A 56,262-nucleotide genomic window follows, 5' to 3' on the forward strand; every position below is an offset into this window, starting at 1 on the left:
CTGCGCCGCGAAGCCGAAGCGCATCTTCTTCGGCCGTGTCACCTGCCGGTAGAGTCCATCGGGCGACTGCGCCAGATACCCACGATGCACAAACGTCTTCAGCACGCGGTACACCGTCGTCTTCGAGATGCGCGTCTGGCGATGAATGGACTCCAGCGTCATCGGCTGGTTTTCGGCCTGCAAAAGCTCAAGAATATCCAGCGCCTTCGAGAGCACCGGAATCAGATACAACCTCTTTGTCGTTTTACGTGTCGCCATACTCTCCTGCGAGGACTAAGCACTCAGCCGCTCCATTATGCGACAAATGCCGCAGGTTTCGTTAATGAAATCTCGGAGGTGACAGAAAAGATAGGCACGAAGGCCAGTTCAGCACAGAAAATGCCGCAACCCGGAACACGGCACAATCCTGCCCACTCGAGAGAGAAACACGGTCATGCTGAGCGTAGCGAAGAGTCGCCGCATTTTGCTCGCGCGGCGTGGAACTCAGCGGTAACGGTAACAGCTACAACCCAGCGCGACTATGCGTAGCTCGAAACGCTCTGCGCGTTCCTGCTACCGCGTTCCCGCGTAATTCTCTCGACGTAGCCGCTCTCAGCCAGCGTCTTGAGCGGATCGGCAGGCAGCCCGCGCGCCTCACGCCACGCCCGCACTACGGGGCGCACGTCCTGCCAGAACGCGCCGCGGAAGCACTCCTCTGCCTCGACCAACCGGCACTCGGCCTGCAACTCCGCCAGCCGCACACGGTCCACCAGCGCAGCCCGTGCGTAGAGTTCCTGCGCTGTCACCACCGACTGCACCATCGCCTCCACCTTGCCCTTCAGGTTGTGGCTCTGGTCGATCATGAACGCGACGCCCGCCTGGTCGCTCGCCGACGAGCTCAGAATCTCGTGAAATATCCTGAACAACTGGTAAGGATCAATCGAACCCAGCGTCAGATCGTCATCGGCATATTTTCTGTCGTTGAAGTGGAAGCCGCCCAGCGCGCCGGCATGAAGCAACCACGCAACAATCTGCTCGATGTTCTGTCCCTGATAGTGGTGCCCGGTATCGACCAGCACCTTCGCCTTCGGCCCTGCCTTGCGCGCCAACTCGAGCGCCATGCCCCAGTCGGCGATGTCGGTATGGTAGAACGCAGGCTCGAACGGCTTGTATTCAACGAGCATCCGCTGGCCATCGCCCAGCGCCGCGTGCGTCGCCCCCAGCACCTCTTCCATCCAGCCAATCCGCTTGCGGATGCTCTGCGTGCCCGGATAGTTCGACCCATCCGCAATCCACATCGACACATCCTTGGACCCAAGCTCGCGCCCAATCTCCACCGAGTCCAGCAGATGGTCCAGCGATTTCTTGCGAATCTCCGAACTCGGATTGGCAATCGAACCGTATTTATATTCCGCATCCTGAAACAGGTTCGGATTGATCGACCCCGACTTCACACCGTACTTTTTTTCCAGCGCCTGGATCGCCGGAACGTCCGCCTTGCCACCCGGCAGGTCCCACAACACATGCAGCGCCACCGTGGGGCTCGCACCGGTCAGCTTGTTCACCTCCGAGGCATCGGCGAACTTCTCTTCAACCGTCGTCGCCGCTCCGCCCTGAATAAACTTGCCAAACCGCGTCCCTGTATTGGCGAAGCCCCATGACGGCACCTCGATCCGAAATCCATCCAGCGCCGCCCACACCTGCTCCGACTCACGCGCTCTGTCCGTCGCCATCACTCAACCCTTTCAATCGTTGAAACTCTTATTAGAAATATACTCTCTATTGAAATAATGCACAGACTCTACCACCTCAGCGGCATTTGTCAAAAGGATTTTTGCTGAACCTCACCCGGCAACGATAACATCCAGAAACCGCGGCCCATGGACGCCCTTGATCCGTGTCATCTCAATGTCCGCCGTAGCCGAAGGGCCTGAAAAAAAAGTCGTCGGCAGCCCGGACGTTTCCTCCAGCCGCGCCATTGCCTCGGGCACAGTCTCGACCACGTCCTCCACACGCACAACACAAAGATGATAGTCGGGCACCAGCGTCACCGCGCGCCTGCCCTGCCCCGCGACCCCCTGCAAAACCACCGTCCCGGTCTCGGCAATCGCCACCGTCGAGCCGGTCATCACGCCGTCGAACCCATCCAGTTCCAACGCCGCCATGCCGTGATCGACCACGAACTCGAAGCCTTCAGGCAGCCACTCCGCAGCCAGCCCTTCCGGCACCACCATCCGCCGCTTGCCGCGCCCGGCCAGCATCTTCGCCACCGTCGCGGCCACATCGCCTGCGCCCGTACGGACCACATGTGCGTCGTAATCCCTGATCCGGTCTTCGAGCAGATCCAGCACCGCCTCTGTGCTCCGTGAGCCCACCCGCCGATAGCCCCGCGCGAGCTTACCCCACTCCGCCTGAACCTCATCCGCATCCGGGCCTGTGCTGCGTCCTGTCGCCGCGCGAATCCGCCGCAGAACTTCCGCCTTCGCCGCTGAAGAAGCCGCCGTCTCACCTGCCATCGTTCCCTCGCTTCTCCCACCAATCACGAAACGTCTCCTTCGGCATCTCCTGCAGGTCGCGTACCTGGGTCCATCCGCCCAGCATTCCTGGTAGCCAGCCAATCCAACCGACGCCCTGCCCGTCCTTGCGCACCAACGGCAGTTCAGCCATGCGCCCCAGCCGCTGAGCCGCGCGGAATCGCCGCTCGCTCAGAAAGATCATCCCCATCATCTTCATCGCCAGCGCCTCGGCGCTCACGCCCTTCTGCTCGACGACCTTGTTCCGCAGGTGAATCAGCACCTCGGGGATATTGATCTTCACCGGGCACACCTCATAGCACGCCCCGCACAGCGACGAAGCATACGGCAGCGACTGCGCATGGTGCATCTCCTGCAACTGCGGCGTCAGGATCGCGCCAATCGGCCCCGCATACACCGAGCCGTAGGCATGTCCGCCCGTCTGCCGGTACACCGGACAAGCGTTCTGGCACGCGCCGCACCTCACGCAGTTCAGCGTCTGCCGCGCCTCTTCGTCGGCCAGTATCTCCGTTCGCGCATTGTCCATCAGCACCACATGAAACACCCGCGGCCCGTCTCCCACAGAAGCCGGTGCCCCATGTCCCGACTCTGGGGCATGGGTTCTATCCACCCCGGTCCAGATCGAGTTGTACGGATTCATCCGCTCGCCGGTCGCAGAACGCGGCACCAGTTGCAGCATCACCTCCAAGTCCTGATAACGCGGTAGTACTTTGTCGATCCCCGCGACCGTAATCAGCGTCTCAGGCAGCGTCAGACACATGCGGCCGTTGCCTTCACTCTCGATGATGCAGACACCGCCCGTCTCCGCAATCAGAAAATTCGCGCCGCTCACGCCCGTCTTCACACGCAGAAACTTCTCACGCAGAAACGTTCGCGCGGCGTCGGCCAAATCCTGCGGCCGCTCGCCCAGTTCAGCGAGCCCCATCTTCTGTTTGAATATCTCCCGAATCTGCTGCCTGTTCTTGTGCAGCGCCGGAACGACAATATGCGAAGGCTGGTCTTCCCCGAGCTGAATAATCAACTCCGCCAGGTCGGTCTCATACGCATGAATCCCCGCCGCCTCCAGCGCGCGGTTCAACTGAATCTCTTCCGTCGTCATCGATTTAATCTTGATGACCTCGTCCGAGCCCGACTCCTTCACCAGCCCGACAATAATCCGCCGCGCCTCCTCCGCATCGCGCGCCCAATGCACCACGCCGCCCGCGCGCGTGCAGTTGCGCTCAAACTCTTCGAGGTAATAGTCCAGGTTCTCCATCGTGTGCGAACGAACCTGCCGCCCGGCCTCGCGCAGTGCCTGCCAGTCGGGCATCTCGCCCACCACACGCGCGCGCTTGGCCTGAATCACCTCTGTTGCATGACGCACGTTCTTGCGAAGCTGCGCGTCGACCAGCATCGCCTTCGCCGCAATCGGAAACTCCGGCGCCGTCCGCGGATCAAGCGCCCCACTCATCGCCCCACCTCATCCCCCGCCAGAATCTCCGCCAGATGCATCGTCTTCACGCCCGTCCGCTGCCGATGCAGCCCACCCTGAATATGCATCAGGCAGCTATTGTCGCAGGCCGTGCAGACCTCCGCGCCCGTGTTCAAAACCGCCGTCGTCTTCTCCGCCAGCATCGCGCTCGAAACGTCCGCGTTCTTCACAGCAAATGTCCCGCCAAATCCGCAGCACTGCTCCAGCCCCTCCAGCGGGACAAGATCAATCCCCCGTACCGCCTTCAACAGGCGAAGAGGCCCGTCACCCAGCTCCAGATTACGCAGCCCGTGGCAGCTCGCGTGATACGTCACCCGATGCGGATAGTACGCCCCCACGTCTTCAATCCCGAGCCGCTTCGTCAAAAACTCCGAGAACTCGAACACGCGCGGCAGCAGCTCCTCGACCTCGGCAAGAAGCCGTTCATCCTTCAACTCCGCCGCCATCTTCGGATAGTGATCCCGCATCATCGCCACGCAGCTCGACGAAGGCACCACCACCGCCTCGGCCCCGCGAAACTGCTCGACAAACCGAGCCACCAGCGGCAGTGCCTCCGCCTGATAGCCCGTGTTCCAATGCATCTGCCCGCAGCAGGTCTGCCCCTTCGGAAACTCCACCGTATGGCCCAGCCGTTCGAGCACGCGCACGACGGCCTTGCCCGCCTCCGGAAACAGCGTGTCGTTATAACAGGTAATGAATAGCGCAACTCGCAGGACCGCCTCCCGATGCTCTTCTATAGTTTTATCAGTAAAAATATCATTTCACATTAAATCCAATAGAGAGCGTATTCCCCTAACGCAACCCCTTCAGGTACGATAGTCGCAGCCCTCTCTACGCGGCAACCATTATCATCGGATAAAAACGAGGTCACGTGGGAACCAATCCGTTTATCGGCGTCATCTACCACTGGATCGGCGGCTTCGCCTCCGCCACCAACTTCATCCCCTTCCGCGGCATCAAACGCTGGTCGTGGGAGATCTATTGGCTCGTCCAGGGCTTCGCCGCCTGGATCGTCGCGCCCATCGTCCTGGCTGCCATCTTCGTTCCGCATCCGTTCAGCATCCTGCACACCGCCTACGTCGCCGACCCCGGCAGTATCTGGTATCCCATCTTGTGGGGAATCCTGTGGGGCATGGGCGGCCTCACCTTTGGCCTCGCCATCCGCTACCTTGGCCTCGCCCTCGGGTACGCCATCGCGCTCGGCCTCTGCATGGTCTTCGGCACCATCGTGCCGCCTATTTACCACGGCGAGATGCACACCATCCTGCACGAAACCTCGGGCCAGGTCATCCTCCTCGGCGTGCTCATCTGCCTCATCGCCGTCGCAGTCAACGGTGCGGCCGGAGTCTCGAAAGAGCGCGAGGTCACGCCTGAAGAAAAAGCCGAAGCGGGCGAACTCGACTACAACTTCGGCAAAGGCATCGCCGTCGCCGTCTTCGCCGGCATTATGAGCAGCTTCTTCGCCTTCGGCCTCGACGCAGGCAAGCCCATCGGCGCCATCGCCAAAACCCAGCTTGAATCCACCGGACGCCTCGACCTCTGGCAGAACCTCCCCGTCCTCATCGTCGTCCTCTGGGGAGGCTTCCTCACCAACTTCGTCTGGTCCGTCGCCCTCATCATCAAGAACCGCTCCATCAGGCAGTACGCGGGCGAACCGGGCTTCAACCCCATGCGCGCCACCCACGCCACCGGAGAGACGCTCGTGGACTTCGACCCGACCGATCCCTCGACCTACGACCGCCTCGCCCCGCGCACGCTCGTCGCCAACTATATCTTCGCTGCGCTCGCCGGCGTCATCTGGTACTTCCAGTTCTTCTTCTATTCCATGGGCACCACCAAGATGGGCAAATACGACTTCTCTTCGTGGACGCTCCACATGGCGTCGATCATCATCTTCGCCACCCTTTGGGGCCTCGTCCTCAAGGAGTGGCGCGGAGCCAGCCTGCGCACGAAATCGCTCGTCACCGCAGGCCTGCTGCTGCTCGTCAGCTCAACCGTCGTCGTCGGCTACGGCAACTACCTCAAAGTCAACGAAAAACCAGCCGCCATCACCACCTCCGCGCGATAGCTTCATTCCAGACCGGGTGCCCCATCTTCGCGACAGCCTTATCGTCGCTAAGGTGGGGCCTCACCCATTCCGCAGTCTTTCGTATTTCCATTCCTCAGCCTTTTCGTATTTCCATTCCGCACCCTGAGCAAAGCCGAAGGGGAAGCAATCAGCTTTCCTCCACTCACCACGAACGTCCGGGTGCCCCATCCATGCACAGCTTCACCGTGCATGGATGGGGCATCCGTCGTCAGCCACTACATACTTCTCTCAAAAACTCTGCACGCTCACACCGGCTGAAGTTGCCGCTGCAGCGGAGACTGCTCATCAGCGCTCGGCCCCCAGCTCGACGGCACTGGAACTTCGAGCAACCGCAGGTACACGCAGAACTGGCCGCGGTGCTGGTACCAGTGGTTGAGCATGATGTTTCGCAGAAACGCACCACGTGGCATCGCTGCAACCTCCTGATCGCCCGCAACGACGCGCCAGGTTGCGTTCATGGCGGCGTCGCTGAAGCCGGGCAGCACCTCGCGCACCGTGGCGATGCTCTGGTCAAACGTGTCGAGAATTTCCCTGACGGTGGCGGGCTGGGGAAACTGGAAGTTCGGCACCGTAATCTGGTCCTGCTGCGCGCCGCGAACCACTTGTCCCGGCACCAGGGCCAGATGGTAGGCCAATTGCCCGGCGGTCATGGACTTGGAATGCGGCTTCCATGTGAACCTGTCGGCGGGAAGACGCTCGATGAACTTTCGCGTCACCGGTGCCTGCTCTTCAAACTCCGCGAGTAAAGATTTTGCGATCGACATGAGATTCTCCTTATCGGTTGAGCGCCCTTTGGGCTATCTGGAAATAAATTGGCGTAGAGGGAGCGACACCCATCGCGGGCCTCTTCGCGATGGATGGAAATCGAAACGCTCGCTCATCCGTTTTTGTTCTTCAACAACGACAACTGTTCGGGTGCACCATCCATCGCAGCTTCATCGCGATGGATGGGAAAGCGCGCAGCAGAGTGCTCCGCTCATGCGTAGTCTGACCGCGCATGAGCGGGAAGTCCCTACCTCGTGCCCTTCTTCTCCGCAGCCGTGCGAATCCTCGTCATCAAATCCGTCCAGCCGGTATTCACACCGCCGCTGATTGCCGGGTCCGGGAGCCACCCCATCGCGCGATGCACAAACTTCACCCGCGTCACACCGTTCTCTTCCGTCAGCCTGTACTGAAGGTTCGAGACGACCGGCATCGACATAAACAGGGGTCCGCTGATCTCCAGCAGCGCCGGAGCCTTGATGGCCTGCACCGCACCCCAGTAGTGCCCCGTGTTGTTGCCCAGGTCGCGGAACCATCGCCCGCCGGGCCATGCCTCCAGCACCATCGGCATTGGCTTGTCCGGCCCAGCCGAGTTCAGCGGCCCCATCTGCTCCAGAATCGTCTCAAAGACAATCCCAATCGGCGCCGCAATCTCCTCTTCCTTCACAATCTCAAACGTCTGCACCTGCTCCTGAACACTCGTCGTCATCGCTACTCCTTTTCCATCAGTTTTGATTACATTCCCATTCCGCGGCCCATTTTGCATTTCCATTCCGCAGTGAAGCGGAAGAATCTGCTTTCCATCAACGCGCCACCAAACCCCGGGTGCCCCATCTTCGCGACGGCTTGATCGTCGCGAAGGTGGAGTCGGACAGAAAATCGACACTCGGCCAACCTCACCGCTCCTCGCCCTTCGCATCCGAAACCAACCGCTCCAGCGCCTTCCGCTCCGCGCGCTCCTTGATCTGGCCCAACTGATGGGTCCAGTACTGCTCAAACACCTTTACCCAGTCATGCACCGGCTTCAGCTCCGCAGCATTCAGTTTGTACATGCGGTGTTGCCCCCGCTTGATCACCGAAACCACACCAACCTTCCGCAACACCCCCAGGTGCTTCGAGACCGCGGGCTGCGGCATCTTGAGCCGCACCACCACCTCGCCAACGGCATACTCGCGCCCATCGGCCAGCACGCCAATCACCTCACGCCGCCGAGGCTCCGCAATCGCGTTGAAGACATCTGTCGTTGTCGCTGCTCGTGCCATGGTCCAAATATATTCCCATATAAGCATATGTCAAGCGAAAAATAAGCCCGGCCAAAAAATCGACCGGGCTCCCTGGAATCTGTACAAATCACTGATCGTCGTGATCGTCACCCTGTCCGCAACTCTGGCCGTCCACAACAGAGGTCAGCTTCTGCGCGGCGGCCGTAATGGTGCGGCTGTAGCAATGGCCCCGCGAATCCCTGGCCTTGTACGTCGAGCTTGTCTGACTGCCCGAAGGCCCCAGAAACGTGCCGCTTGCATTAAAGCCCAGTGTGTCGGTCGAGTTCACCGCATCGCTCACCTTGCTCTCAAAGTAGCGATCTCCGTTGAAGCTCTTCACCAGCTTCAGGTGGTCTTCCTGGTCCACCGTCGTCTTCTGGCTCGCGCTTCCATCCGCCGCGACGACATACGAGAAGTCAATCGTCAGCGGATAGCTCCTGTGCTCCTCCGTCGTTCTGGTAAAGAATGCGTCTCGCGTCCTCACCCGTGTGCGGATGTCCGTCGTCTGCACCGCGTTCTGAATATCGGTCGTCGGGCCTACCTCGAACTGCTGATTGCTGGAGAAGTTCACCGTCTGGTCCACGGTCGTCTCCACGTGCCCATGCGACGTATTCACATAGCCGCGAATGGTGAAGCTGCGATCGGAAGTCACCAGCACATTGCCCGTAAAGGTCGGGCCCGCGCCGGTCGAGATGTTCTCCGCCACCGCAGGCGCGGGAGCCGCCCCCAGCGTATTGCTTAACACGCCGCCCGTCACATGCAACGCCTGGTGATCGGTGTAGACCAGCAGGTTGGCCGTCGCCAGAAAATAGCTGTTCGCATTGAATACGCCAATCGAGATCGTGTGCGTGCCCCCATCCGCAAGCAGTCCGGCAAACGGAGTCAGGTCCACCCGATACGGCTTGAAGTCCAACGTCTGCACGCCCGGAATCGGTTCCCACAGATATGGGTCGATTCCGCCCGTATAGATCCACGGGTACACCGGCGCAACTCCCGCAGGCTGCCCGTCAATGTAGATCTCCGTCTCGCGGAATGAGGTGGCTCCGCAGCTCTCTAGATTGTTTGACTGGTCGCTCGGCACGCAGAAATACCAGAACTCATCGTTCGACTGGCTCTGTGCAATCACGTCCAGCATCACACGCTCCACGTTTGTCGGCAGGTTCAGCGTCTGCGAAATTCTCGCCGAGGTTGTGCTCAGCGTACCGGCATCGCCTCCGCCGCCATTCACCGGCACCACCACGTCCGGCACACGGGGGGCCGCATCGTCATGCGAAGCAGGATAAAACTCCAGCGCCGCGTTCGCGTAGATGATGCCGTCATAAGTCACACCGCCCGAAACGCCCACAAAATTCCCGATGTTCGCCTCCCCCGTCTGGGCGGACCGAAAGACCGCGCTCAGGTCCGTTACATCGCGCTCCACATGCCACGAAGGGCTCAGCACCTTGCGCGGCTCCGCCGTCGTTCCGTAGTAAATATTCGCGTGTCCCAGGTAGAACGCAGCCGTCCTGTCGAACTGCCTGCCCGCAGTGACTGTAAAGTCCGCCGTGAAGACCACCTTCGCCCACGGCCCAGGACACGCCGCCGGCGGCGCATAGTTCATGACCTTGGGAGTGAAATCAGCAAACGCCTGGTTCTGGAGCAGTGGCACAATGCACGGCTGCGTATGCGGACGTGGCACCAGAGGCTCCGCTGTCGCGGGATTCGAGGACCCGACTTGCGGGGTTGAGGGCACAATCACAACCTGAGCGCACAAGACGCCGGTTGAGGCAAAGACCAGACCTGCCGCCGAAGCAGCAAGCCAGTTCCGTCGGAGACGCGAAGCGAATGTAGTCAACATAGGGGAGGCATCCTTTCAAGATGGATACGGGGCCGATCAACTGACTGGTCCGGAAAAAGCACACCCTATATACACGAGAAACTGCACAAATGTGAACTAATTTTATTTAAATAATCAAAATATTGAAGATTCTGCTTGACTTCGCGTGTCAATGCCCTTGAAAGGCTCGACTCCCATAACTGTCACATAACACAAGGGATAGACACCATCCCGGTTTGGCGGGTTAGTTTTGGATGATTCGGTAGACTTAACTTAGGAGCCTCAAAACATACGTCATCTCGACCGGAGGTGGCGCTTTTAGCCGCCGTAGTCTTTTAGCCGCCATAGTGGAGAGATCCCCCGTATTTCTCATCCTTCAGGGTCCATCCATCCGTTCTCACGCAACTCTTCAGTCGGGCCGCTGAAGTGCACCGAAGTCCGCAGGGAGGTCCGGACCTAAGTCCAATGTTTGAAGGACTTTGAGTACTTAACCAGGGGAGGGGGGGTCACATCTTGTAGCGGCCCATCTCGTCGTCGTTCAGGTTCTCGAGCCACTTCTTCATCTCGTCCGAGCTGGCCGACTGGTTCCCGCTGACGGCGAGTTTTGAGTTCTCCAGCACGGTCCGATTCACGTAGATCGGACAGTCCCAGCGCAGCGCCAGAGCGATGGCGTCCGAAGGCCGGGCGTCCAGAGCCACCGTCTCGCCGCCCTGTTCCATCCAGATGACCGCATAGAAAGTATCGTCCCGCAGCTCCGAGACCACGACCTTGCGAACCGTAGCATTCAGCCCGCGAGCCATGTTCTGCAGCAGGTCATGCGTCATCGGACGCGGCGGAGCCGTCTTCTCCAGTTCCAGCGCAATCGCATTCGCCTCGAAGATCCCGACCCAGATCGGCAGCACGAGGTCGCTGGCAACGTCCTTGAGCACGATGATCGGCATGTTCGTGACCGGGTCCATCATCAGGCCGCGAATCTGCATCTCGACCTCGTCGGGAGCAGCAGTTTGAGCTTCGGAATGGATCGCGGTCGTGGACATGCTGCCTGCTAGTTTAATACGACGAAGTCCGGCGTGCGTTGGACAGGAAGGAAAGGTACTGCTCCCGAGTCCGCTTCGCCAACCAGCGAGTTCGGAAGCGTCTGCGTAATCCGCACATCGAGATAGCTGCCGACCGGAGGCACGGCAGCCAGCGCGGCTGTGGTGAAGTTGACCGTCTTATTCTGCGAGCTGCGACCCGTCACCTGATGACGAGCCTCGTTCGCGCCCTCGACCATCACCTCGACCACCTGGCCGAGATGGCGCGCGTAGTGCTCCCGCTGAATCTCGCGCTGCCGGTCGTTCAGGATGCGCAGCCGCTCCGACTTCACGACGTCAGGAATGCTGTCTGCCATGTGAATCGCCGGAGTGTTCGGACGCGGAGAGAACTTGAACGCGAAGATGCTGTCGTACTTCACTGTGTCGATGAGCGTGATGGTCTGCTCGAAGTCCGCGTCCGTCTCGCCCGGAAAGCCGACGATCATGTCGCTGGTAATCGAGATGTCGCGCGCGGCCCCGTGAATCCAGCTCATCCGCTCCAGATACCAGTCGCGTGTGTACTCGCGCGACATCGCATGAAGCACCGCGCTCGACCCCGACTGCACCGGCAGATGGATGTGATCGCAGAGCGTCGGCGTCGCGTCAATGGCCTCGACAATATCGCGGGTGAAGTCGCGCGGATGCGAGGTCGTGAAGCGCACGCGGCGAATGCCGCCGATGCTGCCGACGGCGGTCAGCAGCTCGGCAAACGACATGCGGCCCGAAGGATCGCGCCACGAATTCACGTTCTGACCGAGTAGCTGAACGTCCGTGTAGCCAAGGTCGGCCATGCGCCGCGCCTCGACCAGCACCGAAGCCGAAGTGCGCGACCGCTCCTTGCCGCGCGTGTACGGAACCACGCAGTAAGCACAAAATTTGTCGCAGCCTTCGATGATGGTGATGTAGCCGCGATGAGGATTCGAGCGGACGGTAAATTCGGTGTCGAAGGTCTGGTCCGTCTGCCTGTCGTCGAGACCGGTGATGCGCGTCTCACCCGCCTCCAGCCGTTCGATCATCTGCGGCAGGTTGCGATACGACGCCGATCCGGCGACCAGCGAGACGTAGGGAGCCTTCTCGAAGATGCGCTCGCCTTCCTGCTGCGCCACGCAGCCCAGAACGGCGAACTTCTTGCCCTCGCCCTGGAGGCGCTTGTACTCATTCAGCCGATGAAAGACCTTCTGCTCCGCCTTATCGCGGATGGAGCAGGTGTTATAGAGAATGAGCCCCGCCTCCGCCTCGTCCTCGACGCGGGTGTAGCCCTCGTGCTCCAGCGTGCCGATGACTTTTTCCGAGTCATGCGCGTTCATCTGGCAGCCGAAGGTCTCGATGTAAAAGGTCTTGCTCACAAGTCAAGTATAGACGCTGGAGCAGATAAGTTTTTACGAGGATTTGGTAGCGCCACCGGGGCTCGAACCCGGACTCTCAGCCTTGAAAGGGCCGCGTGTTAACCAGTTACACCATGGCGCCGCGTGCTCGTTGTTTCAACTATAAGCGATGCGAGGAAGGGAGCAGATTTGGTAGCGTTACCGGGGCTCGAACCCGGACTCTTCGCCTTGAGAGGGCGACGTGTTAACCAGTTACACCATAACGCCATCGAGGTGGGACGTTCTCTGCTGCGATGTGTTGAGTATAGCAGATTTTTGTTGCGATGCTGTGGGTTCCCGGTGTGGAGAAAAGCGGATTCCTTCCCCCTTCGGCTTCGCTCGGGGTATGGGATGGAAATGCAAGAAGAACAGGCGATGACGGAGGCCGGCTGGTTGGATTTTGTACTTTCCCACCCATCGCAGAAGCGCAATGGACGGGGCACCCGAGCTGGTCGGCTCTACCTGCAAAATGCGGGGATTCTTCGCTGCGCTCAGAATGACGAATGAAAAGGCTAGAGGCCGAGCTTTTTGACTTCGTCGTTGTAGTACTTGCGGTAGAGGATGTCCCACTCCTGCGAGCCTTCGACGATGATCTTGCGCTGCGAGGCGATCTTGAGCCGGGCTGCGGCGTCAAGTTTCGTCTCTTCAAGGAGCAGCTTTTCGAGCGCCTTGCGGGCTTCCTGACGGATGGTGTTGCGGTCTTCGCGGAACTCGCACTCGTCGATCTCAGCGAGCGTATCGGCGACCGTGTGGGCGAGCTTGTTCAGTTTGTCGCGGGAGATCCTCATAGCACCGCCTTGTACTTGCGGGCGAGTTCCATCTTCACCTTCTTGAACATCTCCGGATAGCTGGCGCCGGTTTTGCGCATGTCGTCCTGGAAGGCTTCGAGGATGACGCGGACCTCGTCGTTGATGCGGTCTTCGAGGGAGAGTTCATCGATCATGGCGGCGGCCACGCGCTCGTTGAGGACCACGGGCTTGTCCGTATGGATCATCTTCTCGGCGACCAGGTGCTTGACCGTCTGGCGCGCCAGGTATCCGACGTAATCTTTAGAGAAAATCATGGACTTTATTTTGAATATATCATGCTGATTTTCCGTGCTCCCGAGCCGCCGTGCAGCGCACACGCCTTTCTGAGACAATAGGAAACCGATGCATCCTGACAACCTGATCTCGCTCAAAGACGACATGGTGGCGTTTATCGCCGGCCATGGAATGCGCCGCCTGCCTGCCTATATCAGCGACGAGGTGCCCACCGTGGTGTATGAAGACGAGAGCCCCGACGGATGGAAGGACTTCGTGGAACACGCCAAAGCGGCGGGCGCTCCGTTTGTGGTGATGAACGAGGTTGTGCTGAAGAAGGCGGACCTGGCCCTCGTGATGGAACATCTCCATGAAGAAGATCTTCCTCCGGCAATCGCAGAGGAGTTGGAAGATGCGCAGTACCTGGTAAACCATGTGGGGAAGATCGGGTATCTACAGCTCGGGTTTGCGCACCAGGGCATGATGTTTACGTTCGATGTGGCGACGGAGTGGTATGACAACTTCCAGAACCTGCTCGATACCGTAACGGACATGCACGGCTTGATGCTGGATGACTTCGACAGGGACGAGTAGGACGCGGATGCTCTCCGCGGCGACTGGCCCTGCACCCTGGACGCTCCCGGCATTGGATACTGCCGTGGTGGAACGACTGGCGGATGCGCTTGGATGTCCGCGTGCGGTTGCAGAGTTGCTGGTGCAACGAGGCATGACGGAGTCGGAAGCGGCGCGGACGTTTCTGAATCCCACCATCGACGATCTTCACGATCCGATGCTGATGCTCGGGATGGATGTCGCAGTGGCGCGGATTCAGCGGGCCGTTGCGGCGGGCGAGCCGATCCTCATCTATGGCGACTACGACGTGGACGGGACGACGGCCACAGTGTTGCTGAAGACCGCAATCGAGCGCACGGCTGCGAAAGACCGGCCCGCGAAGGTGAGCTATCACGTGCCGCATCGCCTGCGCGAAGGCTACGGGATGCAGACGCATGTGTTGGGCGACGCGGCCAGTGCGGGGATTCGGCTGGTCATCAGCGTGGATACAGGCATTCGCGCGTTCGCTGCAGCGGCCGAGGCGAAGACTCTGGGGATGGACCTGATCGTCACCGATCATCATCTGCCGGACGGAGCGAAAGGCGTGCCGGAGGCGGTTGCGGTGCTGAATCCGGCGCAAGAGGAGTGCGGGTATCCGTTTAAGGAGCTGTGCGGAGCGGCGGTGGCGTTCAAGCTGGCCCATGCGCTGCTGCGTGCGGCGGCGGAGACGGCCGAGGAACAGACAAAGCTACGGGAGCGCATGGTCCCTTCGCTGCTGAAGCTGGTGGCGATTGCGACGATTGCCGACTCGGTGCCGCTGGTAGGTGAGAACCGGGTGATTGCCGCGCTGGGGCTACGGGAGTTGCGCAACCCGGTGCAGCCGGGGCTGCGTGCGCTGATGGAGGTGGCACGGATTCCGCCGGATCGCTCGCCAACGGCGACTGAGGTCGGATTTCGGATTGGTCCGCGCATCAATGCGGCGGGCCGGATGGATATTGCCAGCGATGTGGTGGAGCTGTTTCTGACGCGCGAGCAGGCACGTGCAAAGGAGCTTGCCGAAAAGCTGGACCGTCTGAACGAGGAGCGGCGCGCGACCGAGGCAAAGGCGCTGGAGGCAATTGACGAACAACTGAAGCAGATGCGCGGCGAGGATGACGAGTTTCCGCCAGAGTGCCTGGTGCTGGACGATGTGGACTGGCACCGCGGCGTGCTGGGCATTCTGGCTTCGCGCGTGGTGGAACGCACGGGACGTCCGGCGCTGGTGCTGACGCACGAAGATGGACAGGCGCACGGCTCGGGGCGTTCGATCGCCGGGTTTCATCTGCTGAATGCGCTGACGACGGTCCACGGGGACTTCGAGCGTCCCGGAGACCTGGTGACGGGCGCGCTGTTTACGCGCTTCGGCGGGCACGCTCATGCAGTTGGCTTTTCGCTGCCCACAGAACGAGTTGAGTTGTTGCGTGAAAGGATGCGGGACTACGGGCTTCCGCTTGCGGAGGGAGCCTCGACCGCGATGCCGCTGGAGTGTGATGCCGAAGCTCCATTCAGCGAACTGACCGAGCGGCTGCTGGAGTGGATGGAGCGGTGCGGGCCCTTCGGCGTGGGCAACCGCGAGCCTGTCTTTGCGACGCGAGAGGTAACGCTGGCTGCGCCCGTTCGCATCATCAAGGAGAAGCATGTATGTCTTGAACTCCAGGAACAGGGCAGGCACGAGCGGTTCAATGCACTGGGCTGGAGCCGCCGCGTGAACTGGCCTGCACGCTGTGCGGAGCTTGGCCTGGAGCGCGGTTCGAGCGTGAGCGTCGCCTACAGACTGAGGGCAAAGACGGACCCACAGTTTCCAGGGCTGGAGCTGGAACTGGTCGATCTGCAACTGACGTAGTCAACGGCCATAAGACCTGCGGGTAACTACCTGGCTGCGTCAACTTTCTGCTTCATTTTCAGTGCAGGGTCATCTTATATACTGAACTATCGACCTGAATGCCGACGACCGAGACAAGACGCCTGAATCCTATCCTGCTGTGGGGCATCTTTCTCGCAGTCATTGTGCTGGTATTTATTACCGTGCGGGTGTTTACGCGCGAGACGGTCGAAGTGCGGGTCGCGCCAGTAAGCCGCGAGAACCTGGTTGCCTCGGTTTCAACGAACGGCAAAGTGGAGCCGATTGAGGAGTTTCAGGCCCACGCTCCGGGACCCGGGGTGGTAGCCAAGGTGTACGTGCAGGTGGGGCAGAAGGTCAAGGCAGGCGAGTTGCTCCTGACGCTGAAGGACGCGGATGCTGCTGCTCGCGTTGCTACTGCAAACGCGGCGCTCAGCTCCGCCGAGGCCGCCATGCACAATATGCAGCAGGGCGGATCGCAGGCTGAGCGGCTCAGCTTGGCCTCGGATATGGATCGGGCGAAGCTCCAGCAGACGCAGGCGAGCCGGAACCTGACCGCGCTCGAAGAGTTGGAGAAGACTGGAGCAGCTTCTGCCGGCGAAGTTGCAGCCGCCAGGGAGCGATTGCAGTCTGCCACCAGCTCGATAGAGAACCTTCGGTTGCGCGAAACACACAGCTACAGCCCCGCCGACCAGGCCCGCGTGCGTGCGCAGTTGAACAACGCCAAAGCGGAAGTCACTGCCGCGCAGAGCGCGTATGCGAGCAACAATGTCCGCGCACCGTTTGCCGGCACCGTGTATTCCGTCCCCGTCTCTGCTTACGATTTTGTCCCTGCGGGAGAAGACCTGCTGGACCTCGCGGACCTGAATAAGATTCAAGTCCGCGCCTACTTCGATGAGCCCGAGATTGGCAAGCTGGCGGTCGGACAGGCGGTGAAGATCGAGTGGGCCGCGAAACCTCTACAGGTATGGCACGGCCATATCAGCATCGCGCCGACGACGGTCATCACCTACGGCACGCGCAACGTGGGCGAGTGCCTGATTACGGTGGACGATGCGCGCGGCGATCTGCTGCCAAATACAAATGTTACCGTCACCGTCACGACATCCCAGCGATTCAACGTGCTGAGCGTTCCGCGCGAGGCGCTGCATACCGACGGTGGCAATTTCGTCTTCCGCGTCGTGAACGGCAAGCTTGTTCGCACGCCGGTCGTGGTAGGTGTTGTCAACCTGACGCGCGTCGAGATCGTCAGCGGCCTGACAGAAAAAGATACCGTTGCGCTGAGCACCACCAACAATAGTGAGCTGACCAACGGCCTCGCGGTCAAGGCGATTGAGTGATGTCCATTTCCGTGCGGCTGACCAGAGTCCGGCTTCTCGTTTTATGTGCGTTCTTCAGCGCGGCGCAATCTTTCGCTGGTGGAAACGCGGGCAATGCTCAGGCGAATGCGCTCTTACAGCAGGGCAAGGTGGACCAGGCAAGGGTGGTGCTGGAACAGACGCTGGCCGGACAGCCAGACGATGCGTGGGCCCATTCGCTGCTCTGCCGCGTCTACTACGCGCAGGACATGGCCGACGCCGCCGTCAATGAATGTGAGAAGGCAGTCGCCTATGCTCCTAATGACAGCGAAACCCAGCTATGGATGGGACGCGCCTATGGGATGAAGGCCGAACGCGCAAATCCGCTGGTCGCCTTCGCGCTTGCGCGGAAAGTCCACGCCTCATTCGAACGCGCGCTGGAACTTGACCCGAATAATGTTCACGCGATGAGCGACCTGGGCGAGTTCTATGTCGAGGCACCCGGCATTGTGGGCGGTGGCATGGACAAGGCACAGAACCTGGCACGTCGCATCGAGTCGCACTTCCCTGCCCAGTCGCACCGCGTGCTGGCCATGATTGCCGAAAAGCGCAACGACAACGCCACGGCAGAGGCCGAGTTCAAGGCTGCGGCCCAGTCTGCCAGAACGCCCGAGGCTTATGTCGATCTGGGACACTTCTACCAGCGGCATCACCAGCCCGACAAGGCGCTTGCGCCGCTACAGGCAGCGATTGACGCCGACCACAGCCGAGATGCCGCGCTGGTGGATGCGGCCAGTATCCTGACCGCCGCAAACCGCTCTCCCGACCTGGCTGAGAACGTCTTGCGCGAGTATCTCTCTTCGCCCTCCAAGTCGGAGGCGGCACCTGCCTTCAAGGTACATGTACAGCTTGGCAAGCTGCTGGCCAGCCGTGGCGATGCGGCCGGAGCGCGCCGGGAGTACGCCGCCGCACTGGCGCTGGCATCGAACTATACGCCTGCCCGCAAGGCCCTCCAGGGAGCCTCATGAAGCGGTATAACACTATGTTCGCCGGCCGCCTTCGTGGACCCTTTTCCCGAGCCGTGCTGCTCTCTCTGATTGCGTGCGGCGCGTGGACACTTGCGGCTGCACCTGCCGTGGCGCAGATCTCCTTTACGACAGCCATCGATCTGGCCCTAAAGAACAATCCTAAAGTTCTGGCCGCCGAAGCAGCCGCAGCCAAGGCTCAGGCCGCGCTTCAAGGCTCGAAGGATGTTTATATCCCTTCGCTGGTGGGCGGCTCAGGACTGGGCTACTCCTACGGTTTTCCTGTCGGTCAACCTTCCATCTTCAACTTTACGTCGCAGTCTCTGCTCTTCAATTTTTCGCAACGGGACTACGTACGTGCGGCACGCGCAGCGCTCGATGCGGCGAATCTCGCCTTGAAGGATGCGCGTGAAGCAGTGGCTGAAGACACCGCGATTACATACATTGCGCTGGACCGCGACACGGCGCGCGAAGCGGCTCTCGATGATCAGTCCGGGTATGCGAAGCACCTGGTGGAGATCGTGCAGGAGCGGCTGGATGCGGGTCAGGACACGGCCATTGGGCTGACCATGGCGCGACTGACCGCGGCACGCATCAGGCTGGCGAAGCTGCACGCAGGCGACGATGCAGAGACCGACCTGGAGCATTTGGCCCACCTGACCGGGCTTCCCGCGCGAGGATTGAGCATTGTGGGTAGCAGCATTCCGGTGATTGCCGCACCGGTTGATCCCACCTCTGCCCAAGCTTCCTCGACCAGCCCGGCGGTCGATGCGGCCTATGCCACGGCCCATGCCAAGAGCCTGATTGCCTTTGGCGATGCGCGTTACCTGTGGCGGCCGCAGATATTCTTCGCGGCCCAGTACAACCGCTATACGAAGTACAACAACTACGACCTGTACTATAAAAACTTTCAGCACAACAACGCCGGGATCGGAGTTGAGATTCAGTTGCCCATCTTCGATGCGGCGCGGCGGGCGAAGGCGCGCGAGTCTGCCGCCGACGCCGTGCGGGCCCAGTACGAAGCCGATGAAGCACGTGACCAGTTTCTGGAGGGGCGCAAAAAGCTGGAGCACACGACGGCTGAACTAGCCGCACAGGCCGAGGTGGCAACGCTGGATCAGCAGCTTGCACAGCAGCAACTGGATGCCATGCTGGTGCAGTTGAAGTCGGGCACAGGAAATCCCAATGGGCCGCAGATGACTCCGAAGGACGCGGAGCTTTCGCGGATTGCGGAACGGGAGAAGTTTCTTGCGGTGCTGGATGCGAAGTTCCAGATGCGCCAGGCAGAGATCAACCTGATGCGCCAGACGGGCGAACTGGAGACGTGGCTGAAGTCGGTCGCCGCGGCGCAAGCCAGCGTCCCCGCCTCGGATTAGTCTTGGTCTCGCATTGGCTGAACACGCGAAGCTGATCCCGTTTCCCACAAAGGCCCCTGTTTCCACAGGGGATGGCAGGCGCCTGGACGACGCCGAACCATGAGCGGAACCCGCAGAAAAGCCACCGGGCAAGCACCTCTGAATGATAAAATTGAACCTATATCATGCCCCTGAAAACACTGTTCCTTAACCCGCCTTCGTTTGAGAACTTTGACGGCGGCGCCAGTTCCCGCTGGCCCGCAACGCGCGAGATTGAGTCCTACTGGTACCCGGTCTGGCTGGCCTATCCTGCTGGAATGCTTGAAGGCTCGCGCCTGCTGGACGCGCCCCCACACCATATCTCCGCCGATGAGACCATCGAGATCGCCAAGGGTTACGACTTCCTCGTGCTCTTTACCTCGACCGTTGGCTGGAGCGGCGATCACGCTCTGGCGCGAGCCATCAAAAACGCAAATCCGTCCATCAAGATTGCGTTCGTTGGACCGCCGGTCACGACCGATCCCGATCGCGCGCTCAACGAGTGCGAGGTTATCGACTTTGTCTGCCGGCGTGAGTTTGACTTCTCGGTCGTCGAGTATGCCAACGGCAAGCCTCTGAACGAGATTCTCGGCATTAGCTATAAAGATGCGAACGGCGTTATCCAGCACAACCCCGACCGCCCGCAGGTGGAAGACCTGGATGCGATGCCATGGGCGACAAAGATTTATGCGCGCGACATGGACGTCACCAAATACAACGTGCCGTTCCTGCTGCATCCGTACATTTCGCTTTACTCGACGCGCGGCTGCCCGGCACAGTGCACGTTCTGCCTGTGGCCGCAGACGCTCTCGGGCCACGCATGGCGCAAACGCTCCACTGACGACGTGGCGGCCGAGATGGCATGGGCCAAGCAGAACTTTCCCTACGTCAAAGAGTTCTTCTTCGACGACGATACGTTCAACATCCAGAAGGCGCGCACCATTGAACTGTGCGAGAAGTTAAAACCTCTCGGCATCACATGGTCCTGCACGTCGCGCGTTACCACCGACCGCGATACCCTGAAGGCCATGAAGGACGCGGGATGCCGTCTGCTCATCGTCGGCTTCGAATCCGGCGACCCGCAGATACTCAAGAACATCAAGAAGGGTGCGACCGTCGAGCGCGCACGCGACTTCGTCAAGGACTGCCACGATCTCGGGCTCGTGATCCACGCTGACTTCATCCTCGGCCTGCCGGGCGAGACGAAGGAGTCGATCCGCAACACGATCAACTTCGCCAAGTCGCTGGACTGCGAGACGATCCAGGTCTCGGTGGCCCACGCCTACCCGGGCACGGAGTTCTACGACTTCGCAAAGAAGGGCGGCTTCATCACCAACGAGAAGATGGAAGACGGCGGCGGACATCAGATGGCGCACATCGAGTACCCCGGCCTGCCCACCGAGTACGTTATGGAGATGGTGCACAAGTTCTACGACGAATACTACTTCCGCCCGAAGGCGGCGTTCAGGGTCGTCTGGAAGGCCATCGTCAATCGCGACATCCCGCGCCTTTACGTTGAGGCGAAGAGCTTCATGAAGCTCCGTGCGCAGCGCAACAAGGCCGCGCGCGCCAAGGCGGAGGAGAACGCGCTCAAGCGGCAGGAATCTACTGTGGGTGCATAAGGCACACCCAGCCCGAAGCGGTCAGCATGTCGCATCATGCTGGCCGCTTTCGTTTCATTGAGAAATTTCCGCGGCCATGAAGCACAAACTCGAGCCCTCTCAATACGCTATTCTTGTCGCCGTCATGCTGACCGCATCGGTGGGTGATACATTGCTCTCGCATGGCATGAGCCAGGTTGGCCCAGTCGACCTGCACCATCTCGGCCTGCTCTTTCACGCGCTTGCCAATCCTTACATCATCGCAGGCATCGTTCTGCTCATTGGATTTTTTGCGAGCTACATGACAGCTCTCAGTTGGGCCGACCTCACGTTCGTGATGCCCGCGACTGCCTTCGGTTATGTAGTCGTTGCGCTGCTCAGCCGCTTCTGGCTGCACGAGCATCTTTCCATTTATCGCTGGGCCGGCATCCTGCTCATCGTATGCGCCGTGGGCTTCGTCGCAGGCGGACCCTCACGCACCGACCATGAGCCCGTGCACCACGAACTCGACGTGATGGACTCGGGGGCTGGGCGCTGATGCACACCAATCACCTTCTGCGTACGTGGAACTGCATCCTCGGCGTCGCCGCGCTCGCCATTACTGGCGAAGTCCTGATTGCCGCGGCCATGCGCCGCCTGGGCGACCTCGACCATCTCCGCACAGGCATCGGCCTCAGGGGATACTTCGGACCCATCCGCGCAGTCCTCTCCAGCCCGCTCTTTCTGGTTGGAGCATCCTGCATGGCGCTCAACTTCTTCGCGCTGCTGTTCACGTTGAGCGTCGTCGATCTCTCGCTCGCCGCACCTGCTACCGCTTCGCTGACCTATGTCGGCAACGCTGTCGCCGCAAAGATGTTCCTGAAGGAAAATGTGGACCGCCGACGCTGGCTTGCGGTGCTGTTCGTCTGCATCGGCGTTGTGCTGCTGGCCAAGTAGCCGGTTATACGAACCCCAAATTGTTCGTCGGGAAATTCGCAATCGTCGGGAAGACGAGCGGTAGCTGTGCCGTGCTGACGCCGAACCACTGCGCCAGCGTCGCCGCGTATTGGACCGCTCCGGTAGAGGGCACCCAGCGTCCGTTGGATCCGGAGTCGTCAGGACCGCCCAGCGCGATTGTTGGGAAAGTACCGTACATCTTCCCGCCCTTGACCGCGCCGCCCATCACGAAGTGGTGGCTGCCCCAGGCGTGATCGCTACCCAGCAGAGAGTTCGGCTGGAAGGCGCGGCTGAAATCCGACATGGTGAATGTCGTGACGTTGCTTGCAACATTCAACTCTTGCGTCGCTTGATAGAACGCAGCGAGCGCGGGGCTGACCTGAGCGAGCAGCTTGCCTTGCAGCGTTACCTGTCCGGCGTGCGTGTCGAAGTTGCCGAGACCGGCGAAGAATATCTGGCGCTGCACTCCGAGTGCAGATCGCACCTGAATGATTTGCGCGATCTGCTTAAACTGCGCTGCGAGCCCGTTATTCGAGGGGAATATGGTTTGGAGCGGCGCAATCGACTGCACCGCATCCATCAGTGTCTTCGCATAGCTGTATGCATTTGACGTGATGTTGTTGTCCGCCTGCACTAGCGTGAGACCAGAGCTGAAGCTGAGCAATGCCTGCGCCGTCTCCAGGCGCGAAGCGCAGGCTGCGCCCTCGGAGCAACTCGCTCCACCCAGATTTCCCGGGCTGACCGACACAGGCGTCGTGTCCACACCATTGCAGAACAGCGTATCGCCGGCAACGGACGTAATCATTGGGATTGACGCGTTCGCGTTGTAGTTGGCAGAGAGGGTATCGGCAATGCGTCCGGCCCAACCGGTTGGTGTCGCTGAACTCTGGGCCGCGTTCTGCCACTCAAGCTGCTGGTCGGCATGAGAGAACAGGTTGATGGGCACGGTCTGTCCGGCAAGATACTGCGCGCGCGTTGTCGGCTCTACCAGCGTGCCTACATTGGCTACAATCGCCACCGTGCCGCTATTGAACAGGGACTGCACATCGGGCAGGTTTGGATTGAGCGCGAAGTTGGGCAGAGGAGTCAACGGCAGCAGCGTATTCTGCGGCAGCACAAGCGGCCCTCGAATGGCGGCGTAGTTTGCATAGCCTGCCGTGTCGAAAGGAATCAACGTGTTGTTGGCATCATTGCCGCCATAGAGAAATACGCAGACCAGGGCCTTGTAATCAGTCGCGCTCTGCGCCAGAGCATTTAGCGCGCCAAACGGCCGCAACCCAAACGCATTGCCCGCAGCCGCCAGCGATGCATATCGAATAAAACTTCGACGATTCACGGCCATACCTACCCCCGTCTTTGCCGCTAATGTTCAACTTTGTAGATCGAAGATGTAACCACCAGGTACGTTGCTACGCGCACCCGTTGCGCCGGATCAGTCAACGTGGAAACTTCATTCACGATTGCTGTCCGCATCTGAGAAGACATCTGCCCGTGCAGAAAGATCATCCCCAGCGTGTCCACAAGGTTCCCGGGGCTGCTTGCCAGCTTGCCTAGCGGGCTGGTTGCACTCAGGTCCGTCTTGAAGCCGCTGATCTTGTTCGCAACGAAGGAATCTGCAAGCGAAAGACGCAGAATTGCCGAAGCGGTATTCTCCAATCCAAATTCAGGAGCATTTGCAGTTGTTCCGGGAATGACGTAGCTCGGCGGAAAGAAGTTGAAGACGCTGGGCGAACGGTAGGGGCGCTCTCCCAAAGTATTCGAATAATTCGACAGCGAAAAGTACGAACTGTTGGAATCGGTGTTGACCGTCCCCAGGCCACGCACCAGGTCAGTAATCCAAAGCATCGGCTCGCGCAGATGGCCGCCGTCGAAGTTCGGACTGGTGTCGCCCGCGCGTGCATCCGGGTCTTCGAGGATGGCGCGAATCACGGCCTTCATGTCTCCGCGTACTCCGCTGCCGTTGTCGTTGAAGACTGCGGCCACGCGGCCCACATACGCAGGACTGGGATTGCTGGCAACGAGGTGCTGAATTAACTGGCGACAGACAAATGGAGCAACATTCGGATGATTGAAGATGTTGGAGAGCGCACCATCCAGGTCCTGCTCTGCCGACTGACCTGCGGGCAGCGTGGTTCCATTCAACAACGTCTTGGCTGTCGTGTCGTGCGCGTTTTCATACGGGGCCATGGGCGCGAAGTAGTAGACGCTGTTGGGGAACTTCGTCACCGTGCCACCGGATGCGTTAGCGAAGGTCCACCCCGTATACGCACGCGCAAATGCCTGCACCTGCGCCTGCGTATACACAGGCTGCGGATTGCCGCTCGGATCAGGTAGCAGAGTGCCATCCTGATTAAGCAACGCCAACCCTGTGCTGAAGAGCTGCATCAGCTCGCGCGCATAGTTCTCGTTGGCAATCTGCGATGGATTGGAAGGTTTGGCACTGTTCACCATATTGAGATAAACGCCCATCCCCGGTGACAGCGTTACGTCCTTCATAATCGTCGCGTAGTTTGTGAACGCATCGTTGGCGAGCATGTTGTGATAGGGTGTAATCGCCTGCCCGCTATCGGTGTCGGTTGAGATCACGAATATCTCGCTCAGAGCCAGAGCCACTCGCTGGCGAAGCTGGTCGGGAGCGGTCACTGCCACCTGCCACCACTCCGACTCCGCGCAGACCGCCGCGTTATTCGCGCTAAGGCAAACCGTAGGCAGAGGATTGGCGGGGATATCGGGAAGCTTCGTCGTCTGAACATTGAACTGCTCCGTGATGTAAGCGTCGAGCCCCACGCTCTGCACATGCTCAATGTCGGCCAGAGTAGGCCCAAAAGTAGCCTGATCGAGCAGCCTTGCCGCGGCGGTCAGGGTCGCTTTCGGCGGCTGCACCGCCGCATTCACAACGGATGAAGTGGTGCCGCCGGGATTCGGATTCGTCACCGCCACGGCAACACTGGAGACACCGGAAGGGACCGTAACGGCTCCGCTCAACTCGATGGCTGAGACGAACGTCGTCGTGACATTAGCGCCAGCAACCTGAAGCTGCGATCCGGACACAAAGCCTGTGCCGGTGGCATCGATGACGTAGTTGGTGCCGAGCGGCAATGCAGTTGCCGCGCTGACGACCGGCAGCGGGTTGAGAATCGTCTCGGTCAAAGAGGCTGTCGCCGCCGGTGCAGCCAGTGTGATCGCCGAGATGGTCACCGTGTTCGGCGAAGGAATGCTCGACGGCGGAGTGTACAGACCCGTCGTGGAGATTGATCCTGTTGCGGAGGCTCCACCCGTGACGCCATTCACCTGCCAGAGCACGCCGGTATCCGTTGTACCGGTAATAGTTGCGGCAAATTGAGTTGTGCTGCCGATCCTGGCTTGGCTCGCGCCGCTGATTGTGACCTGCGGGTTGGAGCTGCCGGAGCCCGAACCGCCAGATCCACCGCAACCGGCAACGTAGAAAAGACAACAGGCCAGTAGTCCGAGACCCGCAGTTCTCAGTCCGTCTGGCGACACAAGACACAGCGAGGGCACTGGCGCATTAAGTCTGCGTACTGGCACGGTTAGCCTCCGGCCACAGCTATAGCATGATGAGCTTCCGCGACTCTCTCGACGACGGTTCGGTCGTTCAATCATCGGGTAGAACACGCGGCCTTCGCCTTAGTTGCGGGCCGTGTAAACTTTTTCGGCCTGCTCTCCGTCTAAGGCGGGCTGCGGACGGGTGCTATCTGAAGGCGCGGCTCAGCCAGCGCATCATGCCACTGGCAGGTGTCTCCTTCGCCATAAATCGCCGGGGATCGTTTACGACTGCGCCCGCCGCAAGTCTCCCGCTGCGGACCGCGCCCTCCATCGTCGAGGGCCACTCGGTTCTGGTCCAATCGCCTGCGAGGTAGACACCCGGCCATGCAGTCGTTTGCTCGGGGCGAAAACGGTCCAGGCCCGGAGTGACAGAAAACGTCGCACGCGCTTCCTTCAACACGCCGCTCTTCATTAGCGTTGCGTGTCTGATCGCGGGGAAAAACAATTCAGTCTCACGCAACGCAGAAGCAAGAATCTCCTCGCGGCCCATCTCCAACTCGGGCCAAGATGCGCTGATGACCAGCTCAAGGTAGCTCCCGCGCGCAGCAGGCCAGCGGCGAATGCGCGATTTGCCAAACATCCACTGGATGCGTGTGTCCAGCAGAACAGCATGATCCAGATCCGTCACGTCGCGGTCGTACCAGAGATGAATCGTTGTGATAGGTGCGGCAATGAAGCGGTCAAAGCTGTTGGACAAAGCCTCCGCTTCTGCCGTGTGATTCGGCAAACGGGCGAGCAGCGCGCGTGTCTGCTTGAAGTCGGTGGCCAGCACTACGGAACCTGCCGTGAACCGCTCCCCACCGGAGAAGATACTCCATCGGCCGTCGGTTCCCTGCTCGATGCGCTCCACACCTGTCTTTAACTTCACCCTCACACCAAGGCGCTCCGCCATCTGCGCAATGGGCGCAAAAAAATCACTGAGCGGGGCGGCGGGAATTCCAAGCAACCCCGCCTCAGACGAGCGTAGAAATGATTCGTGAAAGACCTTCCCCGCATACTTCACCGAACAACGCTCGAATCCGTCGTTCAGAGCGCCGACGACCACCGGCTCCCAGAAGTGACGAATCGCGCGCTCGGTCTGGCCGGTCTGCTTCAACCAGACCGCAAAGCTCTCGTCATCGGTCGTCGGATAGCCGCGTAGAAAATGCGCCATCCCCCTGGCAATCGCTGCTTTATCGCGCATGTTCAGCATCGGAGCGCGCAGAAAACTCATCGCCTGATGAGCAGGTGCCGGCAGGCGTCCGGAACGCATCAGGCTACGCCGCCCGTTCGGCTCCAGAAACGTCAGCTCGTCATACCACCGAATTGCGTCCACCATGCCCGCCCGCTGGCAGAGATCGAGGATGTTCGTACAGCAGCCAAGGACGACATGCTGCGAATCGACAGTCTCTTCGAGCGCGGGGTGATCGTAGGAGTAAGCTCGCCCGCCGATATAAGGACGGCGTTCCAGCAGAATGACCTTGGCGCCGGCTTCAGCGAGAGCAACAGCAGCGGCAAGGCCAGATGCCCCTGCCCCTGCCACAACAACGTCTGAATGCTCTGCGGAGGTCATGCTTGCCGCCTGTTCCGTAACGCCATCAGCGCCCCGCGCGCCAGAAGCACGAGCTTGCCCGCCGTCGGCACACGCACTCGCGACGAAAATACGTCGTACTTGCGCGCGCGAATCCTGGTAAGCAGGTCGTAGTAAATCATGACCAGCACCCAGAGCGCCGCGCGGCTATCGGCGTCGATCAAGGGCAGCAGTTCATTCGCCGAAACATAATAGTCCTGTGCCTTCGCGGCCAGCGCGCCCAGCATCTCGCGCTCATTCGCTTCAAGCGTCGCTCCGGCGGCAAGCTCCCGAACACGCTCCACACTCACCCCATGCTGAGCGATCATGTCCAGCGGCAGATAGATGCGACCGCGCTCCACATCCTCCTTCACGTCGCGGAGAATGTTGGTGAGCTGAAATGCGATGCCGGTCTCTTCGGCAAACCTCTCCGCTCGCGCATCGCTATAGCCGAAGATCCGGATGCATACCAACCCCACCACCGAGGCCACAAGATAGCAGTAGCGATACAGCTCGTCGAAGTTGGCGTAGGTCTGGACCCCACCTTCAGGAGCAAAAGAAGGCTCCAGGTCCATGGTGGTCCCCTTCACCAGATCTTCGAGCAGCTTATCGGGAATCCCAAACGCCTTCTGCGTATCGTTGAGTGCGATGAATACAGGATCGCTGGAGGCCCCGCTCTGCCGTGCGGCCCGCCAGTCCTCCAGCCACCGCCGCATCACTTCCCTGCGCTCGTCGATCGTCATGGATTCATCGTCGGCAATATCGTCGGCGCGGCGCATGAACGCATAGACCGCGCACATCGCATCGCTCTTGCGCTTCGGCAGCACGCGAAAGGCGTAGTAGAAGTTCTTTGCCTCCCGCTTAGCGATAGTGCGGCAAACAGAATAAGCTGCGGTGACGGTCAACGTGCTTTCCCCACTCGCATTCTGCCCACAAGCGCGGCCGCCAGTAGACTGAGTTTCTTCGTCTTCGAGACGACCGGCCTTCCGCGCAGCACATCAAAGTTTTGCGCCGCAATACCGTCCAGAATGGCTCCGCCGCCCTTGGAGAACAGGTCCAGCGTCACCTGCAGCTCCCGGTCCACCTGCCAGGTAATCGCGCTTCCTTCCTGTAGCATGGCTCGCGTGCGCACCACGAGGTCTTCGACCATGGCCGCGAACTCCGGCGTAAAGACCCGGCCCAGTATCTGTCCTTCATCCACGCCAAAGGCCGCGATCGATTCAGCGGGAAGATAGCGCCGCCCGCGCTCTGCATCTTCCACAACGTCCTGCCAGAAATTCGCCAGTTGCAGCGCCGTGCAGACCTTGTCGGAGAGCAGCGCACGCGCCTCATCCCGGTAGCCGCATATCCAGAGCACAAGACGCCCTACAGGATTGGCCGAATAGTGCGAGTACTCCAGCAGTTCTTCCCAGGTATTGTACTCCGTCTTCACCTGGTCCATGCGAAAGGCGTGGAGCAGGTCGTGAAACATCTGACGCGGAAGCTCGCACTGCCGTAGCGTCTGATGCAGGGCAACGAACACTGGATGCATCGACCGCTCCGGCGTATCGTAGCATTCATCCAGCATTGAGCCCCACTCATCGAGCAGGCGCATGGCAACGGACGGATCGGCAACCTCGTCGCCCAGATCGTCGGCCACGCGGCAGTAGGCATAGACGCTCTCAAAGTGAGGTCGTACTTTGCGGGGCAGAAAAAATGTCGCCACGTGAAAGTTCTCATAGTGCGACGACGCCAGATCGCGGCACCACGCCTGCGCCTCCGCAAGCGACGTCCGTTCAAGCGGAGTCAGATACTCCGTCGGCGCGCCCAGAAGCGTATGTTGTGCCACACTCGTGTCGCTCATCGAGGCACCCCGCCCGGAAACACCGCAGTCTTGATCTCGCGCGATCCGCCATTCCTCGTCATCATGCGCGCAAACACGGCAGGGACTTCTTCCAGCCCAACTCTTCCCGTAATGTATTCGGCGCATTTGAAGCGCCCGCTCGTCACTAGTCCAAAAGCAGTGCGGCAGGTCGCCGGCGTGTGATGAAAGCTGGCCTTCAGCGTGATGTCCCCATAGTGCAGGCGGTTCGTATCGAGCGTCACTTTTGTCCCGCTGGGCGGACCGCCGAAGAAGTTCACGACTCCTCCCTTGCGAACCATATCGACTGCCCACTCCCATGTTGTGGGCGTCGCCACGGCTTCAATCACGATATCCGCACCACGGCCTCCCGGCGTCAAGGCACGTGTCGCGGCAACCACATCCTCCACTGCGCCAATCTGTACGACCTCGGTCGCACCAAACAGCTTCGCCGCAGCGATCTGGTCTTCGCGCTTGACGACCCCGATCACGTTCGCTCCGGCAAGCTCGGCCACATGCATGAACATCAACCCAATCGGTCCCGCTCCGATGACAACCATCGTGTCCCCTGCCTTCGAGCTAGTCTCCTCCAGCCCGCGAACCACGCAGGCCAGCGGCTCCGTCAGGGCGGCATGTTCAAACGGGACACCGTCAGGGATCAGCAGCGTGTTCTTCTCAACAATCCTTGCGGGAATGCGAATAAATTCAGCATAGCTGCCGTTGTTGAACAGCAAATCTTCACAAAGGTTCTGCTGCCCATGCAGGCAGAAGAAGCAGGCATCGCACGGCGCGGAGTTCAGCGCCACGACCCGGTCTCCCTCACGAAACGAGGTAACACCGGCCCCGACCTCTGCCACCACACCCGCCAGCTCATGCCCAAACGGGATCGGAGGTGTCAGCATCATGGCATGGTAGCCCCGGCGGTAAACCTTCAGGTCGGTGCCGCAGGTCAGCGCCGCCTCCACACGGACCAGAAGCTCACCCTCCGCTGGGCGCGGCACCTCCACCTGCTCCAGTCGCAGGTCCTCTTTACCATACAGGACCGCCGCTGTCATCGTTCGCGTCATCCTATCTATCTTCTCATTCCGGCGGGTGCCTCCGCATCTCCAGCTAACTGTAATCATTCCCTAAACTTTGCTCAGCCTTCGCCCCGGCTGCCGCATCTGATAAAGTGAGCCTGATACCCATGCCCTTCGTCTCTCCAGAGGTCTACGCCAAGGAAAAGATTGCGGCCATTCAGGACTATGCTCTCCTGTCCTGGCACGCTGTCATCAACATCTTCTCGGGGCCGCGATACTGGGCCGACATCTTCACCCAGATGGACTCGATCGGTGTCGGCTCCATGCCCATCGTCGTGCTTACCGGGTTCTTCACGGGCTGCGTGCTTGCACTCCAATCCGCCACCTCGTTGCAGGAGTTCGGCTCCGTCAGCCTTACAGGCAACCTGGTTGCACTCTCCATGGTGAAGGAGCTTGGCCCTGTGCTCACCGGCCTGATGGTCTCCGGGCGCAACGCCTCCGGCATGGCCTCTGAGATCGGCTCGATGAAAGTTACCGAGCAGCTCGACGCCATGCGCGCCCTGGGAACCGACCCGGTGCGCAAGCTGGTCACGCCCCGCCTCTATGCTTCGGTCTTCATGCTGTTCTTCCTCACCATCGTTGCGGATGCAGTTGGGATTGCAGGCGGCGCTCTCGTGGCCGTGGCCCTGCTCGGCTTGAATGCATCGACGTATTTCCACAACTCCTACCGCGCCCTCGTCTATGGCGACATTGTGCAGGGACTCACCAAGCCGCTCTTCTCCGGCTTCATCATCGCCACCGTCGGCTGCTACTTCGGCATGAAGACCAAGGGCGGCACACAGGGCGTCGGCAAGGCCACCACACAGGCCGTCGTCGTCGCGTCGGTCTTCATCATTATCGTGGACTTCATCGTCAGCCGCGCGATGATCGGGATATTCGGCAGGTAGCCCGCCTATGCCCTCAGAAATAGCTATCGCTGCCATGACGCCAAACACCGCTCCCACAACGGGACCGGTCGTCGTCTTCGAGAATGTCTCCATCGCGTTCGATGAAAAGCCTGTCCTCGAAGATGTCTCCTTTTCCGTCGAGCGCGGCGAGACGCGCATTATCCTGGGCCCTGCCGGCGGCGGCAAGTCGGTTTTGATGAAGCTTACCAATGGCCTCCTTCGGCCCGACTCCGGCTCTATCCGCGTCTTCGGCAAAGAAGTGAGCACGATGCGCGAGGCAGATCTGTTCACGCTGCGTGCACGCATCGGCATGGTCTTTCAGGAATCGGCGCTCTTCGACTCGCTCTCTGTCGAAGACAACGTGGCCTATCGCCTGCACGAAGAGCATGTACCCGAGGCCGAAGCCCATGCGCGCGTCGTTGAGGCGCTGAAGTTTGTCGAGTTGGAGCAGGCCATCGACAAGTTTCCCGCAGAGATCTCCGGTGGAATGCGCCGCCGTGTCTCGATTGCGCGGGCCATCGTCTCCAATCCCGACCTGATTCTTTACGACTCGCCCACCGGCGGACTCGACCCCATCACCTCGACCACCATCATCGAGCTTGTGGTCAAGCAGCGCGACGTCAGCCACACCACCTCGCTGATGATTACGCACCGCCTGCAGGATGCCTTTCTGCTTGCGCGCAACCATTTCAATCAGCAGACCGGGCAGATAGAGCCCATTGCCAACGGCGGCGTGGACGACAGCACAAAGTTCCTGGTACTCAACGAAGGCAGAATCATCTTCGACGGCACAACGGAGGAGCTTATCCACAGCACCGACCCGTGGCTTAAGGAATATCTCGCCTGAACTCGATCAAGCAGGCTGCCTCAGCGCCAACTGACCGCCAGATGCCATCGCAGATTTCTCGCCTGCGCCTTCTCCAGCACGACAACGTATTCCAGCAATTCCGAGACGACCTGCTCGCCCTCAGTCCCCAACTGCTGCGGCTCGTCCTGTAGCACCGCCACCAGCGTCCGTACCGTCTTCAGTCCGTCGCTGGCTGGGTACCATTGGGGCGGAGGCAACCGGCGGATCAGGTCGCGGTCGCCCGCGCCCTCTTCAATCAGCAGCGACATCGAGTTCTCGTCTGCCGAGAAAAATTCAATCAGCGGCTTGACTCCCATTCGAAGAGCCAGACGCTCTAGCGCATCCTCGTGCCGTGCCAGCGAACGCCCATTCACAAAGATGTCGAACCCGGGGTCCTCACCTTCCACCACAATGTACATCGAAGCTGCCATCCCTCGCAGTGTACCTTGCAATTCGACGATGGGAAAGTATCACGGCACGCACGCGGAACCATCCTGAGAACAGAAAGACCGCGCATGTGCGCGGTCTTTCATGCTTCGGTACAAAACAGCTTACCGGTTGCCGCCACCCTGCGGCCCGCCCGGTTTGCGACCACCCCGGCGGCGCCGTCCTCCGCGCCGCTGGCCTGCGGGACGATTTTGTCCCTGGCCGCCAACCGCCGCAGGGGCCTCCGCCCGGTTGAAGTTCGGCTCGTCTTCCGACTCATCACCTTCTTCGTCGAAGTCCTCTCCATCTTCCGCGTCGATGTCATCGACAATCGCAGCATTTCCGCCATGCGCCTGGGGAGCATCCGCACCGTTTCCGTTCGGAGCGGTCTGGCCAACTTCAGGCAGGCCCAGCTTCGCACGCTGTTCGCGCAGCACAGCCTTGCGCGACAGTTTGATGCGGTTGCCTTCAATCGCCAGCACCTTCACCAGAATCTGGTCGCCCTCTCGCAACTCATCTTTGACCTCCTTGACGCGATGCTCCGCAATCTCGGAGACGTGCAGCAGCCCGTCAGTTCCGGGGAATATCTCGACAAACGCGCCGAACTCAGCCAACCGCACCACCTTGCCCAGGTACGTCTTGCCAACCTCAGGCACAGCGGTAATGTCGGAGATCATCTGGATTGCGCGCGCAAGCCCTTCGGCATCGCTCGAAGCCACGTTGACCCGGCCCGTATCATCCACATCGATCTTCACCCCAGTCGCGTCGATGATGCCGCGAATCACCTTACCACCCGGGCCGATGAGATCGCGAATTTTGTCCGTCGGAATCTGCAATGTGTGGATACGCGGAGCGAACTTCGACTTCTCCTGGCTCGCGCCTGCGATGACCGCATCCATCTTGTCCAGCAGGAAGAGCCTGCCGCGACGTGCCTGCTCCAGCGCCTCGCGCATAATCTGCGGCGTGATCCCCATGATCTTGATGTCCATCTGGAGCGCCGTAATGCCGTTGCGCGTTCCGGCCACCTTGAAGTCCATGTCGCCATAGTGGTCTTCAGCGCCCGCGATGTCGGTCAGAACGGCGTACTTGTCGCCTTCCTTCACCAGGCCCATCGCCACGCCTGCCACCGATCCCTTGATCGGGATACCAGCCTGCATCAGCGAAAGCGACGCGCCGCATACGGTCGCCATCGACGACGATCCGTTCGACTCCAGAATGTCCGAGACCACGCGCAGTGTATAGGGCGACTCGCTCTCATCCGGCAGCACTGCCTCAATCGCCCGCGACGCCAGCGCGCCGTGTCCAATCTCGCGCCGTCCCACTCCGGTCATCCTGCCCACCTCGCCCACCGAGAACGGTGGGAAGTTGTAGTGCAGCATGAACCGCCGCTTTTGCTCGCCCTCATAGCTTTCGAGCCGCTGCGCGTCGTCGGTCGTGCCCAGCGTGGCCGAGACCAGCGCCTGCGTCTCACCGCGCGTAAACAGCGCCGAGCCATGCACACGGGGCAGCACACCGACTTCGATCGAGATCGCACGGACCTCATCGAACGCGCGATGGTCCGGGCGAATCCGTTCATTGAGCACCTGCTCACGGAAGATGTTCTCACGCAACAGCTCGTAGTATTTGCCGAGCTTCTTTGCCGCGTCCGCGTCGCCCTCGGGCAGCTCCTTCTTCAGCTCGTCCTTGATCTCCTTGACCTTGGCGTAGCTCTCAAACTTGGGATGCTTCTTCGTGTCCAGCGCGTCCTTCAGCCTGTCGCCGATCTTCGCCTTCAGGCCGTCCATATAAGCCTGGTCAATCTCTGGGGCAACCACCGCGCGCTTCGTCTTGCCCGCGCGCTTCACCAAATCCTCAATCGCCGCACAAATCTTCTTGATCTCACCATGCGCAAATTCGATCGCATCGACCACGCGCTCTTCGGCAACCTCGTTTGCGCCCGACTCGATCATCACGATGCCGTCCTTCGTGCCGACGACCATGATGTTCACCTTGCTCTTCGCCCGCTCGGCATAGGTCGGGTTCACGATGAACTGGTCGTCCACCAAGCCAATCCGCACCGCGCCCACCGGTCCGTGGAAGGGAATATCGCTTAGTGCCAGCGCACAGCTTGCGCCGTTGATGCCCAGCACATCGGGGTCATTTTCCTTGTCGGCCGAGTACACAAACGCAACCACCTGTGTCTCGTTCCGGAACGCCTCCGGAAACAACGGACGGATGGGGCGGTCGATCTGGCGGCTGGTCAGAATCTCTTTCTCGCTTGGCCGGCCTTCGCGCTTGATGAAGCCGCCGGGAATCCTGCCTCCCGCGTAGGTGAACTCGCGGTATTCCACTGTCAGCGGAAAGAAGTCGATGCCCTCCTTCGGCTCTGGCGAAGCTACGGCTGTTGACAACACCACGTTATCGCCGCTCGATACCAGCGCGGCGCCAGAGGCCTGCTTGGCCACGCGACCCGTCTCAAACTTAATCTGCCTGCCACCGGCAAGCTCTACTGTCACATCCTGTTTCATATCGTCTCTCTTCTCTTTTTTCGTCTCTAAGCTTGTCTCGCGTCTTCCTTGTGCGGGCGCGAAAGAGCGCAGTCGGGCTTCGCGGCTATTGTGCCGCTGCCAAACTGCGCTGGTTGGAATTTCCTGATGGCATGGGTTCACCCTGGGACGAAGCCGCGGAGGCAAACCGGTGGCCCGCCATCGTCAGCAACCCCGGCGGCAGGGCCTCTGAAGACCTTGCGCGAAGTTTGCCGCCGAATAACAACGGGCCATGTGTGCTTCCATGTACGAACGGTGCTCCGGAGTGGTACGGGTTACTTGCGGATTCCCAGTTTTCCGATGACCTCGCGATACCGGTCAGCGTCGCACTTCTTCAGGTAATCGAGCAAACGCCGACGCTTGCTGACAAGCATCAGTAGTCCGCGGCGCGATCCGTGGTCCTTCTTGTGTTCCTTGAAGTGTTCCGTTAACTCGCCGATGCGTTCGCTCAGAATGGCGATCTGCACCTCCGGACTTCCGGTGTCGGACTCGTGCGTACGAAACTTTGCAATAATGTCGGTTTTCTTGGCGGGGGCTAGCACAGCTATTCCTACTCCTGATCTCGTCGAATCACTCTTCTCAGTGTTCCCTTTAGGATAGCACCCCGGCAGACGGGCGGCAATAACGGGTCAACCCAATTATTCCCAGAGCAATCAAACATTTGCGTCTTGCTCACGCAATATGAGTCTGTAAAAACCGGAGCGTCCGCTCGCGTGCCAGTTTTGCCGCCTCTGCCCGATACTTCGTCGGGTCGGCATGGCGATTGAAGGCGTGCCCAGCGCCGGGGTAAACAAAGATTTCCACGGCAGGATGCGCCTTCCGCACCGGTTCGACCTGCGTTGGCCCGATGTGATCGTCCTCGGCGCCAATGTGAATCATCACCGGACAGCTCGGCTCCCCGGTTGCATACTTCCCTATCCCGCCCGGATAGTAGGCCACGCAGCACGAGGGCTGCATCTTCAGCCTCTCGCCCTGGGTCGCCGTTATCCAACTCATCAGCCCGCCATAGCAGTACCCCACCACGCCAATCCCCTTGTCGCCCGTCTCCTGCTTGGCAAGCTCATACGCCGCGGCAACGTCCTTCAGCTGCACCTCGGGGTTGAGCTGTCCATAAAGCTCATACGCCCGCTTGGAATCGTTCCCGTCGTACTTCAACTCCAGCCCGCGCTCGAAGCGGTCAAACAACGCCGGAGCCACCACCAGAAACCCATCCTTCGCATATCCATCCGCCACACCGCGAATATGCGCGTTCACTCCGAAGATCTCCTGAATCAAAACCACTGCCCCAACCGGTGTGGCCGCCGGACGTGCCACGTACGCCGCCAACTCGTGTCCATCCACCGCTTTCAACGTTGCCCATTCGCTCATCGCCCCTCCTCGTCTCAAATCATCCACCAAACTGCTGCGTCCTCGTTCACATGTGCTTCTCCGAAGCAGCATACCCCTTCATCTCACCCGTCCAGCGAAGAAACCGGAAAAACTGCCTCTTCTCTTTCCAGAAGAACTCCCAAAAATCCCCCGGCCCCACCGTCTCCGCTTTTTTGCCGGAGTAGGTCTCCAGCCGCCACCGCAGATAGGCGCTTCGCCACGGCCTGAGCCGCTCACCCTTCGTCGCATTCCACAAAAACCTGATCCCATCGAGCATACGTGCACCTCTAACCAGTATAAGTTCACGCTCGTTCCGCTTTTGTGGCAATGCGCGCGACGGTCAAAAAGAGGCCCCGGCTATCCCCGCCGAGGCCTTCGCTCATCATCCCCTGAATTCTTGCTTTAGATTGTGCAACGTTGCAAAGCGTACCGTCAGATACCTTGGCCCTCCGTCTAGTGTAGATAATCAAATAGATCGGTCTTCCCCACCGCGCTCATCACGCTCAACAGCGCCTGGTGCTGCGTCTCAGCAGACGACAACTGCGATGCCACCGAAGCCGGGTCTGCTGCCACCAGGTTGCTCTGCTGCGCAGTCAACTGCACCACCTGCGTCTGGAAATACGTACTGGTCGTCTGCACCATACTGAGCGATGTGTCCAAAACGCTTCTTTGGCTCGAAACCTGGCTGAGTGCGCCCTTCAGCGCATCCGTGTCGGCGGTCAGCGTCGCGCTGCTTGCGCTACCGGAAACGTCCGCAATCAACTGGTTCAGCGCCGCAAACGCGCCCGTAGCGCCGCCGAACAGGTCAGATCCCGGCACGTTGGTCTGTATCGTCTGCCCGCTCGGCGTCTCGATCGATTGCAGCTTCGTATCGCCGTTGTAGGTCGCAGTGGCAGGCGTGGTCGAAGTGTCAAGCGTAAAAGGCTGTGTCGCCCCCTGACTTCCGCCAAATAGGTACTCGCCCTGATAGCTTGCGTTCGCCAGCGAGAGCACCTGGTCCCGAATGCCCGTCAACTGCTGCGCCACAGAAGCGCGATTAGCCGCATTCAATGTCCCGTCGTTGCCCTTTACTGCAAGCGAAAGCGCCGTCGTCAACTGCGTCACCACCTCGCCCAGCGTCGTGTCGGCAACCTGCATCTTCGCCGTTTCGCTCGATGCCGTCTGCACGTAGGTGTCGCCCTTCGCAATCGCACTGGCGAACCTGGCGCTCTCGGCTGCTGCAACCGGGTCATCCTGAAGCTCTGAAACGCGCAACCCGCTCGAAAGCTCGCTCGTCAGCTTGTTCTCTGCGTTGCTCGACTGGCCCACGGCCGCAGCCAGCGTGTTGACATAATTTGGATCGACTCTCAAAATTTCCCCCTCTGCTGAATCTCTGGACAGCCTGCGCTAGCTCACCGCTGACTGGACGCCCATATTCAGCGCATCGGCCATCAGCGAATCGGTAATCGTGAACAACTTCGCCGCCGCTTCATACGATCGCTGATACTGCGTCAGGTTTGCAGCCTCTTCATCCAGCGACACGCGCGAAAGCGAGTCGCGCTGCGTGGTCAACTGCGTCAGCGCCGCCTGCTGCGTCGTGTTGTCGGTCGAGGCCTCCGATGCATCGCTGCCAATCTGGCTGAGCAACCCGGAATAGTAGTCCCCTGCTGTCTCTCCGCCCACAATCACCGCGCCCGAAACGTCGGCCAGCGCCTGGGCGTTTCCATTGCCCGACGAACCTTCGCCCGCCGCAGCAGCAGCCACAGCCTTCGGGTCGCTCGTCGCCACGGCAATCGCAGCCGCAGCTCCAGTCGCGCTCGCAGACAGCGTAAACAGCGCCCCGCCCGGGTTGCCGTTGCCATCCAGACCCAATGCATTCTGCTGGTTTACCTTCGTCCCAACCGCATAAGCCAGGTCGTCGAGCGACGCCGTATAACTCGGTATCTTCTGGTCGCGCGCCGCAAGTACACCGCCGAGTTGACCGCCCGTAAGTCCTGCGGTCACGTCAGCACCGGTGTCTCCGGCAACAACGTCTGTTACGCCTGCAACGTTCGTAGTCCCGAGCGCAAACGATTTGCCGCCATCCACCAGCACCGCTCCATTGCTCGTCGTCAGCGTAATGCCGTTGCTCTCGGTCGCAATCTGATTCAGCCCAATCAACTGCGAGAGACTGGCAATCGCCTGCTGCCGCTGGTCTTCGAGCAGTCCCGCATCAGCGTTGGGGCTTGCGCTGCCAATCTTCTGATTCAGTGAAGCAATTGTCGAGGTCAGCGAGTTCACCTGGTCGGTAATGCCACTCACCTGCTGATTCAGCCCCGCGGTAATCTGCGAAATCTGGTCGGCAGCCGAGCTAAAGGTCGAAGCCAGCGTATTCGCCGCCGAAAGCACGCTCTGCCGCAGCGACGTGTCCGAGGGGTTGGCCGTCAGCGCAGAAAGCGAACTGAAGAACGAGTTCATGGCTGTACCCAGCGCAGTCGAGGCGGGTAACGAGGACGTGGAACTCAGCCCGAATACGTTCTCAACCTGCTGCAATGCTCCTTCGAGCGCTGAGCTTTGCGCCTGCGTCTGCGTTTGCTGCTGCACCCGCTGCTCAAGTACCCGGTCGCGCTGTGAAGATGCAGACGACGTCACTCCGGCGTCGTAACTTGCACCGCTTAACGTCACCACATCGTTCATCTGCCATGTGACCGTCTCGCGCGTGTAGCCTGGCGTGTTCTGATTGGCCACATTATTCGAGGTCACATTCAGTGCATTCTGATCGGCAGTCAGCGCCTGCTGTGCCATGTCCATCAATGAAGTCAGTCCCATATTCCTCCGCCCGGTTGCCGCTCAGCGCCCCCGCGTTCTCAATTCATCAAAGTCTCAATCAACTTGTCTGCAACGTCAGACGAAGAGACGTGATAGGTGCCCGAGGCAATCGCCTGCTGCAATGCCTGTACATTGTCCATGCGCACATCGGAGTGCTCCAACGCCTTCGAGATCAGCTCGCCCGTACTGCTCAGCTCCGCATGGTCCGTGCGGACTGCTCCGGACTCACCATTCTGCCTCGTATTAGCCACGGCGTTCGTGGCCTGCTGCGTGGGCTTTGTCGCCGAAATCGACCCTGTCGTCTGCTGCAGGCTGCCGATTCCATCTGTGTGACTCATAGCGATCCTCCGTCTACTTCACAGTATCGGCGCAGAATCGGAAAACTTTAGTACTCTCACGGTTCCCGCTAAGTTCGCTGGCTTTCTCGAGTTACCTGCCGGATGACCTGCTTGGCGATGCCCAGGCCGCCGTTCTTCGCAATCGCCTTTGCCACGGCTTCCGCGCCTAGACTGCTCATCGTATCTGCGCCAGCATCGTCGTTCTGCGCGTCTCCGCCCCACCCATCCTGGCCTGCCTGAAGCGGCTTCAGCAGCTCCTGCATCATCATGGCCTCGAACTGCTCGGCAGCATCGGCCAGCTTCGCCTGCTTCTGCTGGTCCGCACTGGTCACGGGTCGATTTGCGATCTGAGCAATCCTCATAGCACCTGAATCTCCGCTTCGAGCGCGCCCGCTGCCTTCATCGCCTGCAAAATGGAGATGACATCCCGCGCAGTTGCGCCAATCGTTTGCAAACTGCGCACCAGGTCATCGACCGTCGCGCCTTGCTTCAGCTCAATCCTGTTTACCGGCTTGTCCGTCGTGCTGATTCTCGTCTGCTGCACTACCTGCGTCGTTCCGCCCGACGAGAAAGGCGAAGGCTGCGACACCTCAAAGTCGCTCACCACATTCACCTCAAGCCCGCCATGAAGAATCGAGACCGGCTGCAACACCACCGTGCCGCCGATGACCACCGTCCCCGTGCGCTCATTCACCACGACCTTCGCCCTGGGAAACACCGGAACATTGATCGACTCCACCTCCGCAAGCAGTTCGGGAATGTCCTCGCCCGGCTTAACCGTAAGGTCTACCCGGCGGCTGTCGAGAGCGCGCGCGGCCTCCCTGCCCAACTGATGATTAATCGCCTGGGCCATTGCCTCGGCGCTGCGAAAGTCCGCGTCGTTCAGCAACAGCGAGAAGTTCGTCCTCCCCTCAAGCTCCAGCGGCACGCCGCGCTCCACAATTCCGCCAAACGGCACGCGCGCCGTGTTCGGCTGATTGACCTGCTTCACATTGCCGTTCATGCCCACCGAATAGCCGCCGACGACCAGCGGCCCCTGCGCCTGCGCATAGATCTTTCCATCTGCGCCATAGAGCGGAGTCATCAGCAGCAGCCCGCCTTCGAGGCTCCGCGCATCGCCCGCTGAAGAAACCGTAATGTCAATCTTCGTGCCCGGCCTGGCAAACGGTGGCAGCGTCGCCGCAACAAAAACAGCAGCCAGGTTCTGCACGCGAATCGAGGCCGCAGGCACGCTGACGCCCATGCGCAACAGCGTGGCGGCCAGCGTCTGCGCGGGGAACGTCGTCTGCTGGCTGTCTCCCGTTCCTTCAAGCCCCACCACGATTCCGTAACCAACCAACTGGTTGTCACGAATGCCCTCGATCGAAGAAACATCTTTCACGCGCGCCATACGCGGCGCGACTGCGGTCGTATCCGCCGCAAACCCAGCAACCGCTGAAGCCAGAATTCCGACCGCGCAGAGCAGACAGGCCAGTCCCTTCTTCGGTATTCGATACACCATTTCGTGAAATACATTTCCTGCTCGCATCACTTCTCCGCTAAAAGATCAACAACTGCTGCAATAGCCTGATCAAGACATTCGGCCTGCGCGTGTAGTCCGAGATAATTCCCTTGCCGCGCACCTCCAGCTCGAGGCTAGAGATGGCCGTCGAACTCACCTGATTCTGCTGCGAGATGTCCTCGGGCCGCACCAGTCCGCGTAGCACAATCGTCTCCGTCTGCTGGCTGAACTCCACCTGCCGCGCCGCTTCAATCACCAGCATCCCGTTCGGCAGCACATCCACCACCTGCCCGCCAAAGACCGTGCTCAGGCTGGAGTTCGTCTCCGTCGCTCCCTGCGCATTCAATGCCGAAGACGAAGTCTGATTCACCAGGTTCTGAAGTGCATTGCCCGCGTGGAGATTGCCCAGCAGCGACGCGACCTGCGAGTTCGCGCTCGAAGACCGCGAATTTTTCACCGTGCCATCCCGTGAAGCTGCCAGGTTCTCCATCACAACCACCGAAATCAGGTCATGCGGACGCATCGCCCGCACATCCGTGCTCATCCGCGTCAGCCGCCCCGTGTCTGTCCAGATGGATCCCGGCGTTGCCTGCACGTTCGAGCTCTCCGCCCGCACCCGTGCCAGATACGCCGCCAACGACTCCGACGCGACATTCGGCTTTACCGAAAGCTCCTTCTTGTTCTTCCTGAACGGCGCTGCTCGCATGGAGGTCGCAGCGAGCAGCAGCAACAGGGTGAGCACAACCCACAGCGCAAACCGCCCCACGCCTTCGCACTCCAGCCGAGCATACCCAATCGGGCGGACAAATCCCCTTGTCTCATTGTCAGCCGCCCATGTGCCCGGTTCCAGATTGATCGACTCCATCATGGTTGCATCTCCACATCACGCGGCCCGCGTACAACACCTGAAAACTCTTCTTCCACCTGTTGGCCAAGGGTCTTTCTCTGCATCAGCCTCACACGTACAACCTGCCCCAACCCGCCGTTCTGCTCGGCAATCGCAGCCGCTTCAATCCGCAGATCGCCCTGCCTGCTCCATAGCTGCACTGCATCGCCGGCTCGCACAACAGGTTCCGCTCGCAGCACCGCTCGGCGAACTTCCTGGCTCTGTGTAGTACTGAACTCACCCCTCAGATCGCTCATGGGCATGACTACCGCCGGCCAATCCGGATGGTCACAGACTCCTACCAACGCCCAGCGCCGCCGCAACACAGGGTCCCAGTGCATCGAGATCACATGAAACCCCGCCTTGTCGGTCGACGATTGCGTATCGTCTTCGGATTTCGCGGCGTGCGCACGCCCCTTAACACAACTGGCCTGCGCAATGGAAACTACGAGAACACTCGCAATCCACACAGCCATCCACACGAGTATCGTCCACCACGGCCACAGAATCTTTCGCATCGACGGCCTCTTACTGCTGCACTAGATTGTTGATCTCGGAGTACATGTTATCGGCCACATGCACCACCTTTGAGTTGCTCTCATAAGCCCGCTGCGCCAGAATCATCTGCACGAACTCGCCCACCACATCCACGTTCGAGTTCTCCACATATCCCTGTTGCAGCGTGCCCATGCCGCTCGTGCCGCCCGGCGCATCCGTAATCGGATTGCCCGACGCCGCCGTCTGCCGGAAGAGATTGCTCCCCACCGACTCCAGCCCCGCAGGGTTAGGAAAGGTCGCCAACTGAATCGTTCCAAGCTGCGCCGGATTGGTTTGCCCCGGAATGGTCGCCGTCACCACGCCGTATTGCGAGATCGTCACCGACGTTGCATTCGCCGGAACCGTGATCGCGGGCAGTACGGCATCGCCGTCCTCGGTCACGATCGTTCCCTGATTGCTGCGGCTGAAGTTGCCGGCGCGTGTGTACTCAATCGTGCCGTCCGGCTTCGAGACCTGAAAAAATCCCGCGCCCTGAATCGCCATATCCAGAGGATTGCCGGTCTGGTTCAGCGTTCCCTGGGTCATAATGATCTCGCTCGAAGTCGACTTGGTGCCCAGACCAATCTGCAACCCCGCAGACATCGTCTGCTGGCTGTCTGCCGCGCCCGGCGTCACCAGATTCTGGTAGATCATGTCCTCAAACTGCATCTTGCGCGCCCTGAAACCCGCAGTCCCCGAGTTGGCAAGGTTGTTTGCCACCGTGTCCAGGTTCGACTGCTGTGCACTCATCCCGCTTGCTGCCGTATACAAAGCTCGAATCATCTCCGCTCCTTTTCCGTCTCAAATCCACTACGCTGCATGCATTACACGCGCGGCAGGTCTTCCGTTGCCGCCTTGTCAAAGTCGTTATCGAAGACCCTCAGCGCGCGCTGCATCATCTCGGCCTGACGCTCCACCAGCACCATCTGCATCGTTCCTTGAATTGCGCTCTCATTCGAGTTCTCAAGCGCGCCCTGCTGGACCGTGGCTGCTCCGGCGATGGGCTTCGTCCCATTCGCGTTGAATGTGTTCGTCCCCTCTGCGGTCAATGCGGTCTCGTCTGCAAAGTCGAAGACGCCCACCTGCCCGGCAATCGCACTCCCATCCTGAGTTGAGACAGAGACAGTCCCGTCCGCGCTCACGTGAATGGTTCCGGTTGGAATTGTGATTGGCTGCATCTTTACGTCCAGCACAGGCTCGCCCATGCTGGTCTCTAAAACCCCAGCCGGGGAGCGCGTAAACCCGCCATCCCGTGTGTAGCGAATGCCATTCGCTGTCTGGATCGCAAAGAACCCTGAGCCCTGTAAGGCAAGGTCCAGCGGGTTGCCGGTCGTCTCCATCTGCCCCTGAGAGAAATCCAGCCGGTCGCCGCCCAGCACGCCGAAGCCGTTCACCGCCTGGCCCACCTGCGAAGCCGTCGTCAGGTCCTGGTCGATCCCTCCGGCCAGCACGCCGCGAAAGTAGTCCCGCTGCGCGCGAAAACCGCTTGTCCCCGCATTGGCTAAATTGTTAGCTGCGGTGTCCAGCGCCTGTGTGCGCGAGAGCAACCCTGTATATGCCGCATAGAGTCCGCTATCCATGCACAGGTCTCATGCATTTGCATGGCCGAACGTTGCGCGCTCCGGTTAGAAGCCGCTAACACGCTGCATGGTCATTCCACAGCGAAGCGAGGAATCCTGCTTTTATCCGCGCTATCCGTGCAATCCGTGGTCGCCTTGCCAACCTTCCACGTTCCGCAGCCTCTCAAGCTCCACACCCATCCTGCCGATACTGAGCACAGACCAGTTGTACTTACCGGGAGGACGGGTTTTGCGAGCTTTGATTATTGACGATTCAGCCGTAATGCGAAAGGTGATTGAGAGGGCGCTGCACCAGGCCGGCTTGGAGATCACCGAGATACTCCAGGCATCCAACGGCGAGGAGGCGCTCCAGGCTCTGCGCAGCGACAGCGGCAACGCCAACCCGCTCGCCCTCATTCTGAGCGACATCAACATGCCCGTCATGGACGGTCTGCAATTCCTCGAACAGCGGCGCAAGGAGAACCTCGCGCAAGGCGTCCCTGTGGTGATGATCACCACCGAAGGCAGCGAACCCTTCGTCCTGCGCGCTATCGCCAACGGCGCGCAAGGCTACATCTGCAAACCCTTCACCGCCGAACAAGTCAAAGCCCGAGTGCTCCCCCTGCTGCGCGCGGCCTGATGCTCGGCAATAAAAACCCGCCCTCATCTTCCCCAGATGAGGGCGGGTTTGATCGACTCCAATCTACCGGCCTACCGAACCACAGACTGAAACAGCGGCGACGTCAACAGACTCGCAAACTGGCTGTCCGACGACGAGTAATCCACCGTCAGCGTGCCTGCATTCGAGTCAATCGTCGTCTGGTCCAGTGCCGTCTTCTCCAGCGGCGAACCCGAGGTCTTTCTCATCAGCGCCACGCCCTTCATCAACGTCGCGGCAGTCGCGGCAGTCAGCGTGTCCGACATCACCACGGCCATGTCAAACTTCACGCCATTGGAAAAATCCATCGTGTAGCGCGAACTCTTCATGCGATTGCGCACCGTATCGTAGTCTGCCAGTTGCGCCGCATCGCCCAGCACACTCCGCATCATCGTCTGAGTTCCCTTCGCGTCCAGCAGGCTCCAAACCGCCTTCTGGTCCACAGCGCCCATGTCGTTCACCATGTCGCTGTTGTCGAGAAAATTCTGCGACAGGCCATCGCGCGCATCGAGCGCAGCCTTGATCGCTCCCCGATCGCCGAACACCATCGTCGTCTGATTCAGAAATACGACGCTCATGCCCGCCGCACCCATCGGATAGACGCTGTTATTGCGCAGCATCACCGGCTTGGTCTTGTTCTTGGCAAAGTGGGCCATAATCGAGCTGGTCTGGAACTGCCCCTGCGCAATACCCACAATCTTCGTGCCCTTAGACTGGGGATCATTGAACGCTGCGAAGGCGAGCACGTCGGCATCCTGATCCACCTTCAGCCCCGAGCTCTTCAGCGCCGTCTCCAGCCGCTTCAGTTCGGGCGGCAGCACGCGGTCCTTCAGATCCATCGCCGCACTCGAGTTCTGCATCGCGCGATAGTCCACCACGATCAGCTGCTGCACGTCCTTGGGGATCGCCGCCTTGGCGTCGCTTGAAAGCTGCGCCGCGCGGGCCATCGTCGGTGTCATGCTCAGCCCGGCGAGCAGCAAGGCCATCGTGAAGAAATTCCGTTTTGTTCCAGTCATACGTTACCTTCTGTTCCTCTGGGGCGGCGAAAACCGCGCACCTGGGAGCTATTCTTTCGTGAAATTAGACTCTCTCGCAAGAGTGAACGGGGGTAGCCATCTTGGGTCCGGCCTGCCACTTCTGTTGCAGATTGCCGCCTACGGCCAGTCAATCGGGGAGTTCAACCTCCGCTCCAGCACCTTGCTCTCCGGGTCGAAGTCAGTTATTTGACGTACCCACTCCGAATCCGGCTCATAGGCATCCTCAGGAATCAGGCCAATCAGCTCGGCATCCTCGATCAACACCCCATGCCGCTGCGCCAGATGGCTGACCGTCGCATAGACCTGCCGCATTGGCGTAACGCGAAAGTCCGTGATATTCATACTCACCTGCGCCCGTCCGTTGGCCAGCACACCAATCGCCTTCACCCCATGCAGCCCACCGTTCGAGGCGCGAATGTCCCGCGCAATCGCCCGCGCCGCCGAAATCTCCGGCTGGTGCAGATGCACATTGTAGGCAATCAGAAAGCTGCGCGCTCCCACGGCGCTTGCTCCAGCCGTGTCATGCAGTTCCGGGCCGCCCACATCAGGACGCCGGGCCGCATCCTTGCGCACCGCCTCGCGCAGTCCTTCGAACTGGCCCCGGCGCACGTCCTCAAGCTGCACTCGGTCCGGCCGCGCCGCCGCCGCTCCATAAAAATAAACCGGCACGCCGAAGCGCCGCCAGATCTGCAATCCCGCCTGCCGCGCCAGCACCGCGCATTCCGCCAGCGAAGCCCCGCTCACCGGAATAAACGGCACCACGTCCGCCGCGCCAATCCGGGGATGCACCCCGCTCTGACCGGTCAGGTCAACCAACTCCGCAGCCTTACCCGCCCCGCGCACAGCCGACTCCACCACCGCCGCGCCCGGACCCGCAATCGTCACCACCGAGCGGTTATGCGCCGCGTCCAGCGACCAGTCCAGCAGCCGCACCTCGTCCACCCGCATGGCGGCAACAATCTGCCGCACCTTCGCCAGGTCCTTGCCCTCGGAAAAATTCGGGACGCATTCAATAATGGCTTCGTTCTTCATCTCCACCACGTATACCCGACGGAAAACTGTACGCTCGCGTTGATGCCGGGATTCTTGTCCCCCAGCGACGAACTCGAAATATGGACCGCATTCGCGCCAAAGTCAATCGACCGCCGAGGATTGATAAAGTAGTGCGCGCCCACGCCGAACTGCGGCGTAAAGTTCCATACGCTCGTGTCCGAGTTCACTCCGTCGTTATTTAAATTGTAGGGCGGGCCGCCGAAGGCCGGGTATTTGTGGTTCGTCCAAATCATCCCGCCGCCTCCCTGCACCCACGGCGAAATCCGCCGCGTCCCCACAAAGTTCCAGCGCAACAGAGTCGGCGTAATTGAAATCCCGGTAAACGTGCCGCCCACTGTATACGGCGCGCTACAAGTCACGCCAGATGCCCCGCCCGGTCTGCACATCTCCCGGCTGAACTTCGGTGAATACGACTGCCAGAACGGAAAGACCTCCACGGCGTACTCGAAGTTTCCCCGCAACGGTCCCGGCCCAAAATCCCCCGTCAACACCTTCCCGGCATGAACGCCCGCCATCAGAAACTTGAAGTCGTTCCGGTTCTCCGTCACGCCGAATCCGCTCTGCACCAGCACCCCAAACTCAAACGGCACGTGCGCAGAAGCCGTATGAAGTGGGTTGGAGATCTCGGCTGAAGCAGGCGCCTGCGCAACCGCAAACCCGGTAGCTGCCAGCAGAATTACGACCCAGCCTATAGCCCTCTTCAGGCATCGCGCGCTTTTCGTCACTCGGTCAATCTCCGTTTCAGAAAACAGTTTGCAGAAGAAAGGCCGCCGGTGAAAGGCGGCCTCCCGTTACAACCTGGCTCTCCGCCTAACCCGCATTCGCTACTGCCGCCTCATCAAAATCGAAGTTCGAGTAGACATTTTGCGTGTCGTCCAGATCTTCAAGCGCCTCCAGCAACCGCATCATCGCGTTAGCCTGCGTGCCTTCGAGCTTCGTGTAGGTCGAGGCAATCTTCGTCACCTCGGCCGTCTCCGGCTCAATCTTCGCCTTCTTCAGCGCCTCAGTCACAGCCTCGAAGTCCTTAGGATCCGTGAGCACTTCCCAGCTTTCGCCCTCATCGCTCAGGTCTTCAGCGCCCGCATCGAGAACAATCTCGGTCAGCTTGTCTTCAGACGCCGCCGACTTCGCCAGCGTAATCACGCCCTTCTTGGTGAACATCCACGAGACCGCGCCTTCCGCGCCCAGGTTCCCGCCGTTCTTGCTGAAGGCATGGCGAATCTCGCTCACCGCGCGGTTCTTGTTGTCAGTCAACACTTCGACGATGATCGCCACTCCGCCCGGACCATAGCCTTCGTAGGTAATCTCCTCGTAGGAGACGCCTTCCAGCTCGCCCGTGCCGCGCTGAATCGCGCGCTTGATGTTGTCGGCGGGCATGTTCTCCGCTTTGGCCGCCGCAATCGCGGTCCTCAGACGCGGGTTCCCATCCGGATCGCCGCCTCCGCCGGTCTTTGCCGCAATCGTAATTTCCTTAATCAGCCGAGTGAAGATCTTGCCACGTTTTGCGTCAAGCGCGCCCTTCTTATGCTTGATTGTGGCCCATTTTGAATGGCCGGACATGCGCTACCCCTGTCGTATCTTGATTTTGCAATTTTGATTTTGCTGCGGGCCTCGTTAGGTCAAAAGCCCGTCCGCCCTTGCGATTCTAGCATGACACAGCTGCGTTACGCTCAAGGCAGAAGCTCCGGCTCAAGCATCTCACGCACCGTCTCACGCCGCCGAATCAGGGTAGACTTCGCGCCGTCTACCAGCACCTCCGCCGGACGCCCGCGCGTGTTGTAGTTCGACGCCAGACTCATCCCGTAGGCTCCCGCGTCCAGCACGGCAACCAGGTCGCCAGGCCGCACCGCTACCATCTCCCGATCGCGCGCAAAGAAGTCGCCCGACTCGCACACTGGCCCCACCACATCCACCTTCGCCGCCCGGCCCCACGCCTGCCGCACCGGAACAATCTCGTGGTGCGCATGATAAAGCGATGGACGAATCAGATCGTTCATCCCCGCATCCGTCACCACAAACGTCTTCGCGCCGTTCTTCTTCACATAGAGCACCCGCGTCACCAGCGCACCAGCCTGCGCCACAATAAATCGCCCCGGCTCCAGCAACAGATGCGCCTTCTCCCTGCCCAGCCCCTCCGTCAGCGCCGCGGCGTATCGCTCGACCTGGTGCTCGGGGTCAAAGTCACCCGCGCCGTAGTCAATCCCCAACCCGCCGCCCGCATCCACATAGCGAATATCGTGCCCGTCAAGTCGCAACTCAGCAATCAACGCCGTCACCCGCCCGAGAGCCGCAGCAAAGGGGTCCACCTTGCGAATCTGCGAGCCGATGTGGACGCTCACGCCAGCCGCCTCCAGCCACTTCGAGTTCGCGGCCTTCTTATAAATCGCGCGCGCTTTTTTGATGTCGATGCCGAACTTATGTTCGCTCAACCCGGTCGAAATATACGGATGAGTCTCCGCAAACACATCGGGATTCACCCGCAGCGCAAACCGCGCCCGCCTGCCCAGCACTTTCGCGCGCGCGGCCAGCACATCCAGCTCCGCCTCAGACTCCACGTTGAACAGCAGAATCCCAGCCCTCAGCGCCGCGTCAATCTCCCAGACCTGCTTGCCCACACCCGAAAAGACCACCCGCTTCAGCGCCGCCGCGCTCGCCCTGCGCACACGCTCCAGCTCCCCACCCGAGACAATATCGAACCCCGCCCCTTGCCGCGCCAGCAGCCGCATCAAAGCCAGCGACGAGTTCGCCTTCACGGCATAGCACACCGTATGCGGGCGCTCCCTGAACGCCGAAGCAAACATCTGAAATCGCCGCAAAATCTGCTCGGCCGAATACACATACAGCGGCGTCCCATACTTCTCCGCCAGCGAGGCCACCCCCACGCCATCGCAATGGAGCACACCCCGGCGGTACACAAAAGGACGCGCCCCAGACTGAACTACTTTTTTTCCAGACAGTGTTTTCGACAAGATCAGACGCTCTTTACCGGCAGCCCAAAGGGCGCTTCAGGGATAATCACCCACGCAGCAATGTAAGCCACCACGCCCGCGCCCGCGCTCAGCACCATAATCACCGCCGTGATGACTCGCACCAGGCTCAGGTCCCACCCATAGTGCAGCGCAAACCCTGCGCACACGCCGCCAATCATCCGGTTCTCACGCGGACGCACCAGTTGTCCGGTGCGCGCCGCGGCTGCGGGCGGAACTGAATTGACCGTCGCTCCGCACCCGGTGCAGAAGCGCGAGGTCGGGTCCAACTGCTTTCCACAACGGCTACAGAACATGGCAGACTCCGGGAAACTGCTCCTATTTTGCCATAGCGCCCGCCTTCAAGGCAGAACAAAGTATCTATCTCCAACCGCTCATTTCCCAACATAGGGAGACTTCAGATACCGCCGTGCCGCGTCCGCCGCCGACTGGTCTCCGCCCGCCGCCGCAGCCAGCTCATACTGCTTCACCGCCGCCGCGCGCTCGTGCAGCAGGTCGAACACCTGTCCGGCGCTCAGTTGCGCCCGCTTCCGCAGCCAGTCGCTCGACCCGGGATACGCTGCCGCCTTCAAGTAGTTCTCAGCCGCCTCAGCCAGCTCATTCTGCCCACGCTGCGTGTCCGCCAGGCCAAAGTACGCCATCTGCAATCTCGGCTCGACGAAGTAACCCGGCGTTAGCCCCTTGGCGATCACCTTCTTGTATAGCGCAATCGCCTCCGGCCCATTGCCCTCGTCCTTCGTCAGATTGGCCAGCTCCAGATTGAACAGATAGTCGCGCGGATACTCTTCCACCAGTCCGCGCTCCACCACAATCGCCTCCGGATACCTGCCATCATGCCGCAGAAAAAGCGCCAGCGCCGTCCGCGACTCGACCCTCGTCACAATCCCATGCGCCGCGGACTCCCGCAGCAGTGCCAACCCCTTCTCCTTGCTGCCCGTCACGCCTGCGATGCCGATCATCATCCGCAGCAATCTCGGCAGGCTGGCCACGGCAAACTGCTGAATGCCAATCGCCATCTTCGCGTCCGCGTAATCCGGGTCGATCTTCAGCACCTCTTCGCTGTCGCTGCGCGAGGCAAACCCCTGCCGCGCCGCTGCGACAAAGCTGTGATCAGCCAGCGTGATAAACGCCGCATGCATTCCCCGCGCATAGCCGCGCGCAAACCACGCATTCGCATTGTTCGGATTGGCCTTGATCTGCTTGTCGCAGAGATCAATCGCCTCATCCGTCAGCGACTCAATCCGTTCGCGCGCCGCCTCAGGAATATCCACCTCGCGCTTCGAGGTCAGAAAGCTGTTATGCGCATAGTAGGTCGTGTCCAGCAGGTCCTGACGATAAAGCTCGCGAAAGATCAGCGACATCTGCACATAGTCGATGGCGATCGCGCTGTCCGGATGCGCCCTCTGAATCGCCTCGAACTCTCTCAGCGCACCGTCGTAGTCCATTACATAGAACCGCTCATGCGCCGCTCGCACCTCCGGCGTCAGGTTGATCGGGTCCGTATGCGTCACCTGGCCAGTGCCCGCCGCGCCGAATGCGCAACCGCACGCCAGCACATAGATCAGCACAATGCTCCATCGCCTTTGCGCAATCGCTTTGATCCCGTTCAACAATCTTCCTTCCATCCGCATTCAGTTCGCTGTTCCCGTCTTCGCATCCATGTTGTTGGATGCCGCTCACCGTAAACTATAACGGACTCTCCTGCCCCGCCCCTGATACACTCTCATCCAGCCCGGACACTCATGATGGAGCGACATCGATGACACGGCTCGAGCTTCTTCAACTACTCGTGGGACAGGCCCGCGCCAACGGGTTCGAGTTCCGCAAATGGTACGTCGGCAAACTCGGCTTGCCCTGGCCCGGCAATCGTCAGGCCATCGAGCTACTCTCGACCGAACGGCGCTACTACGCCCTCATCTTCTCTCACGAATTCGCCACTGCCTTCTGGAAAGCGGGCGAGGAGATGGTCTTCCAGGTCCCCACTCAATCCTTCACCCGAAAAATGGCCGACGGCACCATCGGCATCGTCTACCGCAAGGGATACACCCGCCGCCGCACCCGCGAAGACGTCTGGCTCTATCACCTCAAGGAACTCGCAATCTCCGAAGAGCCGCTCCGCTATCTGCGCCGCTTCCTCCGTGTCGCCGACGAACTCACCGAAGATCCGCCCGCAACCGTATCGGAACCCGACTCCGAGGAACTCGACGACAACTAAACCCCGTGTGCCTTTCTGATGGCGAGAATCTGCCGCGCATGGTGCTCGCCATGAATCAGGTGAAACCGCCGCCACCCGGCAATGCTCAACGGCCCCAGCACATGATGGCTGGCGCAGCGTACCGCGCCAAACTCCTTCTCCGCCTCATTGCACAGTTCGTGCAGCCGCAGCAGTTGTTCCCGAACGGCGTGCGCCAACTCATCCCCCGAGCGCGGCGCGGCAATCTCCGCCGGAGGCGTCACCATCGCCGGCGCCTTGCGTCCGCGCGGGAAATACCCCAACCGGATCACCGTATATTGGCTGAACCGCTGCAACATGCGCGGCTTCGACTTTGTCGGCCTGTGCTTCTCCAGACGCGCCGCAATCGTCGCCTCCGTCGAGGAGTACGTCAACAGCAGGTGCTCGACAATCTGCTGGATGCTCCATCGGCCCTTGCGCTTGACGGGCCGTAACTGCGTCTGCGCCGCATCGAGCCCATGCAGCGAGTAGGCGATCGCGTGTTGAAGCTCACCAAGGTCGGTCATAGGGACACCCCAACGTTACACTCTGACGGCCTCAACCCCGAATCTTTTTGCAAATCTACCGCAACCCGTCGAGCGCCCTTTTCACGGCTTTCGTCCGGTCGCCGTCCGGGTCCATCTTCAGGTACGCCTTGTACTCTGCAATGGCCTCGTCCTTCTTCTTCATCTTCTGCAACACCTGCCCCAGCATATAGTGCGTCTCCGAGTAGTCCGGCTCAACCCGCACAGCATCCTTCGCCCTCAGGTACGCCCCTGGCAGGTCGCCTGAGTCCAGATAAAACTGCGCGACCCGCAAGTCCTCATCCACACGCTCATCCGGCGTCTGCACCTTCCTGGGCTTCGGCGGATGCCGCATCGTCGAAGGCAGCGGAGCATTTGGATCGTACCCGTCGTCATCGCTGCTGCTTGAACTGCTCGAGCTGCTGGAACCGGAATCTGCCCCAGCCGCAGGTTCGCCCGGAAACGGATGCTGCGATGCTGCCGAAGGCTTCGGTGCGCTGGGAGCCGGAGCATTCGCCGCAGGCGCGTCCGGCTGGCTGGCCTCGCCCGGGAACGGAAACCGATCCGAAGCCGAACGATGGTCGTCCGACTGGGCACACGGCTTCGCCGCCGTCGGGCCTGCCCCGTCCGTTGCACTCTTATCCGCAGCAGTCGTCGCCGCCGGACAAGGTGCATCCGCCGGCTTCGTTGCAGGCGGACTCTGCGCCCAGCAAAACGCTGTAAGACCACCGGTGGCCAGCAGCAGGCGAATTGTTCTCCCCAACCTCATCGCTTCCAGAATATCCGTCCAGGGTTGGACTCCCTCAGGCGTCCGTTTGTTATAGATTGTCATTCAGGGGCTTGCTCAGCAAGACCCTACCCCCTCATCGGATGGACTGTTTCTGTGGTTGATGGCCTGATTATCCGCTCCTCTTCGATCCACGCCGCCGGCTGCTATACCACGCGGCCCTTTAAAAAAGGAATGCGCGTCTGCGAGTACGCCGGCCCGCGCTTCACCAAGGCCGAAGCCGACGCCCGCTACCAGGGCCGCGACATCACCTACCTCTTCAGTTGCGGAGACGACGGCTTCGTCATCGACGGCTTCGGCACCGCCATGTTCATCAACCACTCCTGCAGCCCCAACTGCGAGACCACCGACATCAACGGCCGCATCTTCGTCGTCGCCGTGCGCGACATCGCAGCCGGTGAAGAGCTGACCTACGAGTACAACCTGCACGACAGCGACGAAAGCGACGCCGACTGCTACTGCGGTGCGCCCGTCTGCCGTGGCACCATGTTCAGCCAGGATGAAGTCGAACGCCGCAGAAAAAGGGCCGCCCGCCAGGCCCGCCGACTCACCGGCCCCGGCGCGGAAAACTGACCCACGAGCGAACGATACAATAGCCTTGCGGCGTTCTTATTTGATGGATCGCCGTCGTCTCTTATGGCATATCAGGTCTTAGCTCGCAAATACCGGCCGCAGCGATTCGCCGACGTCGTCGGACAGGATCACGTGACCGTCACGCTGATGAACGCCCTGCGCCAGGGCCGCATCGCGCACGGCTACATCTTCAGCGGCCATCGCGGCATCGGCAAGACGACCATCGCGCGCATCCTCGCCATGGCGCTCAACTGCCGCAACGCCATCGGCTCCGAGCTTCGCCCCACGCCCGAACCCTGCGAGGTCTGCGAAAGCTGCACCGAAATCCGAGCAGGCAATGCGGTCGATGTCATCGAGATCGACGCCGCCACCAACCGCGGCATCGACGAGATCCGCGAGCTGCGCGACGCTGCCCGCTACCGCCCTGCGCGCGACAAGTACAAAATCTACATCCTCGACGAGGCGCACCAGATCACCGACGCCGCCTTCAACGCCCTGCTCAAGACGCTCGAAGAGCCGCCCGACCACATCGTCTTCATGATGGCGACCACGCAGCCCGAAGACATTCCGCAGACCGTGCGCTCCCGCTGCCAGCACTTCAGCTTTCACGCCGTCAAACTGGCCGACATCCTCAACGAGCTGCGCGGCATCGCCGAGCGCGAAGGCGTCATCGCCGACGACACCGCGCTCAGCCTGCTGGCCGAAGCAGGCGACGGCTCCATGCGCGACGCACTCTCCATCATGGATCAGGCCATCGCCAGCGCGCCGCTCGAAGACGGTAAACCGCGCCTCGACGCCTCGCAGGTGCGCGATCTCATGGGCACGGTCCCCAATGCCGTCTTTGAAAAAATCCTCGAAGCCGTCGATGGCAACCGCAGCGCCGAAGTCATCACCGTCGCCAATCAGTTGCTCGACGCAGGAAACTCTCCCGCCCAACTCGCCCGTCAGTGCGTGCGCTATCTGCGCAACTGCCTCGTCGCAAAGATCGCCGAAGGCAGCGGCGCCGCAACCGAGCTGCTGCAAATCTCCGCTGACGAACAGCGCCGCGCCGCCCGCTCCGCCGCACTCTTCAGCGAAGAAGAGCTGACCCGCTTCCTTCAGGTCATGCTCCGAACCTTCGACGAACTCGGCTACCGCCAGGAGCAGCGCTTCCACTTTGAACTCGGCCTCTTGAAGCTCGTCCACCTGCGCCGCCTGCTGCCTGTCGAAGAACTCCTCAGCCAGTTCCCAACCGCCGCAGGCGCGGCCATCAAGCCTACTGGCGGTAGCGCAGCAACCTCCTCACCCAAACCGGCTCCCCGGTCAGTCGAACCGCCTACGCAACCCATCAGCACAAAACCAGCCTTCTCTCCCTTCGAGCAAAGCCGGAAACGGTTTGAGGATGCGCCGCCTGCGCCGGTCGCCACGCCCTCTCCTATACCCATACCCAAAGCCCCACTTGTAGCAGCACCAGATTCCGCCACGCTGGAATCAGTAGCGGCCGCCGCACAGGACGCCTCACCAACTCTCGCCACACCGCCAGAGACCCCGGCTGCTCAGCCTGACGCCTCGGCCGAATTACTCCAGAAAGCCGCTGTTGAAGCACTCGCCGGAGCCAAAGGCCAGGACACCGCATCCGACGCACTCGACGACGCCGAATGGACCATCGAGAACGGCGAGCTTCGCGTGCAAACGGCAATCTCGAAGACAATGCTCTCGATGGTCATTAATCCGGAGGCCGAGAAGATCGTCCGCGCCGCGCTGCGCACAGCCGGAGCAGGATCGCTCAAGCTCGTGCTGCTTCCCGGCACAGCCAACACTGCGGCGCCTAAGAAGCCAAAGGCGGCCAAGACAGGCAGCGTCCAGGCCAAAGCATTGGAACATCCCATCGTGCAGCAGGCACAGTCGTTGTTCCATGCCGAGATTCGCAGCGTCATCGACCTGCGCGACAATGATTAGCGTGAGGAACGAATGAACTTTTCTGATCTTGCCAAGATGAAAGACATGCTCGGGCAGGCCAAACAGATGCAGGAGCAGATGGAGCGCAAGCTCGCCGAGACCGTCGTCGAGGCATCGACCGGCGGCGGCGTTGTCACCGTCCGCATGAACGGCAAAAAAGAAGTGCTCCGCATCACCATCGAGCCCACGGCGATGGGCAGCGCAGGCGGCGACCTCGAACTGCTCGAAGACCTCATCGCCGCTGCATTCAACGAGGCCGGTCGCCGCGTGGACGACACCATCAAGGCCAGCATGTCCGGCATGATGGGCGGCCTCGGACTTCCCGACCTGCCGGGGTTAAGCTAGTGGCCGACCGTTTCGCCGGACCCATGGCGCGCCTGATCGACGAGTTGCGCAAGCTCCCGGGCGTCGGCACGCGCAGTGCGCAGCGGCTCGCATTTCACGTCCTTCGCGCCTCGGCCGAAGACGCCGAGGCACTCGCCTCCGCCATCCGCGAGCTGAAGCAGCACCTGCGGCTCTGCTCCATCTGCAACAACATCACCGACGTCGATCCCTGCACCTACTGCACCAGCGCCGTGCGCAACCAGCGCCTCGTCTGCGTCGTCGAAGAGCCGACCAATATCGCCGCCATCGAAAAGACCCGCAGCTACACTGGCGTCTATCACGTGCTGCACGGAACGCTCTCGCCCATCGGCGGCGTCGGCCCCGAACAGTTACGCCTCGCCAACCTGTTCACGCGTCTG

General features: G+C 60.6%; 59 protein-coding genes and 2 tRNA genes (1 of these 61 only partly in view). 17 read left to right on the top strand and 44 right to left on the bottom strand.

What is annotated here, in order from left to right:
• From VFU66_RS08985 to VFU66_RS09005, 5 genes are all read right to left on the bottom strand, one after another.
• The coding region (locus VFU66_RS08985; protein WP_326445905.1) for a helix-turn-helix domain-containing protein at positions 1-258 on the bottom strand (258 nt) is incomplete at its 3' end.
• A gap of 260 nt (positions 259-518) precedes the next feature.
• On the bottom strand, positions 519-1,712 hold the full coding sequence (locus VFU66_RS08990) for a sugar isomerase (RefSeq protein ID WP_326445906.1): 1,194 nt from the start codon (positions 1,710-1,712) through the stop codon (positions 519-521).
• A 111-nt stretch (positions 1,713-1,823) separates the two neighbouring features.
• Positions 1,824-2,495, bottom strand: coding sequence for a LutC/YkgG family protein (locus VFU66_RS08995; protein ID WP_326445907.1), 672 nt, complete (start codon positions 2,493-2,495; stop codon positions 1,824-1,826).
• Positions 2,485-3,963 (bottom strand): LutB/LldF family L-lactate oxidation iron-sulfur protein, encoded by a 1,479-nt coding sequence (locus VFU66_RS09000; RefSeq protein WP_326445908.1) that lies wholly within the window; start codon positions 3,961-3,963, stop codon positions 2,485-2,487. The genes VFU66_RS08995 and VFU66_RS09000 overlap by 11 nt, the downstream gene beginning before the upstream one ends.
• Positions 3,960-4,697 (bottom strand): (Fe-S)-binding protein, encoded by a 738-nt coding sequence (locus VFU66_RS09005; protein WP_326445963.1) that lies wholly within the window; start codon positions 4,695-4,697, stop codon positions 3,960-3,962. The genes VFU66_RS09000 and VFU66_RS09005 overlap by 4 nt, the downstream gene beginning before the upstream one ends.
• Before the next feature lie 158 nt (positions 4,698-4,855).
• Here VFU66_RS09005 and VFU66_RS09010 point away from each other — a divergent pair, with 158 nt between their 5' ends.
• A complete protein-coding gene (locus tag VFU66_RS09010) occupies positions 4,856-6,052 on the top strand; it encodes an L-rhamnose/proton symporter RhaT (RefSeq protein ID WP_326445909.1) in 1,197 nt (398 codons plus the stop codon).
• Positions 6,053-6,318: 266 nt separating this feature from the next.
• On the opposite strand, the gene VFU66_RS09015 is transcribed toward VFU66_RS09010, so the two are convergent.
• The 10 genes from VFU66_RS09015 to VFU66_RS09060 all read right to left on the bottom strand — a co-directional run bounded on the left by VFU66_RS09015 (position 6,319) and on the right by VFU66_RS09060 (position 13,413).
• Positions 6,319-6,837 carry a DinB family protein gene (locus VFU66_RS09015; protein WP_326445910.1) on the bottom strand — a complete coding sequence of 173 codons (519 nt, stop codon included), beginning with the start codon at positions 6,835-6,837 and terminating at the stop codon, positions 6,319-6,321.
• Positions 6,838-7,085: 248 nt separating this feature from the next.
• On the bottom strand, positions 7,086-7,544 hold the full coding sequence (locus VFU66_RS09020) for an SRPBCC family protein (protein ID WP_326445911.1): 459 nt from the start codon (positions 7,542-7,544) through the stop codon (positions 7,086-7,088).
• Positions 7,545-7,731: 187 nt separating this feature from the next.
• Positions 7,732-8,097, bottom strand: coding sequence for an ArsR/SmtB family transcription factor (locus VFU66_RS09025; protein WP_326445912.1), 366 nt, complete (start codon positions 8,095-8,097; stop codon positions 7,732-7,734).
• An 88-nt stretch (positions 8,098-8,185) separates the two neighbouring features.
• A complete protein-coding gene (locus VFU66_RS09030; protein ID WP_326445913.1) occupies positions 8,186-9,934 on the bottom strand; it encodes a peptide-N4-asparagine amidase in 1,749 nt (582 codons plus the stop codon).
• A 485-nt stretch (positions 9,935-10,419) separates the two neighbouring features.
• Entirely contained in the window at positions 10,420-10,950 is a 531-nt protein-coding gene (locus VFU66_RS09035; protein ID WP_326445914.1) for a bifunctional nuclease family protein, read from the bottom strand.
• An 8-nt stretch (positions 10,951-10,958) separates the two neighbouring features.
• Positions 10,959-12,332 carry a tRNA (N6-isopentenyl adenosine(37)-C2)-methylthiotransferase MiaB gene (gene miaB / locus VFU66_RS09040; RefSeq protein WP_326445915.1) on the bottom strand — a complete coding sequence of 458 codons (1,374 nt, stop codon included), beginning with the start codon at positions 12,330-12,332 and terminating at the stop codon, positions 10,959-10,961.
• Positions 12,333-12,376: 44 nt separating this feature from the next.
• Positions 12,377-12,453 (bottom strand) — tRNA-Glu (locus VFU66_RS09045).
• Positions 12,454-12,501: 48 nt separating this feature from the next.
• Positions 12,502-12,578: transfer RNA gene (locus VFU66_RS09050), tRNA-Glu, on the bottom strand.
• Positions 12,579-12,862: 284 nt separating this feature from the next.
• Positions 12,863-13,138 carry a DUF507 family protein gene (locus tag VFU66_RS09055; protein ID WP_326445916.1) on the bottom strand — a complete coding sequence of 92 codons (276 nt, stop codon included), beginning with the start codon at positions 13,136-13,138 and terminating at the stop codon, positions 12,863-12,865.
• Entirely contained in the window at positions 13,135-13,413 is a 279-nt protein-coding gene (locus tag VFU66_RS09060; RefSeq protein WP_326445917.1) for a DUF507 family protein, read from the bottom strand. Before VFU66_RS09060 ends, VFU66_RS09055 begins: the two co-directional genes overlap by 4 nt.
• 88 nt (positions 13,414-13,501) lie before the next feature.
• On the opposite strand from VFU66_RS09060, the gene VFU66_RS09065 reads away from it, so the two are divergent.
• The 8 genes from VFU66_RS09065 (at position 13,502) to VFU66_RS09100 (ending at position 22,057) form a co-directional block, all read left to right on the top strand.
• Positions 13,502-13,966 carry a hypothetical protein gene (locus VFU66_RS09065; protein ID WP_326445918.1) on the top strand — a complete coding sequence of 155 codons (465 nt, stop codon included), beginning with the start codon at positions 13,502-13,504 and terminating at the stop codon, positions 13,964-13,966.
• A complete protein-coding gene (recJ, locus tag VFU66_RS09070; RefSeq protein ID WP_326445919.1) occupies positions 13,944-15,806 on the top strand; it encodes a single-stranded-DNA-specific exonuclease RecJ in 1,863 nt (620 codons plus the stop codon). Before VFU66_RS09065 ends, recJ begins: the two co-directional genes overlap by 23 nt.
• Positions 15,807-15,904: 98 nt before the next feature.
• The gene (locus tag VFU66_RS09075; RefSeq protein ID WP_326445920.1) at positions 15,905-17,143 is read left to right on the top strand and encodes an efflux RND transporter periplasmic adaptor subunit; all 1,239 of its coding nucleotides are present in this window, start codon (positions 15,905-15,907) and stop codon (positions 17,141-17,143) included.
• Positions 17,143-18,129 (top strand): tetratricopeptide repeat protein, encoded by a 987-nt coding sequence (locus VFU66_RS09080; RefSeq protein ID WP_326445921.1) that lies wholly within the window; start codon positions 17,143-17,145, stop codon positions 18,127-18,129. The genes VFU66_RS09075 and VFU66_RS09080 overlap by 1 nt, the downstream gene beginning before the upstream one ends.
• A 53-nt stretch (positions 18,130-18,182) precedes the next feature.
• Positions 18,183-19,502 carry a TolC family protein gene (locus VFU66_RS09085; protein WP_326445922.1) on the top strand — a complete coding sequence of 440 codons (1,320 nt, stop codon included), beginning with the start codon at positions 18,183-18,185 and terminating at the stop codon, positions 19,500-19,502.
• Positions 19,503-19,666: 164 nt separating this feature from the next.
• The gene (gene hpnJ, locus VFU66_RS09090) at positions 19,667-21,142 is read left to right on the top strand and encodes a hopanoid biosynthesis associated radical SAM protein HpnJ (RefSeq protein ID WP_326445923.1); all 1,476 of its coding nucleotides are present in this window, start codon (positions 19,667-19,669) and stop codon (positions 21,140-21,142) included.
• 76 nt (positions 21,143-21,218) lie between these two features.
• Positions 21,219-21,659 (top strand): EamA family transporter, encoded by a 441-nt coding sequence (locus VFU66_RS09095; protein WP_326445924.1) that lies wholly within the window; start codon positions 21,219-21,221, stop codon positions 21,657-21,659.
• Positions 21,659-22,057, top strand: coding sequence for a hypothetical protein (locus tag VFU66_RS09100; protein WP_326445925.1), 399 nt, complete (start codon positions 21,659-21,661; stop codon positions 22,055-22,057). The genes VFU66_RS09095 and VFU66_RS09100 overlap by 1 nt, the downstream gene beginning before the upstream one ends.
• A gap of 4 nt (positions 22,058-22,061) precedes the next feature.
• On the opposite strand, the gene VFU66_RS09105 is transcribed toward VFU66_RS09100, so the two are convergent.
• The 6 genes from VFU66_RS09105 to VFU66_RS09130 all read right to left on the bottom strand — a co-directional run bounded on the left by VFU66_RS09105 (position 22,062) and on the right by VFU66_RS09130 (position 30,077).
• Positions 22,062-23,399 (bottom strand): DUF1501 domain-containing protein, encoded by a 1,338-nt coding sequence (locus VFU66_RS09105; protein WP_326445926.1) that lies wholly within the window; start codon positions 23,397-23,399, stop codon positions 22,062-22,064.
• A gap of 20 nt (positions 23,400-23,419) precedes the next feature.
• Positions 23,420-25,360 (bottom strand): DUF1800 domain-containing protein, encoded by a 1,941-nt coding sequence (locus VFU66_RS09110; RefSeq protein WP_326445927.1) that lies wholly within the window; start codon positions 25,358-25,360, stop codon positions 23,420-23,422.
• Between the two features lie 406 nt (positions 25,361-25,766).
• Positions 25,767-27,173, bottom strand: a complete 1,407-nt coding sequence (gene hpnE, locus VFU66_RS09115) for a hydroxysqualene dehydroxylase HpnE (RefSeq protein WP_326445928.1) — start codon at positions 27,171-27,173, stop codon at positions 25,767-25,769.
• Positions 27,170-28,075, bottom strand: coding sequence for a phytoene/squalene synthase family protein (locus VFU66_RS09120; RefSeq protein WP_326445929.1), 906 nt, complete (start codon positions 28,073-28,075; stop codon positions 27,170-27,172). Before VFU66_RS09120 ends, hpnE begins: the two co-directional genes overlap by 4 nt.
• A complete protein-coding gene (hpnC, locus tag VFU66_RS09125) occupies positions 28,072-29,013 on the bottom strand; it encodes a squalene synthase HpnC (RefSeq protein ID WP_326445930.1) in 942 nt (313 codons plus the stop codon). The genes VFU66_RS09120 and hpnC overlap by 4 nt, the downstream gene beginning before the upstream one ends.
• A complete protein-coding gene (locus tag VFU66_RS09130; RefSeq protein WP_326445931.1) occupies positions 29,010-30,077 on the bottom strand; it encodes a zinc-dependent alcohol dehydrogenase in 1,068 nt (355 codons plus the stop codon). Before VFU66_RS09130 ends, hpnC begins: the two co-directional genes overlap by 4 nt.
• A gap of 119 nt (positions 30,078-30,196) precedes the next feature.
• Here VFU66_RS09130 and VFU66_RS09135 point away from each other — a divergent pair, with 119 nt between their 5' ends.
• A complete protein-coding gene (locus VFU66_RS09135) occupies positions 30,197-30,976 on the top strand; it encodes an MlaE family ABC transporter permease (RefSeq protein ID WP_326445932.1) in 780 nt (259 codons plus the stop codon).
• A gap of 7 nt (positions 30,977-30,983) precedes the next feature.
• Positions 30,984-31,823 carry an ABC transporter ATP-binding protein gene (locus VFU66_RS09140; RefSeq protein ID WP_326445933.1) on the top strand — a complete coding sequence of 280 codons (840 nt, stop codon included), beginning with the start codon at positions 30,984-30,986 and terminating at the stop codon, positions 31,821-31,823.
• Between the two features lie 20 nt (positions 31,824-31,843).
• On the opposite strand, the gene VFU66_RS09145 is transcribed toward VFU66_RS09140, so the two are convergent.
• The 14 genes from VFU66_RS09145 to VFU66_RS09210 all read right to left on the bottom strand — a co-directional run bounded on the left by VFU66_RS09145 (position 31,844) and on the right by VFU66_RS09210 (position 43,771).
• Complete coding sequence (locus VFU66_RS09145; protein WP_326445934.1) at positions 31,844-32,254, bottom strand: hypothetical protein; 411 nt, start codon at positions 32,252-32,254, stop codon at positions 31,844-31,846.
• Between the two features lie 120 nt (positions 32,255-32,374).
• Positions 32,375-34,756, bottom strand: coding sequence for a polyribonucleotide nucleotidyltransferase (pnp, locus tag VFU66_RS09150; protein ID WP_326445935.1), 2,382 nt, complete (start codon positions 34,754-34,756; stop codon positions 32,375-32,377).
• A 293-nt stretch (positions 34,757-35,049) separates the two neighbouring features.
• Complete coding sequence (gene rpsO, locus VFU66_RS09155; RefSeq protein ID WP_326445936.1) at positions 35,050-35,316, bottom strand: 30S ribosomal protein S15; 267 nt, start codon at positions 35,314-35,316, stop codon at positions 35,050-35,052.
• A gap of 130 nt (positions 35,317-35,446) precedes the next feature.
• A complete protein-coding gene (locus VFU66_RS09160) occupies positions 35,447-36,142 on the bottom strand; it encodes a dienelactone hydrolase family protein (protein ID WP_326445937.1) in 696 nt (231 codons plus the stop codon).
• A gap of 46 nt (positions 36,143-36,188) precedes the next feature.
• The gene (locus tag VFU66_RS09165) at positions 36,189-36,419 is read right to left on the bottom strand and encodes a hypothetical protein (RefSeq protein WP_326445938.1); all 231 of its coding nucleotides are present in this window, start codon (positions 36,417-36,419) and stop codon (positions 36,189-36,191) included.
• A gap of 176 nt (positions 36,420-36,595) precedes the next feature.
• Positions 36,596-37,492, bottom strand: coding sequence for a flagellar hook-associated protein FlgL (gene flgL, locus VFU66_RS09170; RefSeq protein WP_326445939.1), 897 nt, complete (start codon positions 37,490-37,492; stop codon positions 36,596-36,598).
• A 36-nt stretch (positions 37,493-37,528) separates the two neighbouring features.
• The gene (flgK, locus tag VFU66_RS09175) at positions 37,529-38,929 is read right to left on the bottom strand and encodes a flagellar hook-associated protein FlgK (RefSeq protein WP_326445940.1); all 1,401 of its coding nucleotides are present in this window, start codon (positions 38,927-38,929) and stop codon (positions 37,529-37,531) included.
• Between the two features lie 38 nt (positions 38,930-38,967).
• On the bottom strand, positions 38,968-39,267 hold the full coding sequence (gene flgM / locus VFU66_RS09180) for a flagellar biosynthesis anti-sigma factor FlgM (protein WP_326445941.1): 300 nt from the start codon (positions 39,265-39,267) through the stop codon (positions 38,968-38,970).
• 68 nt (positions 39,268-39,335) lie between these two features.
• Complete coding sequence (locus VFU66_RS09185; RefSeq protein WP_326445942.1) at positions 39,336-39,629, bottom strand: hypothetical protein; 294 nt, start codon at positions 39,627-39,629, stop codon at positions 39,336-39,338.
• Positions 39,626-40,657 carry a flagellar basal body P-ring protein FlgI gene (locus VFU66_RS09190; protein ID WP_326445964.1) on the bottom strand — a complete coding sequence of 344 codons (1,032 nt, stop codon included), beginning with the start codon at positions 40,655-40,657 and terminating at the stop codon, positions 39,626-39,628. The genes VFU66_RS09185 and VFU66_RS09190 overlap by 4 nt, the downstream gene beginning before the upstream one ends.
• Positions 40,658-40,805: 148 nt before the next feature.
• Positions 40,806-41,636, bottom strand: a complete 831-nt coding sequence (locus tag VFU66_RS09195; RefSeq protein WP_326445943.1) for a flagellar basal body L-ring protein FlgH — start codon at positions 41,634-41,636, stop codon at positions 40,806-40,808.
• Positions 41,633-42,172 (bottom strand): flagella basal body P-ring formation protein FlgA, encoded by a 540-nt coding sequence (locus VFU66_RS09200; protein ID WP_326445944.1) that lies wholly within the window; start codon positions 42,170-42,172, stop codon positions 41,633-41,635. Before VFU66_RS09200 ends, VFU66_RS09195 begins: the two co-directional genes overlap by 4 nt.
• 10 nt (positions 42,173-42,182) lie before the next feature.
• Positions 42,183-42,974 carry a flagellar basal-body rod protein FlgG gene (gene flgG / locus VFU66_RS09205; RefSeq protein ID WP_326445945.1) on the bottom strand — a complete coding sequence of 264 codons (792 nt, stop codon included), beginning with the start codon at positions 42,972-42,974 and terminating at the stop codon, positions 42,183-42,185.
• 41 nt (positions 42,975-43,015) lie between these two features.
• Entirely contained in the window at positions 43,016-43,771 is a 756-nt protein-coding gene (locus tag VFU66_RS09210; protein WP_326445946.1) for a flagellar hook-basal body protein, read from the bottom strand.
• A 238-nt stretch (positions 43,772-44,009) separates the two neighbouring features.
• On the opposite strand from VFU66_RS09210, the gene VFU66_RS09215 reads away from it, so the two are divergent.
• Complete coding sequence (locus VFU66_RS09215; RefSeq protein ID WP_326445965.1) at positions 44,010-44,390, top strand: response regulator; 381 nt, start codon at positions 44,010-44,012, stop codon at positions 44,388-44,390.
• 71 nt (positions 44,391-44,461) lie between these two features.
• On the opposite strand, the gene VFU66_RS09220 is transcribed toward VFU66_RS09215, so the two are convergent.
• From VFU66_RS09220 to VFU66_RS09250, 7 genes are all read right to left on the bottom strand, one after another.
• On the bottom strand, positions 44,462-45,424 hold the full coding sequence (locus VFU66_RS09220) for a hypothetical protein (protein WP_326445947.1): 963 nt from the start codon (positions 45,422-45,424) through the stop codon (positions 44,462-44,464).
• Positions 45,425-45,562: 138 nt separating this feature from the next.
• Positions 45,563-46,477: a glutamate formimidoyltransferase gene (ftcD, locus tag VFU66_RS09225; RefSeq protein ID WP_326445948.1), complete on the bottom strand. Its 915-nt coding sequence runs from the start codon at positions 46,475-46,477 to the stop codon at positions 45,563-45,565.
• Entirely contained in the window at positions 46,474-47,223 is a 750-nt protein-coding gene (locus VFU66_RS09230; protein WP_326445949.1) for an acyloxyacyl hydrolase, read from the bottom strand. Before VFU66_RS09230 ends, ftcD begins: the two co-directional genes overlap by 4 nt.
• A gap of 85 nt (positions 47,224-47,308) precedes the next feature.
• A complete protein-coding gene (locus VFU66_RS09235; RefSeq protein WP_326445950.1) occupies positions 47,309-48,058 on the bottom strand; it encodes a YebC/PmpR family DNA-binding transcriptional regulator in 750 nt (249 codons plus the stop codon).
• A 110-nt stretch (positions 48,059-48,168) separates the two neighbouring features.
• Positions 48,169-49,467, bottom strand: coding sequence for a diaminopimelate decarboxylase (lysA, locus tag VFU66_RS09240; protein ID WP_326445951.1), 1,299 nt, complete (start codon positions 49,465-49,467; stop codon positions 48,169-48,171).
• A gap of 2 nt (positions 49,468-49,469) precedes the next feature.
• Positions 49,470-49,781: a PspC domain-containing protein gene (locus VFU66_RS09245; RefSeq protein WP_326445952.1), complete on the bottom strand. Its 312-nt coding sequence runs from the start codon at positions 49,779-49,781 to the stop codon at positions 49,470-49,472.
• Positions 49,782-49,859: 78 nt separating this feature from the next.
• Entirely contained in the window at positions 49,860-51,095 is a 1,236-nt protein-coding gene (locus VFU66_RS09250) for a tetratricopeptide repeat protein (protein ID WP_326445953.1), read from the bottom strand.
• 149 nt (positions 51,096-51,244) lie between these two features.
• Here VFU66_RS09250 and VFU66_RS09255 point away from each other — a divergent pair, with 149 nt between their 5' ends.
• Entirely contained in the window at positions 51,245-51,700 is a 456-nt protein-coding gene (locus VFU66_RS09255) for a hypothetical protein (RefSeq protein ID WP_326445954.1), read from the top strand.
• On the opposite strand, the gene VFU66_RS09260 is transcribed toward VFU66_RS09255, so the two are convergent.
• The gene (locus VFU66_RS09260; protein WP_326445955.1) at positions 51,697-52,224 is read right to left on the bottom strand and encodes a DinB family protein; all 528 of its coding nucleotides are present in this window, start codon (positions 52,222-52,224) and stop codon (positions 51,697-51,699) included. The genes VFU66_RS09255 and VFU66_RS09260 overlap by 4 nt on opposite strands.
• 55 nt (positions 52,225-52,279) lie before the next feature.
• Complete coding sequence (locus VFU66_RS09265; protein ID WP_326445956.1) at positions 52,280-53,053, bottom strand: tetratricopeptide repeat protein; 774 nt, start codon at positions 53,051-53,053, stop codon at positions 52,280-52,282.
• Positions 53,054-53,104: 51 nt separating this feature from the next.
• On the opposite strand from VFU66_RS09265, the gene VFU66_RS09270 reads away from it, so the two are divergent.
• From VFU66_RS09270 to recR, 4 genes are all read left to right on the top strand, one after another.
• A complete protein-coding gene (locus tag VFU66_RS09270) occupies positions 53,105-53,581 on the top strand; it encodes an SET domain-containing protein (RefSeq protein WP_326445957.1) in 477 nt (158 codons plus the stop codon).
• Positions 53,582-53,644: 63 nt separating this feature from the next.
• A complete protein-coding gene (gene dnaX / locus VFU66_RS09275; protein WP_326445958.1) occupies positions 53,645-55,519 on the top strand; it encodes a DNA polymerase III subunit gamma/tau in 1,875 nt (624 codons plus the stop codon).
• Positions 55,520-55,531: 12 nt separating this feature from the next.
• Positions 55,532-55,864 (top strand): YbaB/EbfC family nucleoid-associated protein, encoded by a 333-nt coding sequence (locus VFU66_RS09280; protein WP_326445959.1) that lies wholly within the window; start codon positions 55,532-55,534, stop codon positions 55,862-55,864.
• Positions 55,865-55,887: 23 nt separating this feature from the next.
• Positions 55,888-56,262 carry the 5' portion of a recombination mediator RecR gene (gene recR / locus VFU66_RS09285; RefSeq protein WP_326445960.1) on the top strand. Its footprint extends 204 nt past the window's final position, so 375 of the gene's 579 nt are visible here — the first part of the coding sequence; its start codon is at positions 55,888-55,890; its stop codon lies off the right edge, out of view.

Source organism: Edaphobacter sp. (assembly GCF_035763405.1).
Lineage (GTDB): Bacteria > Acidobacteriota > Terriglobia > Terriglobales > Acidobacteriaceae > Edaphobacter.

Bases quoted from the DNA above. Each gene is read 5' to 3' on its own strand.
- VFU66_RS08990 (WP_326445906.1), bottom strand. From the start codon at position 1,712: ATGGCGACGGACAGAGCGCGTGAGTCGGAGCAGGTGTGGGCGGCGCTG.
- VFU66_RS08995 (WP_326445907.1), bottom strand. From the start codon at position 2,495: ATGGCAGGTGAGACGGCGGCTTCTTCAGCGGCGAAGGCGGAAGTTCTG.
- VFU66_RS09000 (WP_326445908.1), bottom strand. From the start codon at position 3,963: ATGAGTGGGGCGCTTGATCCGCGGACGGCGCCGGAGTTTCCGATTGCG.
- VFU66_RS09015 (WP_326445910.1), bottom strand. From the start codon at position 6,837: ATGTCGATCGCAAAATCTTTACTCGCGGAGTTTGAAGAGCAGGCACCG.
- VFU66_RS09020 (WP_326445911.1), bottom strand. From the start codon at position 7,544: ATGACGACGAGTGTTCAGGAGCAGGTGCAGACGTTTGAGATTGTGAAG.
- VFU66_RS09025 (WP_326445912.1), bottom strand. From the start codon at position 8,097: ATGGCACGAGCAGCGACAACGACAGATGTCTTCAACGCGATTGCGGAG.
- VFU66_RS09030 (WP_326445913.1), bottom strand. From the start codon at position 9,934: ATGTTGACTACATTCGCTTCGCGTCTCCGACGGAACTGGCTTGCTGCT.
- VFU66_RS09035 (WP_326445914.1), bottom strand. From the start codon at position 10,950: ATGTCCACGACCGCGATCCATTCCGAAGCTCAAACTGCTGCTCCCGAC.
- VFU66_RS09055 (WP_326445916.1), bottom strand. From the start codon at position 13,138: ATGAGGATCTCCCGCGACAAACTGAACAAGCTCGCCCACACGGTCGCC.
- VFU66_RS09060 (WP_326445917.1), bottom strand. From the start codon at position 13,413: ATGATTTTCTCTAAAGATTACGTCGGATACCTGGCGCGCCAGACGGTC.
- VFU66_RS09065 (WP_326445918.1), top strand. From the start codon at position 13,502: ATGCATCCTGACAACCTGATCTCGCTCAAAGACGACATGGTGGCGTTT.
- recJ (WP_326445919.1), top strand. From the start codon at position 13,944: ATGACTTCGACAGGGACGAGTAGGACGCGGATGCTCTCCGCGGCGACT.
- VFU66_RS09075 (WP_326445920.1), top strand. From the start codon at position 15,905: ATGCCGACGACCGAGACAAGACGCCTGAATCCTATCCTGCTGTGGGGC.
- VFU66_RS09080 (WP_326445921.1), top strand. From the start codon at position 17,143: ATGTCCATTTCCGTGCGGCTGACCAGAGTCCGGCTTCTCGTTTTATGT.
- hpnJ (WP_326445923.1), top strand. From the start codon at position 19,667: ATGCCCCTGAAAACACTGTTCCTTAACCCGCCTTCGTTTGAGAACTTT.
- VFU66_RS09095 (WP_326445924.1), top strand. From the start codon at position 21,219: ATGAAGCACAAACTCGAGCCCTCTCAATACGCTATTCTTGTCGCCGTC.
- VFU66_RS09100 (WP_326445925.1), top strand. From the start codon at position 21,659: ATGCACACCAATCACCTTCTGCGTACGTGGAACTGCATCCTCGGCGTC.
- VFU66_RS09105 (WP_326445926.1), bottom strand. From the start codon at position 23,399: ATGGCCGTGAATCGTCGAAGTTTTATTCGATATGCATCGCTGGCGGCT.
- hpnE (WP_326445928.1), bottom strand. From the start codon at position 27,173: ATGACCTCCGCAGAGCATTCAGACGTTGTTGTGGCAGGGGCAGGGGCA.
- hpnC (WP_326445930.1), bottom strand. From the start codon at position 29,013: ATGAGCGACACGAGTGTGGCACAACATACGCTTCTGGGCGCGCCGACG.
- VFU66_RS09130 (WP_326445931.1), bottom strand. From the start codon at position 30,077: ATGACGCGAACGATGACAGCGGCGGTCCTGTATGGTAAAGAGGACCTG.
- VFU66_RS09135 (WP_326445932.1), top strand. From the start codon at position 30,197: ATGCCCTTCGTCTCTCCAGAGGTCTACGCCAAGGAAAAGATTGCGGCC.
- VFU66_RS09140 (WP_326445933.1), top strand. From the start codon at position 30,984: ATGCCCTCAGAAATAGCTATCGCTGCCATGACGCCAAACACCGCTCCC.
- VFU66_RS09145 (WP_326445934.1), bottom strand. From the start codon at position 32,254: ATGGCAGCTTCGATGTACATTGTGGTGGAAGGTGAGGACCCCGGGTTC.
- pnp (WP_326445935.1), bottom strand. From the start codon at position 34,756: ATGAAACAGGATGTGACAGTAGAGCTTGCCGGTGGCAGGCAGATTAAG.
- VFU66_RS09160 (WP_326445937.1), bottom strand. From the start codon at position 36,142: ATGAGCGAATGGGCAACGTTGAAAGCGGTGGATGGACACGAGTTGGCG.
- VFU66_RS09165 (WP_326445938.1), bottom strand. From the start codon at position 36,419: ATGCTCGATGGGATCAGGTTTTTGTGGAATGCGACGAAGGGTGAGCGG.
- flgK (WP_326445940.1), bottom strand. From the start codon at position 38,929: ATGGGACTGACTTCATTGATGGACATGGCACAGCAGGCGCTGACTGCC.
- flgM (WP_326445941.1), bottom strand. From the start codon at position 39,267: ATGAGTCACACAGATGGAATCGGCAGCCTGCAGCAGACGACAGGGTCG.
- VFU66_RS09185 (WP_326445942.1), bottom strand. From the start codon at position 39,629: ATGAGGATTGCTCAGATCGCAAATCGACCCGTGACCAGTGCGGACCAG.
- VFU66_RS09190 (WP_326445964.1), bottom strand. From the start codon at position 40,657: ATGGCGCGCGTGAAAGATGTTTCTTCGATCGAGGGCATTCGTGACAAC.
- VFU66_RS09195 (WP_326445943.1), bottom strand. From the start codon at position 41,636: ATGATGGAGTCGATCAATCTGGAACCGGGCACATGGGCGGCTGACAAT.
- VFU66_RS09200 (WP_326445944.1), bottom strand. From the start codon at position 42,172: ATGCGAAAGATTCTGTGGCCGTGGTGGACGATACTCGTGTGGATGGCT.
- flgG (WP_326445945.1), bottom strand. From the start codon at position 42,974: ATGATTCGAGCTTTGTATACGGCAGCAAGCGGGATGAGTGCACAGCAG.
- VFU66_RS09210 (WP_326445946.1), bottom strand. From the start codon at position 43,771: ATGGATAGCGGACTCTATGCGGCATATACAGGGTTGCTCTCGCGCACA.
- VFU66_RS09220 (WP_326445947.1), bottom strand. From the start codon at position 45,424: ATGACTGGAACAAAACGGAATTTCTTCACGATGGCCTTGCTGCTCGCC.
- ftcD (WP_326445948.1), bottom strand. From the start codon at position 46,477: ATGAAGAACGAAGCCATTATTGAATGCGTCCCGAATTTTTCCGAGGGC.
- VFU66_RS09235 (WP_326445950.1), bottom strand. From the start codon at position 48,058: ATGTCCGGCCATTCAAAATGGGCCACAATCAAGCATAAGAAGGGCGCG.
- VFU66_RS09245 (WP_326445952.1), bottom strand. From the start codon at position 49,781: ATGTTCTGTAGCCGTTGTGGAAAGCAGTTGGACCCGACCTCGCGCTTC.
- VFU66_RS09255 (WP_326445954.1), top strand. From the start codon at position 51,245: ATGACACGGCTCGAGCTTCTTCAACTACTCGTGGGACAGGCCCGCGCC.
- VFU66_RS09260 (WP_326445955.1), bottom strand. From the start codon at position 52,224: ATGACCGACCTTGGTGAGCTTCAACACGCGATCGCCTACTCGCTGCAT.
- VFU66_RS09265 (WP_326445956.1), bottom strand. From the start codon at position 53,053: ATGACAATCTATAACAAACGGACGCCTGAGGGAGTCCAACCCTGGACG.
- dnaX (WP_326445958.1), top strand. From the start codon at position 53,645: ATGGCATATCAGGTCTTAGCTCGCAAATACCGGCCGCAGCGATTCGCC.
- VFU66_RS09280 (WP_326445959.1), top strand. From the start codon at position 55,532: ATGAACTTTTCTGATCTTGCCAAGATGAAAGACATGCTCGGGCAGGCC.